The organism is Kitasatospora sp. NPDC101447, assembly GCF_044767225.1.
In the GTDB taxonomy this organism is placed as follows: Bacteria; Actinomycetota; Actinomycetes; order Streptomycetales; family Streptomycetaceae; genus Kitasatospora.
In genome coordinates, this window is sequence record NZ_JBIWNL010000019.1 from 111,992 (window position 1) to 164,308 (window position 52,317).

At 74.2% G+C, this 52,317-nt stretch carries 39 protein-coding genes (1 of these 39 running past the window's edge); 26 read left to right on the plus strand and 13 right to left on the minus strand.

Translation table 11 applies throughout. The features are described from left to right. The 12 genes from eccB to ACIRST_RS25695 all read left to right on the plus strand — a co-directional run. A protein-coding gene (gene eccB, locus ACIRST_RS25640) for a type VII secretion protein EccB (protein ID WP_402804589.1) crosses the window boundary here: on the plus strand, positions 1-104 show its 3' portion. Its footprint begins 1,351 nt before the window's first position; 104 of the gene's 1,455 nt are visible here — the last part of the coding sequence; the start codon falls outside the window, past its left edge; the stop codon is at positions 102-104. 75 nt (positions 105-179) lie between these two features. Next, entirely contained in the window at positions 180-524 is a 345-nt protein-coding gene (locus tag ACIRST_RS25645) for a hypothetical protein (protein ID WP_402804591.1), read from the plus strand. A gap of 62 nt (positions 525-586) precedes the next feature. Beyond that, on the plus strand, positions 587-886 hold the full coding sequence (locus tag ACIRST_RS25650) for a hypothetical protein (protein ID WP_350519401.1): 300 nt from the start codon (positions 587-589) through the stop codon (positions 884-886). Next, complete coding sequence (locus ACIRST_RS25655; RefSeq protein ID WP_350519402.1) at positions 886-1,296, plus strand: hypothetical protein; 411 nt, start codon at positions 886-888, stop codon at positions 1,294-1,296. The genes ACIRST_RS25650 and ACIRST_RS25655 overlap by 1 nt, the downstream gene beginning before the upstream one ends. A 37-nt stretch (positions 1,297-1,333) precedes the next feature. Beyond that, a complete protein-coding gene (locus tag ACIRST_RS25660) occupies positions 1,334-3,643 on the plus strand; it encodes a hypothetical protein (RefSeq protein ID WP_402804593.1) in 2,310 nt (769 codons plus the stop codon). A 73-nt stretch (positions 3,644-3,716) separates the two neighbouring features. Beyond that, positions 3,717-4,184: a YbaB/EbfC family nucleoid-associated protein gene (locus ACIRST_RS25665; RefSeq protein WP_350519404.1), complete on the plus strand. Its 468-nt coding sequence runs from the start codon at positions 3,717-3,719 to the stop codon at positions 4,182-4,184. After that, positions 4,177-4,476, plus strand: a complete 300-nt coding sequence (locus tag ACIRST_RS25670; RefSeq protein WP_350519405.1) for a hypothetical protein — start codon at positions 4,177-4,179, stop codon at positions 4,474-4,476. Before ACIRST_RS25665 ends, ACIRST_RS25670 begins: the two co-directional genes overlap by 8 nt. Positions 4,477-4,595: 119 nt before the next feature. Then, positions 4,596-22,802: a hypothetical protein gene (locus ACIRST_RS25675; RefSeq protein ID WP_402804597.1), complete on the plus strand. Its 18,207-nt coding sequence runs from the start codon at positions 4,596-4,598 to the stop codon at positions 22,800-22,802. A gap of 99 nt (positions 22,803-22,901) precedes the next feature. Then, positions 22,902-23,747 (plus strand): type VII secretion system-associated protein, encoded by an 846-nt coding sequence (locus tag ACIRST_RS25680; RefSeq protein ID WP_402804599.1) that lies wholly within the window; start codon positions 22,902-22,904, stop codon positions 23,745-23,747. A gap of 177 nt (positions 23,748-23,924) precedes the next feature. After that, positions 23,925-25,247: a hypothetical protein gene (locus ACIRST_RS25685; RefSeq protein WP_402804600.1), complete on the plus strand. Its 1,323-nt coding sequence runs from the start codon at positions 23,925-23,927 to the stop codon at positions 25,245-25,247. A 135-nt stretch (positions 25,248-25,382) separates the two neighbouring features. Continuing rightward, positions 25,383-28,841, plus strand: coding sequence for a right-handed parallel beta-helix repeat-containing protein (locus tag ACIRST_RS25690; RefSeq protein ID WP_402804602.1), 3,459 nt, complete (start codon positions 25,383-25,385; stop codon positions 28,839-28,841). Then, positions 28,838-30,232 (plus strand): S8 family serine peptidase, encoded by a 1,395-nt coding sequence (locus ACIRST_RS25695; RefSeq protein WP_402804605.1) that lies wholly within the window; start codon positions 28,838-28,840, stop codon positions 30,230-30,232. The genes ACIRST_RS25690 and ACIRST_RS25695 overlap by 4 nt, the downstream gene beginning before the upstream one ends. A gap of 139 nt (positions 30,233-30,371) precedes the next feature. Here the strand turns inward: ACIRST_RS25695 and ACIRST_RS25700 are convergent, their stop codons facing one another. The 4 genes from ACIRST_RS25700 to ACIRST_RS25715 form a co-directional block, all read right to left on the minus strand. After that, positions 30,372-31,718 (minus strand): MinD/ParA family protein, encoded by a 1,347-nt coding sequence (locus tag ACIRST_RS25700; RefSeq protein WP_402804607.1) that lies wholly within the window; start codon positions 31,716-31,718, stop codon positions 30,372-30,374. Between the two features lie 143 nt (positions 31,719-31,861). After that, on the minus strand, positions 31,862-32,539 hold the full coding sequence (locus tag ACIRST_RS25705) for an HAD family hydrolase (protein WP_402804609.1): 678 nt from the start codon (positions 32,537-32,539) through the stop codon (positions 31,862-31,864). A gap of 59 nt (positions 32,540-32,598) precedes the next feature. Then, entirely contained in the window at positions 32,599-33,552 is a 954-nt protein-coding gene (locus ACIRST_RS25710; protein WP_350519413.1) for a DUF4331 family protein, read from the minus strand. Positions 33,553-33,746: 194 nt separating this feature from the next. Further along, positions 33,747-35,012 carry a cytochrome P450 gene (locus tag ACIRST_RS25715; RefSeq protein WP_350519414.1) on the minus strand — a complete coding sequence of 422 codons (1,266 nt, stop codon included), beginning with the start codon at positions 35,010-35,012 and terminating at the stop codon, positions 33,747-33,749. Between the two features lie 347 nt (positions 35,013-35,359). Here ACIRST_RS25715 and ACIRST_RS25720 point away from each other — a divergent pair, with 347 nt between their 5' ends. Further along, entirely contained in the window at positions 35,360-36,226 is an 867-nt protein-coding gene (locus ACIRST_RS25720) for a hypothetical protein (protein ID WP_350519415.1), read from the plus strand. Between the two features lie 50 nt (positions 36,227-36,276). On the opposite strand, the gene ACIRST_RS25725 is transcribed toward ACIRST_RS25720, so the two are convergent. Both ACIRST_RS25725 and ACIRST_RS25730 read right to left on the minus strand, forming a co-directional pair. Continuing rightward, the gene (locus ACIRST_RS25725; protein WP_402804612.1) at positions 36,277-36,849 is read right to left on the minus strand and encodes a YcxB family protein; all 573 of its coding nucleotides are present in this window, start codon (positions 36,847-36,849) and stop codon (positions 36,277-36,279) included. A gap of 275 nt (positions 36,850-37,124) precedes the next feature. After that, positions 37,125-38,321 (minus strand): PQQ-binding-like beta-propeller repeat protein, encoded by a 1,197-nt coding sequence (locus tag ACIRST_RS25730; RefSeq protein WP_402804614.1) that lies wholly within the window; start codon positions 38,319-38,321, stop codon positions 37,125-37,127. 280 nt (positions 38,322-38,601) lie between these two features. Here ACIRST_RS25730 and ACIRST_RS25735 point away from each other — a divergent pair, with 280 nt between their 5' ends. Together ACIRST_RS25735 and ACIRST_RS25740 are read left to right on the plus strand one after the other, a co-directional pair. Further along, on the plus strand, positions 38,602-38,796 hold the full coding sequence (locus tag ACIRST_RS25735) for a hypothetical protein (protein WP_402804616.1): 195 nt from the start codon (positions 38,602-38,604) through the stop codon (positions 38,794-38,796). Positions 38,797-38,855: 59 nt separating this feature from the next. Continuing rightward, positions 38,856-39,236, plus strand: coding sequence for a S26 family signal peptidase (locus ACIRST_RS25740; RefSeq protein ID WP_350519419.1), 381 nt, complete (start codon positions 38,856-38,858; stop codon positions 39,234-39,236). 18 nt (positions 39,237-39,254) lie between these two features. On the opposite strand, the gene ACIRST_RS25745 is transcribed toward ACIRST_RS25740, so the two are convergent. Then, complete coding sequence (locus tag ACIRST_RS25745; protein WP_402804618.1) at positions 39,255-40,535, minus strand: HEAT repeat domain-containing protein; 1,281 nt, start codon at positions 40,533-40,535, stop codon at positions 39,255-39,257. Between the two features lie 110 nt (positions 40,536-40,645). Here ACIRST_RS25745 and ACIRST_RS25750 point away from each other — a divergent pair, with 110 nt between their 5' ends. Next, positions 40,646-41,089: an NADAR family protein gene (locus ACIRST_RS25750; RefSeq protein ID WP_402804620.1), complete on the plus strand. Its 444-nt coding sequence runs from the start codon at positions 40,646-40,648 to the stop codon at positions 41,087-41,089. 202 nt (positions 41,090-41,291) lie between these two features. Next, a complete protein-coding gene (locus ACIRST_RS25755; protein ID WP_402804622.1) occupies positions 41,292-42,155 on the plus strand; it encodes an alpha/beta fold hydrolase in 864 nt (287 codons plus the stop codon). 69 nt (positions 42,156-42,224) lie between these two features. Here the strand turns inward: ACIRST_RS25755 and ACIRST_RS25760 are convergent, their stop codons facing one another. Beyond that, the gene (locus ACIRST_RS25760; protein ID WP_350519423.1) at positions 42,225-42,431 is read right to left on the minus strand and encodes a DUF397 domain-containing protein; all 207 of its coding nucleotides are present in this window, start codon (positions 42,429-42,431) and stop codon (positions 42,225-42,227) included. Next, a complete protein-coding gene (locus tag ACIRST_RS25765; RefSeq protein WP_350519424.1) occupies positions 42,416-43,258 on the minus strand; it encodes a helix-turn-helix transcriptional regulator in 843 nt (280 codons plus the stop codon). Before ACIRST_RS25765 ends, ACIRST_RS25760 begins: the two co-directional genes overlap by 16 nt. A gap of 118 nt (positions 43,259-43,376) precedes the next feature. Here ACIRST_RS25765 and ACIRST_RS25770 point away from each other — a divergent pair, with 118 nt between their 5' ends. The 4 genes from ACIRST_RS25770 to ACIRST_RS25785 all read left to right on the plus strand — a co-directional run bounded on the left by ACIRST_RS25770 (position 43,377) and on the right by ACIRST_RS25785 (position 44,655). Further along, positions 43,377-43,580 (plus strand): hypothetical protein, encoded by a 204-nt coding sequence (locus tag ACIRST_RS25770; RefSeq protein ID WP_350519425.1) that lies wholly within the window; start codon positions 43,377-43,379, stop codon positions 43,578-43,580. Continuing rightward, positions 43,580-43,828 carry a hypothetical protein gene (locus ACIRST_RS25775; RefSeq protein WP_402804625.1) on the plus strand — a complete coding sequence of 83 codons (249 nt, stop codon included), beginning with the start codon at positions 43,580-43,582 and terminating at the stop codon, positions 43,826-43,828. Before ACIRST_RS25770 ends, ACIRST_RS25775 begins: the two co-directional genes overlap by 1 nt. A gap of 76 nt (positions 43,829-43,904) precedes the next feature. Then, complete coding sequence (locus ACIRST_RS25780) at positions 43,905-44,372, plus strand: NUDIX domain-containing protein (protein ID WP_350519427.1); 468 nt, start codon at positions 43,905-43,907, stop codon at positions 44,370-44,372. Positions 44,373-44,532: 160 nt separating this feature from the next. Next, the gene (locus tag ACIRST_RS25785; RefSeq protein WP_350519428.1) at positions 44,533-44,655 is read left to right on the plus strand and encodes a hypothetical protein; all 123 of its coding nucleotides are present in this window, start codon (positions 44,533-44,535) and stop codon (positions 44,653-44,655) included. A gap of 106 nt (positions 44,656-44,761) precedes the next feature. Here the strand turns inward: ACIRST_RS25785 and tnpA are convergent, their stop codons facing one another. Then, a complete protein-coding gene (tnpA, locus tag ACIRST_RS25790; RefSeq protein ID WP_402804627.1) occupies positions 44,762-45,178 on the minus strand; it encodes an IS200/IS605 family transposase in 417 nt (138 codons plus the stop codon). A 25-nt stretch (positions 45,179-45,203) separates the two neighbouring features. Here tnpA and ACIRST_RS25795 point away from each other — a divergent pair, with 25 nt between their 5' ends. The 3 genes from ACIRST_RS25795 (at position 45,204) to ACIRST_RS25805 (ending at position 47,752) form a co-directional block, all read left to right on the plus strand. After that, positions 45,204-46,430 carry an RNA-guided endonuclease InsQ/TnpB family protein gene (locus ACIRST_RS25795; RefSeq protein ID WP_402804643.1) on the plus strand — a complete coding sequence of 409 codons (1,227 nt, stop codon included), beginning with the start codon at positions 45,204-45,206 and terminating at the stop codon, positions 46,428-46,430. 22 nt (positions 46,431-46,452) lie between these two features. Continuing rightward, positions 46,453-46,716, plus strand: a complete 264-nt coding sequence (locus tag ACIRST_RS25800) for a winged helix-turn-helix domain-containing protein (protein WP_402804629.1) — start codon at positions 46,453-46,455, stop codon at positions 46,714-46,716. Between the two features lie 106 nt (positions 46,717-46,822). Further along, positions 46,823-47,752, plus strand: a complete 930-nt coding sequence (locus ACIRST_RS25805) for a RimK family alpha-L-glutamate ligase (RefSeq protein ID WP_402804631.1) — start codon at positions 46,823-46,825, stop codon at positions 47,750-47,752. A gap of 98 nt (positions 47,753-47,850) precedes the next feature. Here ACIRST_RS25805 and ACIRST_RS25810 read toward each other — a convergent pair whose 3' ends face one another. Further along, positions 47,851-49,002: a serine hydrolase domain-containing protein gene (locus tag ACIRST_RS25810; protein ID WP_402804633.1), complete on the minus strand. Its 1,152-nt coding sequence runs from the start codon at positions 49,000-49,002 to the stop codon at positions 47,851-47,853. 219 nt (positions 49,003-49,221) lie between these two features. On the opposite strand from ACIRST_RS25810, the gene ACIRST_RS25815 reads away from it, so the two are divergent. Beyond that, the gene (locus ACIRST_RS25815; RefSeq protein ID WP_402804635.1) at positions 49,222-49,827 is read left to right on the plus strand and encodes a DUF2306 domain-containing protein; all 606 of its coding nucleotides are present in this window, start codon (positions 49,222-49,224) and stop codon (positions 49,825-49,827) included. Positions 49,828-49,908: 81 nt separating this feature from the next. Here the strand turns inward: ACIRST_RS25815 and ACIRST_RS25820 are convergent, their stop codons facing one another. Further along, a complete protein-coding gene (locus ACIRST_RS25820) occupies positions 49,909-50,289 on the minus strand; it encodes a hypothetical protein (protein WP_350519434.1) in 381 nt (126 codons plus the stop codon). Between the two features lie 248 nt (positions 50,290-50,537). Further along, a complete protein-coding gene (gene sigJ / locus ACIRST_RS25825; protein WP_402804645.1) occupies positions 50,538-51,542 on the minus strand; it encodes an RNA polymerase sigma factor SigJ in 1,005 nt (334 codons plus the stop codon). A gap of 204 nt (positions 51,543-51,746) precedes the next feature. Here sigJ and ACIRST_RS25830 point away from each other — a divergent pair, with 204 nt between their 5' ends. After that, positions 51,747-52,223 (plus strand): carboxymuconolactone decarboxylase family protein, encoded by a 477-nt coding sequence (locus tag ACIRST_RS25830; RefSeq protein WP_402804637.1) that lies wholly within the window; start codon positions 51,747-51,749, stop codon positions 52,221-52,223. Positions 52,224-52,317 lie beyond the last annotated feature (94 nt).

Genomic DNA, 52,317 nt, shown 5'->3' on the forward strand with positions numbered 1-52,317 from the left:
TGCTGACCCTGCTGCCCACCGGCCCGAGCCTCGACCCGGCCGCCCTCACCGGCGCCCCCGCCGCCCCCGCGCCTGCCGCCCCCGCACCTGCCTGCCCGCGGTGAACCGGCCGCCGACACGGCGCCGTTGACCTGAAATGAACCCGGCATCCGCGCCGGGCCGACGGAGAGGAGCCCCCGATGGTGAACACCCTGCAGACAGAGGACACGGTCGTCCGCCAGACCCTGGCGACCCTGCAGAGCCACATCGACACCATGCTCAGGGCCTGCACGAACATCCAGGACATCAACACCGAGATCCACCAGCACTTCCAGGCCGCCTGCAGCGACGCCTACCAGCAGAAGATCAACGACTGGACGACGCGCTACCGGCAGCTCAACAGCGCCTACAGCACCTTCCACGAGAACTTCGCGGCCGGGCACAACACCATCAACACCGCCCACTCGGAGGCCCTGGCCACCGTCAACGGCGCCGGCCCCTCCAGCCTCAGCCTGGACATCAGCAACGGCCTGAACCCCAAGTAGCAGCCGGCCGCCCGGCACCGACCCGCACCACCGACCCGCACCACCGACCCGAGGGGAAACCGATGGCCGCGAACGACGGACACATCACGCTCAACCACGCCAACATCGACGAGGCCGCCGACGCGCTGGCCGCGGCCGGCGGCGCCATGCACGACGCCATGGAGAACCTCCGCACCGCGCTCCAGAGCGCCGAGGGCCAGCTCCAGGGCCAGCTCGCCACCGCCGCCCGGGACTTCCGGCTGATGCTCGACGCCCAGGAGTCGGAGATGACCAACGACATCTCCGCCGCCGCCGGCACCCTGAGGACCATGCACGGCCTGCTGCGCGACGCCGACAAGCGCGCCGCCGCGGGCGTCGGCTGATGGCGACGCCCGAGCCGCCGAACTACGAACACACGCTCAGTGTCGACAAGGACGACCTCCAGTACTTCGCGAACACGGAGATCGGCGGCCTGCTGGACGACCTGAACCAGAACCCCGGCTACAACGTGATGCAGCGCTACGCCGGGATGCTGAACGACACGGGCAACTCGCTGCTGGTGGGCAACAAGTACTTCTTCGCGGACTCGGTCGTCCTCGACTTCAAGAACCTGGCCACCGGCCTGGCCACCGACCTCGGCACCCTCAAGGCCCAGATGCGTCAGGCCCAGATCAAGATCCAGCTGACGCTGACGATCATGGACGAGGCCCACGAGAAAGCCATGACGGCGGCCGAGATGATGGAGGTCCTCACCAAGGTGTCGACCGCCACCGCGCCCAAGTCGGGTAGCTGAAAAAGTAGTTGACCGTACCGAGCATGTGGGGGCACTGATGGCCGTGAGCTGGGAGCAGGTGCTCACGTTCTTCGCGGGCCCGGACCAGAAGATCGTGGACCGGACCAAGGTCGCGGAGCTGCCCACGGGGGCCAAGTCCTGGATCAGGACGGACCAGGTCAAGAAGGGCGAGACCGGCGCCGACTTCTACTTCGGGGACAAGTCCGACGTCGGGAAGACGGACATGGCCAAGGAGGGCGAGAGCAAGCCCGACGTCTGGTGGGCGTGGAACTTCACCCGGAGCAGTGGCAGCCACAGCCACATCCTGGTCGGGATCCCGGTCAACTACACGGACTGGGGCAACGACACGGACAAGCCGCTGTCCCAGTTCATCCACCAGCACGAGGGGATCTTCAGCCCGCTGGCGTCCGGCGGCGGCAACGCCGCGATCGACCCCCGGAGCCTGCGGGCCGCAGCCCAGGGCCTGCGGGACGTGGGCACGTGGCTGGAGACCTGGTACCCGCGGGTGAACAAGTGGGTCGACCTGATCGACGGCCCGGACAGCAACTGGCAGGGCGACGCGGCCGGCGAGTTCAAGATGCTGCTCAAGCGGTACGCGCTGGAGATCGAGACCATCCGCCTCCAGCTGGACACGGTGAACCACCCGCACGACCTCGAAGCGGCGGCCGACCAGATCCCGCAGACGGTCACCGGCCTCTACACCGTCCACCAGCAGTGGTGGGACTCCGGGACCCTGTGGCCCTCCCACGCCATCTACCAGGCCCTGGAGGAGGCGCTGAGGGGCGTCACGCCGACGATCGACGCCTCCGGGAACGCGACGGCCATCCCCTCCAACACGCTCGGCGACGCCCTGCACGACTCCTTCTACGTCCTGCTGGAGCAGCGGGCGAAGGAGATCTGGCGCTCCAACGCCGCCGTGTACCTCGACGCGCGCAAGGGCGGGACCGGCGGCGGGACCGACCCGACGGACGCCCTGAACACCGCCTACAAGCAGCTGGTCACGGACTTCGGCCGCGGCTATGTCAACATCAGCCTGGACCTGCCCACCCAGGCGCCCCCCGGCCCGGGCACCGGCGACGGCACCGGCGGTGACGGCAAGGGCGGTGACGGCAAGGGCGGTGACGGCAAGGGCGGTGACGGCAACATCGACCTGGGCGGCGGCAGCGGCGGCGGGGGCGGCGGCTCCGGCAGCAAGTTCGACCTGGGCGGTGGCAGCGGCGGCGGTGCCGGCAAGGGAGGCGACGGCAAGGGCGGCGACTCCAAGACCCACCTGCCCCCGCCGCCCCCGGTCATCGGTCCCGGCGGGGGAGGCGGCAGCGGCATCGGCGACGGCGCCGGCACGCCCATCCTCGACAAGGACCACAAGCCCGTCCTGGGCGCCGACAAGAAGCCGGTGCTGCTGCCCCCCGGCGGCTACATCGGCAAGGACGGCCAGGTGTACGACGCCAACGGCCAGAAGGTGATCGGCAAGGACGGCAAGCCCGTCGTCGTCCCGCCGGGCTCGGACGTCCCGCCCGGCACGGGCGGCGGCATCTACGGGCAGAACGCCAAGGTGCCCAGGGGCTCCAGGGTCCGCGAGGACGGGACGGTGATCGGCCCCGACGACAAGGAGGTGCTGGACCGCGACGGCAACCCCGTGGTGCTGCCCAAGGGCGGCTCCATCGCCGGCGACGGCACCCTCCTGGACTCCACCGGCCGCCCGATCTCCGACATCTCCCAGCGCTACACCGACCGCCAGCACGCCATCGACGCGATGGTCGGCAGCGGCAGCGGCAGCGGCAGCGGCGGGGGCGGGACCGGCAGCGGCGGCGGCATCCGCCCGCCGTCCAGCGGCGACGACTGGAAGCTGGACCTCGGCTCCTCCTTCGGCGACTACGGCTCCGGCGGGGGCTCGGACTCCGGCTCCGGCGGCCCGGGCTCCTACGCCGGCCTCCTCGGCGGCGTCGGGGGAGTGGGCGGCTCCGGCGGCATCCCCTCCGGCGGCTCGCTGCCCAAGCTGGTCGGATCCGGCGGCGGGCTGAGCTCGCAGGCCATCGAGAACAGCGGCGGGCTGGCCCCGGGCGGCAGGACGGCGGCCGCCGCGGCCGCCGAGTCGGCCGCGGCGGAGAAGGCTGCGATGCAGAAGGCCTCCGCGCTGGCGGCCGAGGAGCAGGCCGCGATGCGCGGCCGGTCGGTGTCCACCAGCGGCGGCGGGATGCCGATGATGCCGCCGATGGGCGGCGGCATGGGCGGTGGCATGGGCGCGGGCCAGGGCGAGAAGGACCGTCAGCGCACCACCTGGCTGGCCGAGGACGAAGAGGTGTGGGGCACCGAGACCGGTGCGGTCAACGGTGTGATCGGCCGCTGAGCGGCGGGCACCACCGGCAGGCAGGGCGGCGTCCCGGCAGGGACGCCGCCCCGGGAAAGGACACGGAGAAGGCATGTCGTACTCGTTCGAGGACCAACTGGACCGGGCCCTGGCCTCGTTGGAGGAACAGAAGGAGAGGCTGGCCGAGTCGACGCGCAGGATGCAGGCGATGACCGCCGAGGCCAGGAGCAAGGACCGGATGGTCACCGCGAAGGTCGGCCCCCAGGGCGAGCTGCTCGCGCTGAGCTTCCACACCACCGCCTACCAGTCCATGGCGCCGGCCGAGCTGAGCACCGTGCTGAAGGACGTCCTCAACGAGGCCAAGGCCCGGATGGGCGAGCGGATCGCCGCCGAGATGCGCGGCTTCGAGGGCGTCGGCGAGACGCTGCGGATGAACTTCACCGGCGAACGCGGCGACGAGGACCCGTTCGGAACCGGCGGCGCCCTGGACCTGGACGCGCTGCTCGCCCCGCTCACCGCGATGCGCCCCGGCGCCGACCAGAGCGTCAAGTCCCGCAAGCAGGAAGAGTTCAATGGCTGACAGGCTGCGCAAGGAGTCGGGCCTCAAGCAGGCGTTCGCCAACTTCGACGACGTGGCCGCCCTGGTGGAGAAGATCAACACCGAGGTGGAGGACATCAACACGAAGAACGTCAAGGCCGGCGGCGGCGACGACATCGGCAAGCAGTACCACGAGAAGATCGACAAGCCCACCGCCGACCTCACCGGGCTGACCACGCAGATCCGCAACAAGCTGAAGGCGATGTCCGCCCACGGCCAGGGCACGGCCGACCTCTTCGACGCCGCCGACGACCACGGCCGCGGCCTGGTGTGAACCGCCTCCGCTAGGGATCGGCCCCGGCGCCGGTCCCGCGCGCCTGCCCGTCCGTTCGCCCGCTCCCGCCGGCCCCCGCACCCCCCGTACCACCAGCACCGCCCCGGAGGCCCTGCGCCATGTCCCACTCGTCCATCCACGTCTCCCCGGGCGTGGCGCAGTTCTTCCACATCATCAGCGGCATGCCCTGGCCCGAGTCCGACGAGGGGCTGCTGCGGGACGTCCGGGACGACTACCTCGCGCTGGCCCAGGACCTGCCGAAGCTGAGCGAGTACATCCTCGACGCGGTGCAGACCTGCGACAAGCGGATCGAGGGCGAGGCCGCCAAGGCCTTCAGGCGGGAGTGGAGTCAGTTCACCAGCCAGGACCCGAGCGACGACCCGCTCCGCAAGGCCGGTGAACTCTGCACCCAGCTGGCCGAGTTGGCCGGCAAGGTCGCCAACACCGTCGAGTACACCAAGTGGATGGCGATCGGTCAGCTCGTCCAGCTGATCATCGAGATCGCCTTCGCCATCGCCTGGTCCGTGTTCACCGGCGGCTTCTCCATGGTGCAGCTGGAGTGGCAGAAGATCCTGACGCGGCAGTTCCTCCTCCAGCTGCTGAAGAAGCTCGCGCTGCTGATCGCCATGCACACCTTCGGCGGCGTCGTCGGCGGCCTGATCCTGGACGCGATCATCCAGGGCATCCAGTTCGAGCACGGCGACCGGCACGAGTGGGACAAGGACCTCACCAAGCAGGCGGCGATCTTCGGCGCGCTCAGCGGCGCGATCGGCGGGCCGCTCAGCCTGATCGGCGAGGGCCTGGGCAAGCTGCTCGGCGGCCGTCTGGCCAAGCTGTTCGTGCAGAGCGCGCTCGACGACGTCATCAAGGGGCTGGCCGGGGGAACCCTCAAGGGAGCGGGCAAGGAACTCGGGGAGGACGCCGCGGCCGGAGCCCTCAAGGGGGCGGCCAAGGAACTGGCCGGCAGCGTGGCGGGCGGCGCCCTCAAGTCGGGCATCAAGGAGCTCGGGGACGGCGCCGTCAAGGCGGGCGCCAAGGAAGGGGCCAAGGCCGGCGGCGAGGGCCTCGGCCACCTGCTCGGCAACGAGGCGGCCGAGCGGTTCGCGAAGGGCATCTCCAACCTCCTGAAGGAGAACGCCCAGTACCTGACCAAGGGCTTCAAGGCCGGACGCAAGGTGGGCGCCGCGACCGGCGAGAAGTTCGTGCGACAGCTCGGCGAGCTCTTCGAGAAGGAACTCGGCGACGAACTGGGCAAGACGTTCGCCCGGGAGATGGGCGAGCACATCGGCAGGCAGTTCGCCGAGCACTCGCTCAAGACGGTGATGAAGGAGAGCAGCAAGGAAACGCTCAAGGAGACCCTGGAGAACCTCGCCAAGGACGGCGCCCGGGTCGCGCTCACGCCCGAACTCAAGCTGCTGGTCGAGAAGGTGCCCGAACTCGCCGGCGGCGTCAACAGGATGAACAAGATGTTCCACCTCGGCCACGTCCTGGGCAGCCAGCTGGAGTCGGGCATCAACCAGTACCTCACCGAGGGCATCTACAACACGATCTACAACGGCGAGTGGCAAGCCAGCGGGATGAGCTTCGTCGGCGGCTTCATGATGGGCGGGATGCGCCACATGATCATGGGCCTCGCCTCGCCGCTGACCCTGCGCTACGCGGACTTCGTCCGCGGCCTGGAGAGCTCCCGGATCACCGACGAGTCCGGCCCGAACTACCCCCTGACCCACCCGCTGACCATCCTGTCGGTGATCAGCAACATCGGCGGCCACTCGGCGCCCTTCCCGGTGCCCCGGCCCGGACACATCGACCAGATCGCCGGGACGCACCTGTCGGGCGGCGACGGCGCCCCGATCAAGTCGGGCGCCTCGCTGTCCGGCTCCACCCTCCTCGGATCCGGGAACCACCACCGGGAGGAGAACGGCGACGGCGTCCTCGCCGACCCGAAGGGCAAGACCAGCTTCAACTCCTCGGTCGACGGCGGATGGGACCCGAAGGCCCCCGCCCGGCCCGTCGAGACGCAGTCCCGAGGCGACGAGCGCACGACCGCCCCCACCCCGCCGAAGTCCACCACGACGCCCGGCGACCGGGAAGCCCCCGTCACCCCGCCCGTGCCCCGCAAGACGGGCGGCGGACCCGGGACCACCGAGTCCGGCACCACCGGCGCGGGCACACCCAAGGCCGGCAACCAGGGCAGCGGCAACCAGAGCAGCGGCAACCAGGGCGCCGGGAACCCGGTGAACGGCGGGAAACGCGGCACCACCGCGACGGCCTCCGCCGACGCCAACGGCCGCGACGGCGCCGTCAAACCCCAGCCCCAGCCGCAGCCCAAGCCCACGTTCGACCCGGCGCGCCGCACCACGGTCGTCGACGAGCACAACGAACCGCCCCTGCACCAGCCCCCGACCTCGACCGGCGGCGGCCCCGGGGGAGCGGGCCGGCACCCCGGCAGCACCGACACCAGCCCGCAGCCGCAGGAGAACACCGCCCACCGGAGCCCGGCCGCCGCGCCGCCGCCGCTGCGCACCAGCGCCGGCGGCCCCGGCGACGGCACCGCGCCTGCTGCGCCCGGTCACCCGGACCCGAACGGCCCGGCCCCGAAGACCCCGGCCGGTCCGGGCCCCGACCCGAAGACCCCGGACCCGAAGACCCCGGACCCGAAGAGCCCGGACCCGAAGAGCCCCGACCCGAACGGCCCGGACGCGAACCGCCCCGACCCGCAGGGCCCCGTGCCGCCCGCCACCCCGCCGCGCGACCCCGAGCCCGGCGGGCCCGCCGGCCCGCACACCCCCGACGGCCCCGCCACCTCCCACACGCCCTCCGGCCACCCCTACCACCGCGTCGACGCCCCCGAGCACGCCAAGGCACCCGCCGGCGACGAACGGCGCACCTCCTGGCACGACAAGCAGAAGGAGATCGCCGAGCGGCACGACACCGTGCTCGCCGAGGCCGAGGCCAAGGAAGCCCTGCACGGCGACATCGAGGACCGCCTGATCGACGTCCACGCCGACCTGCCCCGGGAACTGCGGACCCTCACCGGCCCCGGCACCGAGGCGTGGCGCCGCACCGCCGCCGACCTGCAGGCCGACATCGAGGCCCGCCCGCACGAGCGCCGGGAGATCCTCGACGACGCCGCCGGCCGCCTGGAACTGGCCGGCGCCCGCGAACTCGCCCTCAAGGTCGCCGTCGGCCGCTTCGAGCACCTGCTGACCGAACGCGGCCTCGACCCCGCCGCCACCGGCGGCGACCACCTGCACGCGGAGATCCGCCGCGAGGCCACCGAACGCTTCCGCTCCGACGCCGAACGCGACATCGCCCAGCTGTACGCCACCCGAGCCGACGTCACCCCCGAACGCAACGCCCTCGCCGCCCGCGCCCTGGAACGCCGGCTGCTCCGCGCCGCCGGGGACCTGGACGTCCGGCAGGCACGCGCCACGCAGACCGAACGGATCGAACGGGCGGTGGACGACGCCCACGCCGACTGGAAGCGGGACGACCTCACCGAGACGGACCGCGCCCTGCTGGACGCCGCCGGCGTGCCGAAGGACGCCCGGGTCTCGGAGGAGGCCCGCGACCAGATCGCCGAGGCCATGCGGGAGCGGATCGCCGAGTTCCACGGCCGCTACCAGGAGCGGACGGCCCAGCACGTCGACGGGACCGAGCCGGGTGCCCAGCGCCCCGGCGCTACCGAACCGCACGGCGGCCGCCGCGACGAGGACGCGTTCCTGGGGATCCAGGACGAGAACGGCGAGGACCTCGCCGCCCTCGACCCCGCCGTCCAGGGGAAGGAGCAGCTCGAAGCCGACTTCCGGGCCGGCTTCGAGAGCCACCGGAGCGGGCTGTCCCACGAGTTCACCGTCCAGGCGGTCCGCGAGACCGTCCTGAAGCGCTCCGTCGACGCGGTGGACGACGCGGCCGCGGCGTGGAAGACCAGCGCCCCCGACCAGTTCGGCCCCGAGACGCTGCGCGAACTCGGCCTGGCCGACGGCCCGTCCCCGCGCGCGGTGGCCGCCGCCCGCGCCGACCTCGCCCGCCGCGCCGACCGCCTCGTCGCCGAGCACACCGCCGCCGAGCGCGACCCGGACCGGCTCAAGGCCGAACTGGACCGGCTGACCTCGCAGGCCGAGGCCAACCGCCTGCTGGCCCTGCACGGCGCCCGCGAGGAGGCGGTGCGCGCGGCCGAGGACACCGCCCGCGCCGAGGTCCCGCACGACCTGGGCGGCCCCGACGCCGCCGACCACCGCACCGACCCGGCGGCCTCCGTCGAGACGGCCCTGGGACGGCCGGTGCGCGGCGCCCGCACCGACCGCTCCGAACCGCCGGCCTCCGCCGCGGCCCGGCGCGTGCGCGAGGGCTACACCGAGCGGGTCCGCGCCGCGTTCGACGAGCACTTCCGTTCCCTGCTGCGCGACCCGGACGCCGACCACAAGGCCGACCTGCGCGGGCAGTTGGAGCAGTGGCGGCGCGAGCGCGAGCGGCTGACGCAGGGCCTGGAGGAGCACGTCGCCTTCGAGCGCGCCGTGCTGCCCGCCCGCGAACACGCCGCCGCCGGCTACGACCGCCTCGCCGAGGGCCGCCGGGTGTCGCCGGAGGAGGTCCAGGAGCTCAAGACCCGCTACGGCGGCGAGTTCTTCGACGCCTACAAGGAGCACTGGGGGCCCGAGGACCTGGACGGCGACCGCTGGCGCGGCCACGAGGCGGCCAACGAGAACGTCTTCGGCCGCCCGCACGCCGAGAACCGGCCCGAGAACCGGCCCGAGCACGAGACGGAGCACACGCCCGAGCACAAGCCCGAGCCGACCCCCGAGCACAAGCCCGAGGCGGAGACCGAGACGGAGCGCAAGCCCGAGCCGACCCCCGTGCCCGGACCCCGCACCCCGTCCGGCCCGCCCGTCCGCCCCCGGGACACCGTCCCGGAGCCGTCCTCGGACAGGAAGCCGGGCGGAGGCCGCCCGAAGGACCACGAACCCGTCGAGCGGGGCGACCTCCACCCGGACACCCCCGCACCCGAGGGCGACCGGTCCGGGCCGGTCGGACCGCTGCGGGACCAGGCGGGCCGCACGGTCCGGACGACCGGCCGGGACCACGAGGACGCCGGGCCCCGCCGGGAGACGCAGGAGCAGGAACGCCGGGAGGTGGCCGGGAAGGACCGCCGGGCCGCCGACGAAACCGTCTACCCGGTGGCGCAGCACACGCCCGCGCAGGCCCCGCCGCCCCCGCCGCCGCCCCCGCCGCCGGGCCGCGGGACCGGTGCGCCGGTGCCCCCGCCGCCGCCGGGTGGTGGCCCGCCGGTGCCCCCGCCGCCGCCGGGTGGTGGCCCGCCGCCTCCGCCGGTGGGCGGTCCGCCGCTGCCGCCCGTGCCGGGTGGTGCGGGACAGCCCCTCGCCATGCCGCTCGTGCCGGTGGTCTCCCACGGGCCGGCCCAGGAGATCCGGGAGCAGCACCGCGTCGAGGACGAGCAGCACCTCGCCGCAATGCCGCCGCACACCGGCGAGCCGCCGACCGTGTCCCCGGCCGACGCCGCCCTCGGGCAGCAGCTGCACCAGCGCTACCCGCGGATCAGCCTGGTCGACCCGGGCTCGCCCGGCAGCGGCCACCAGGTCGCCTTCCTGAGGGTGCTGGAGGGCCTGGCCACGATGGGCTACCGGGGCGAGGTCCACCTGACGTTCGCGAGCGGCAAGGCCCCGTTCTACGCCGAACGGCTCGGCCGTGCCGCCGACGTCGGGCACCCCCGGCACTCCTACGGGCTGTTCCACGGTCCGTGGACGGGCGTCCACCGGGGGATGCGGGTGACCGCCCACCCCGCGGGCGCGCCGCTGGACGTCGCGTACCGGGTGAGCGAGCGGCGGCTCGTCGCCGATCTGGAGACGTACTGGAAGTACTTCGCCTGGAGCGGGGCGAGGCCCGAGGAGTCCTGGCTGGTCTCCGCCGGGGCGAACGCGAACGTGCGCGGCCGCTACCTGGGCAATCCGGGCAGTTCTCCGCAGATCCAGACGGACTTCCGGGCCTCCGTCACGAAGGAGGACAACCGGGACCGGACGATCAACCCCGCCCGGCACCTGACCTCCGACCTCCTGAGGGCCGGCGCCCAGTCCTCCGGGCAGGGCCGGACGCTGACCGTCTTCGCCGCCCTGGACGCCCCGCACGGCGAGGACGCGTCCGCCTACTTCGGGGAGAACCTGGCGCCCTCCCTGCGGGAGATGACCGGGGAACAGGACCCGGACGCCCTGGTCCTGCAGCCCTTCCTCTGGGACAGCCACCCCCGGCAGATCCGCCGCGGGGTCGACGTCCTGGCGGAGCTGTGGCACGACCAGGGCGCCACCGTCACCTACCCCTTCCGCCCGCAGCCCGTGCCGGCGGACCTCCCGGGCCACGTCCGCGACCACTGGCCCGAGGCCACCGGCCCCGACGACCCGGTGCCGGACCTGGTCGCCGACCTCCTGCGCCGCGCCCAGGACGGCGAGATCCGGCTGGTCACCGCCTACTACGGGCAGATCGGCGACGGCACGGTCCGCCACCGCGACATGGCCACCCGGATGGAGGCCGCCCTGCGGGCGCTGCCCGACCCGTCCCGTCCGGCGGTCGTGATCCTGCTCGGCGCCGAGCCGAACGAGGTCCAGAACCACGCCGACCTGCTGACCGGCCTCCGGGACGTCGCCGCCGCCCAGGCCGGCGACGGGGGCGTCCACCGCCTGCGGCTGGGACGCGTCCACCCGACGGTGATGGAACTGTTCGAGCAGCGCTCGACCCTGGTCGTCACCGAGGGCGCCAACACGTGGCAGGAGATCCTCACCCTCGCCACCCCCGGCATCTCGGCCCGCCCCGGCGGCGAGACCCGCCCCTGGACGCTGGCACCGAACGGCACCCAGTCCCAGGGCGGGCACCGGATCGGCGAGGCCTCGACGGCACTCGCCACCGGGAACACCACCGAGCTGAGCACGTTCCTGCACGGCCTGGACGACCAGAACGGCGAGGTGCACCAGTACCTGGACGTGTGGCGCGACGCCCTGGGCGCCGACGCCAACGACCAGTTCCGCAGTGCGGTCGAACAGCTCCTCGACCAGCCCGAACACCCGGCCGGGGAGAACACCGGGGCGGCGACGGCCGTGCACCAGAACGCCCAGGCACCGGTGGCGCCCGCCGCCGGGGCCCCCGCCGTCGTGCCCCCGGCCGCGCCGCCCGTCACCCCGGGCGCGGTGCTGCCCGCCTCCGCCTGGGCCGACATCCGCACCCTCGCGCCGCCCGCCCGGATGGACACGGTGCGCTTCGACCCCCTGGTGCGCGGCCAGGCCGGCCCGGGCGACATCGCCGGCCCCGGCGTGCGCGACCACTACGAGAACCGGCAGCCCCTGCTCGGCGGCCTGCACGGCGCCGCGACCGTGATCGGCTACGACGCGCGGCGCTTCGAGGTCCGGCCCGGCCACTGGGTCACCGAGTTCACCCTGCGCCTGCACCTGCAGGGGCCGGACGGCCACCCGCTGCCCCCGCACGAGGCCGCCCGGACGCTCGACCGGGCCCGGGACGTGGTCGGCGAGCGGTTCAACGAACGCTTCCACCTGCCCGGCGGCGACCAGGTGCACCTGCGGATCGAAGGCGCGCAGAGCGAGCACGGCGCGCACCGGACGGTCACCGTGGTCCCCGGCGGCGAGCGCAGCAACCAGACCCGCTGGTCCGACCAGAGCCCGCCCGGCGTGCTGCTGCACGAACTGCTGCACTTCCTCGGCCTGCCGGACGAGTACGTCGAACCGGTGACCAGGCCGGGCGACGCCTACGCGCTGCGCCGCCGCGACTGGTGGGCCGGCGAGAACGGGGTGATGGGCACCGCGGCCTACCGGGACGACTTCACGGTGCTGCCCCGCCACCTCCAGCGCATCGAGGAGGTCCTGCACTCGGGCCCGGTCCTGCGCGACCTGACCCACGAGCAGCACAGCTCCCGCCCGGACACCGCCCAGGCACCCGCCCCGCTGACGGAGCAGCATCGGCAGGCCGAGGGGCCCGTCGCCCCGGCACCGCCGAACGCGGTCGCCCACAACGCGGTCGCCCACGTCACCGAAAGCACCGTCCACCGGCCGTCGAACGCCCCGGCCCCGGTGCACGAGTCACGCGTGAACGTGCTCGACGGCGGCCGGCTCCACCACGTCGTCAGCGTGCCGGGCGACGGCGACTGCCTGCTGCACGCCGTCCTCGCCGGCGCCCGCGGGCTGGAGAGCTGGGAGCACGGCGACCTCACTGTCCACGGGCTGCGCGAGCTGGCGTCGCGGTGGTTCCGCAGCGACGCCGGCGCCGCGCTGCGCCGCAACGCCGACGCCACCGGCCAGCGGCCCGTGGACCGGCTGGAGCCGCACGAGCGCGACCGGACCTGGCAGGTGTACCGCAGCCCGGGGGACGAGCAGCCGTCGACGCTGTCCGCGAGCGACCTCGGGAACCTGCGCATGAGCGACCTGCTCGACATGGGACTGCGCAACCGGTCCCTGTGGAACACCTCGTTCTACGACGAGGCGCCGGCGGTCATCGCCCACGCCCTCGGCATCCACCTCGTGGTCCACGAGGGGAACGGCCGCACCGCGTTCAACACCGAGGCGGCCGGCCGCGAGGTGCACGTCTACCGCGACCCCGGCAGGGGGCCGGGCTCGGCCGCGCACTACGCGGAACTGCGCCCCGACACGCGCGGGCCGCAGGCGGTGGCGACCGAGCGTCCCGTCGACCCGAAGGTGGCGAAGGAACTGACCGGGCGGGTCCAGCCGGACATCGTCGTCGTCACCCTGGAACCCGGGCAGCCGGTCTTCCGGGTGACCGACGCGTGGACGCTGCGCGGATACCTGCTCCAGGGCAAGATCGGCGCGGTCAAGAACAAGGAGGGCTGGTCCCAGCTGGGGCCCGGGCTCTACACCGGCCACGACTTCGACCACGCGGCCACCTACAGCGACACCCTCTCCGGCCTGCCGGTGGTCATGGAGTTCGTCCTCGGCCGCGCGGCCACCGGCCTGAAGGTGAAGAACATCACCGAGGACTGGACGGCCAAGGAGGTCCCGGAGACGCTGAAGAAGTACGACTTCCTCACCGACGGGACGCAGTTCAAGTTCCACCCCCACTTCTACGAAGGCCTCATCCGGGACGGCGGACAGTCCGCGGACAAGCAGAGCGGCCTGCGCGTCGCCGGCCTGAAGGTGAAGGAGGGCGCATCGGTCTGGAACCACTACCGGACCGAGGACTTCGTCCCGGAGTTCGAGGGCTACCTGATCAAGGCGCACCAGGACAAGGCCCGTCAACTCCCGCACGGCGACGACGCGGCCGCCCCCGCCCACGAGCCGGATCCCGTCCCGAAGAGCGAGGCCCTGGAGGCCGCCCCGCCCGCCGCGCCCGGAGACCTCCGGCGCATCCGCTACCGCGAGCAGGCCGAGGCCTACGAGCGGCGGCTCGCCACCCACCTGCTCGACCGCGCCGACGTCCAGCGCGAGGTCAAGAAGGTCGTCGACCTGGCCTGGTCCATGACCACCAACGACAAGGACAGGACCCAGTTCGGCTCCAGGAGCACGGGCACGACCGGCATGGTCGGCACCGACCGGCACATGCTGCAGGAGGTCGTCGACGGCGGAAACCTCCGGGAACGCATGGCCCTGCTCTACAACGGCTACACCTCCAACCACTTCGCCAAGCTCGTGCGGCAGCGGCAACTGCCGCGACCGGAACAGCTGAAGCAGGAACGGCAGGACCGCCACGACATCGGCGCGGAGGTCGTCACCCCGCTGACCGCGGAGATCAAGAAGGCCTACGGCGAACTGCTGAAGCCGCCCGCCGAGCGCCGGGACCAGGCGCCCTTCGAATCGTTCCGCACCGACGAACCGTACGGACCCGTCATCGAGGGGATCCGGAACGCCTACACCGAGCTCCGGAGCCGCCAGATCGCCGACTGGGAGCGCAAGCGGGTCGTCGAGGCCGCACAGAAGGCCGCGGAGCGCCAGGCCAAGACCATCCTCGAAACCGACCGCAACCCCTTCGACGTCAACCCGCCGCTGGGCCGGGGCGAGTGGTACAGCGCCGTGGAGAAGGACGGCCGGCTCGGCTGGCAGCCGGGCGCCAAGTCCTTCCACTACAACCTCGGTTCCGACTTCCAGCAGGCCGCCCACGACAGCGGCGGGCTGGTCGTCAGCGGCACCTCCGGAACGGCCTTCGGGATGCTCCAGGCCGTCAAGGAACTCGTCAAGACCGACGCGGGGAAGGCCAAGCTCGCCGAACTGGGCGAAGGCCCGGTCGACTTCGAGCGGCTGCGGCTGGCCCTGCTCGGCTGGATGCTGGAGTCGGAGGACCACAGCTTCCACGAGATCATGAGCGGCTCCCGCCTGTTCTCCGAGAGCCTCACCCCCGAGGAACGCGCGAACCCGAACCTCGCCCACACCGACCTCACCTACAGCGACACCTACCACCGCTACCGCTTCCTGTCGCCGCTCACCGAGCAGGAGCTGCGCAGGGACGTGGCACCGGAAGGACTCTTCCCCGACGAACACCTGGTGGGCGAATGGTCCCTCCACGAAACGGAGTTCGCCGACCCCTCCGCCGACACCCCGCCCGGCGGCGAACAGCCCGCCCACGACGACCCGCCGGCCACCATCCACGACACCGTCCACGACAACGACACCGTCCACGACAACGGGACCGACGGGCACCGGCCCTCCGCCGACGGCGACCTGGTGACCCATGCCATCGTCGGGGCGAACGGCGGCAACGTCGGACGCTCCTTCCACACCACGGCGGACTTCACGCTGCGCGGTGAGACGCATCTGAACTTCCCCTCGGAGCGGACGAGCGCCGAACACCAGGTCACCAACCCGGACTTCGTCCCGAAGAAGGCCGTCCGCCCGGACGGCGGTTTCGACTGGGAGGCCTACCGGCGCGGCGAGAACAAGCCGGGCGAGCGCGACGGCGCCGACGCCGACGTCCGCGTCCCCTGGGACGCGAAGTCCACGCCGTACTTCGCGAACCTGCACGGCTCCCCGGAACAGCTGAAGGTCGCCGTCCGCACCCCCGGCGGCCGGGAAGGCCACAAGTCCCTCTCCTACGGCCAGTTCGGCACCGTGCTGCGCCGCAGGCCGAGCCTGTCCGCGCGGCCGGAGGAGTCGCCGATCGTCCTGGAGGCCTGTGACGCGGGCCTGAACCGCGCGGGCCTGCAGCAGATCGCCGACGCCACCGGGCGCACCGTCCACGCGGCGACCGGCAAGACCTACGTCGCCAAGGAGGGCGACGGCAGCACCCGGCTCGTCCTGCTCCACGAACCCGGCCGGGCCCGGTCCGAGTTCGTCACCGTCCACCCCACCGGCAAGGACACCGCCGTCACCGGCAAGGACACCGCCGCAACGGACAAGGACGTCCACCCCGCCACCACCGACACCCCGGACCCGCACCCCGTCACACACGAGGACGGCACCCACCTGCTCGACGCGGACGACGACCGGATCCCCGGCGCCCCCATGCCGCTGGTCCGCAACCCGCGCGACGAGAACCTGCCGCACGACCCGTCGGCGCCGACCGCCCGCCAGGACATGGTGCCCGGCGCCCGCGACCTGGAGATGGTCGAGCACCTGCGCCGCGACGTCGTCGTGCCCGGCGACCGCCCCCGGGAATGGGGCGCCCAGGACCACGCGCTGTACGACCACCTCACGGCCACCGACGCCCGCCGGCCCTTCGGCTTCTGGAAGGGCCTGAGCGAGGACCAGGCGGCCGCCCTCGTGCTGGCCGAGCGCAAGGGCCTGGAGTTCGCCGCCCGCGAGCACGCCGTGCTCAAGGACCGGCTGCGCCAGGCCACCGGCAGCTGGTCCTGGGCGCAGAACTACCCCCGCGACAGCGAGCAGGCCCTCGACCGGCTGATCGCCACCGTCCAGGACCACATGCGCACCGGCATGTTCGTCGCCACCAACTTCTTCCTCGACAAGCCCCTCAACGACAACCGCAGGACCACCCTGGGCACGTCCGGGGGCACCCGGACCGCCCGCTCCTCCCGGCCCGAGCCGGAACCGGCCCCCAAGACCGTCCTCGACCTGATGATCGAGGACCCCTCGCAGACCTTCAAGAACGTCTGGCAGACCCGCGCCTCCCAGGCCGCCGTGGACGACTCCCGCCGCGGCGGCGTGGAGGAGCACTTCGGCTACGCCGCCACGCTGCGCCGCGACCCCGCCACCAGGAACCACTTCCAGGACACCGGGACCGACAAGAGCGCGTTCCACCCGGACGAGAAGGAGGCCGCCCGGCTGCCGAAGTACGCGGCCCTGGTCTCCGAACTCCAGCCGCGCGGCGTCGCGGTGCGCTACGGCAGCGCGATCATGCGCTGGAAGGACGACGTCCGCGCCCGCGCCACCCACACCCCCAAGGACTCCTGGTCCGCGGGCGCGATGGGCGCCCGCTCGGTGACCCCCGACTCCCACCTGCTGCCGCTGCTCACCTACGGCACCGACTTCATGGTGCGGCGGGTGTTCGGTGAGGCCACCGGGTTCCGGCACGACGTCGAGTTCGGCCGCCGGCTGCTGCGCGAGGGCATGGAGACCGACGAGTACTTCGAGACCCAGATCCACGGCGACCTGCACTGGAAGGACCTGCACAGCGTCACCATCGTGCACCTGCCCGAAGGCCGGACGGCCGACCGGCTGACCGGGCCGCTGCCCACGGCGGAGGCCGCCCGGCAGCTGCGGGACCGGCTCCTCGCCCACCGGCAGGACCGCGGCTACGACTTCACCGTCGACCTGCGCCTGCACGGGCAGCCGCCGGTGCTGGACCGCGTCGTCCCGCACCCCTCCGTCCCCGAGCCGCCCGCCCACGAGACCACCGTCCCCGAGACCGCCGCCCACGAGACCGCCCCGACCATCCTCGACAACGGCGACGAGATCACCCCCGTGGAGCACGACGTCACGCAGCACGACGTCGCGGAGCACGACGCCGCGCAGCACGACGCCGCGGGGCACGACGACGACGAACCCACCCCGCCGCCGACCGGCGCGCCGATGCGCGTGGCCGACCACCCGCTCGACGTCCCCAGGCGCATGCCCGGCCCGGACGCCGAGGACCCCTTCCCCACCGGGTGGGGGCAGCTGTCCGACCTGCGCGCACGGCTCGACGCCCTGCCCGCGGACAGCCCCGAACGCGCCCCGCTGCAGCGTCAGGTCGACCGGGCCCAGGCGAAGCTGCGGTCGGACTTCACGACCTTCCTTGACCACGACGGCAGCGACCTCGCCACCGCCTCCCGGGCCCGCGAGGACCGGATCACCGAGCTGCGCACGCAGACCCCGCCCCCGGGCACCCGGGAGGAGGCCCACCACCAGCGGCTCCTGGACACGCTGGAGCTGGAGGTACGCGAACTCCAGGCCGAGCTCGACCGCCACGCCCTGGACGCCCGGTCCAAGCAGCGGATGATCCCCGGCCCGCGGGACCTCGCCCTGGTGGCGCACCTGCAGGACCCGCAGAAGCACCCGCTGCCGGAGGGCGAACACGCGCCCGAGCTCCTGGAACGCCTCACCGGCGCCACCGTCGACTGGAAGTCCCTGGGCCCGGTCCAGGCGGCCGCCCTGATCATGGTCGAACGCAAGGCGATGGCCTTCGAGCAGCGCGACCGTGCCCTGCTCACGGAGAAGCTGACCGCCGCCACCGGCGAGTGGGCGTGGGCGGCGAACTACCCCCGCGACACCCCCGGGGCGGTCGACGAGCTGATCGACCGGGTCCAGCAGCACATGCGCACCGGCATGTTCATCGCCACCAACTTCCACTTCGACCAGCCGCTCAACGCCAACCGCCAGACCGCCTTCGGCAAGGCCGGCGGGATGCTCGGCACCTGGGCGCCCAAGCCGAAGACCCTCCTCGACAAGCTGATGGCCGACAAGCAGGGACTGTTCCGCAACGCCTGGGAGACCGGCGCCTCCCAGGCCGCGGTCGTCCCCTCGCGCCGCGGCGGCGTGGAGGAGCACATGGGCTACGGGCCCGCCCTGCGCCGCAGCCACGACACCCGCGGCCTCTTCCAGGACACCGGCACCGAGGACAGCGTCTTCGCCCCCAAGAAGGGCGACCGCGGCCTGATGCCGAAGTACGGGGCGCTGGTCTCCGAACTGCAGCCCTTCGGCGTGGCACAGCGCTACGGCGCGTTCGCGCTGCACTGGTCCGACGACATCCGCGGCCGCGTCACCCACACCCCCAACGACTCCTGGACGGCACGGGAGAAGGGCGCCCTGTCGGTCACCTCCGACTCCCACCTGCTGCCGCTGCTGCTGTGGGGCGAACGGGACATGGTCGAACGGGTCTTCGGCGAGGCGACCGGCTTCCGGTACGACCCGACCTTCGGCGAGCGGATGCTCACCAAGGGCATGGACACCAACAGCTACTTCGAGACGCAGATCCACGGCCCGCTGTCCTGGGGCGACCTGCGGCACGTCGTCATCAGCCACCGGGAGGACGGCGGCACGCCCCCCTCCCGGCGCGACGCGCACCTGCCCACCCGGGAGCGGGCCGAGGAGATCGCCGGCAAGCTCCGCGCGTTCGCGACGAAGAACGGCCACGCCTTCACGGTGGAACTGCGCCGCTCCGACGCGCCCCCGGTGCTCAACCGCCTGGCCGACGCCCTCGCCCCCACCCCGCAGCAGCCCCGGCAGCCCCAGCCGCAGCAGTCGCCGCACGAGGACGTCCCGAGCATCATCGACAGCGGCGCCTACGACCACTGGAGCGACTCCGACTCCGACTCCGACTCCGATTCCGACGCCGGCTCGGACGCCGCCTCCGACACGGGCGGCGCGGTCCACCCCGGCGACGACCCGGCCGGGACCTGGTACGACGAACAGCCTGAACTGCCCCAGGGCTTCCTGCTGAACGGACCCACCCTCGACGCGTTCGCGCACCGCAACGTCGAGGTCGACTACCCGGTGGGCCTGGCGGGACAGGAGTTCGTGCCCGGCCCGGAGGAGCCCCACCTGCTGGCCGCCCCCTGGGAGCTCGACGGGTTCCCCGGCTGGGATGCCTCGGCCACCGGGTTCGACCGCGACCTGATCTTCGCCGACCTCGACGAGAACCCGGTGCTCTGGCGCGGGGACACCAGCCTGCTGTACCGGTGGGAGATCGGCGCCCGGGACTACCTGGAGGTGTTCGCGCAGGGGTTCGCGCCCCGGGGCGAGGACACGTACGTGCCGCTGGAGACCTACCTCGTCGACAATCCGGCGTCGGTGTTCGTCAGCACCACCCGCTCGGCGATCCACCAGAGCCCGGGCTGGGGCACGGCCTACCGCTACCTGATCGACGCGCCGGGCGGGATCGACGTGCGGGCGACCCTTCCGCACCGCCAACTCGCGGACATCGAGCAGGAGGTGGCGTTCCCGGGCGGCATCCGGCCCGAGTTCGTCGTCGGCGTCGAGATCGTCCACGACACCGCGCTGCTGCACGACCCGCAGGACCCGGGCGTCCACTGGTACGAGCACCCGGTGACCTTCGTCCCCAACCCCGGCTACCAGCCGGCCCACCGCTTCGCCCACGAGGAGCCGCACGAGCAGCACTGGGACCAGCACGAGCAGCACTGGGAGCAGCACCACCACGACAGTGACGACGACGGCGGTGTCGGCAACCTCGGCCTGACGCTGACGAACGCCACCATCCACGACACCGTCCACGGGGCCGACGGGCACCGGCCCTCCGCCGACGGCGACCTGGTGACCCATGCCATCGTCGGGGCGAACGGCGGCAACGTCGGACGCTCCTTCCACACCACGGCGGACTTCACGCTGCGCAGTGAGACGCATCTGAACTTCCCCTCGGAGCGGACGAGCGCCGAACACCAGGTCACCAACCCGGACTTCGTCCCGAAGAAGGCCGTCCGCCCGGACGGCGGTTTCGACTGGGAGGCCTACCGGCGCGGCGAGAACAAGCCGGGCGAGCGCGACGGCGTCGACGCCGACGTCCGGGTCCCCTGGGACGCGAAGTCCACGCCGTACTTCGCGAACCTGCACGGCTCCCCGGAACAGCTGAAGGTCGCCGTCCGCACTCCCGGCGGCCGGGAAGGCCACAAGTCCCTCTCCTACGGCCAGTTCGGCACCGTGCTGCGCCGCAGGCCGAGCCTGTCCGCACGGCCGGAGGAGTCGCCGATCGTCCTGGAGGCCTGTGACGCGGGCCTGAACCGCGCGGGCCTGCAGCAGATCGCCGACGCCACCGGGCGCACCGTCCACGCGGCGACCGGCAAGACCTACGTCGCGAAGGAGGGCGACGGCAGCACCCGGCTCGTCCTGCTCCACGAACCCGGCCGGGCCCGGTCCGAGTTCGTCACCGTCCACCCCACCGGCAAGGACACCGCCGCAACGGCCGCCGCGCCCCACACACCCGACCACGAGGGCACCGCCCCCACCCTGCTCGACGGGAACCACCACTCGAAGCGGATCACCCTGCAGCCGGACAGCGAGCAGCCCGTCGGCCTCGTCGGCCACCCGCTGGACGACCCGCTGCGCATCCCCGACACCAAGGCGGACGACCCGTTCCCGGCCAAGAGCACGTGGAAGGCGATGGCCCGGCTGCGGCGCGAGGCGGACGCCCTGCCGGCGGACGACCCGCAGCGGCGCGTCCTGGAGCGGCAGATCCGCGGCCGGCAGGAAGGCCTCCGGGCCGGTTTCACCCGCTACCTCGGCAGCGAGGGCGGCGACCTCGCCGCGGCCCGCGACGCCCGCAACGCCAAGATCGCCCAGATCCTGGCGAAGCAGGACCGGCTCTCCGGCGCGCCGGGCGAGCGCTGGCAGGCCGACCACTACCGGGCGCGCCTGGACATGCTGCGCTCCCAGGTCCGGGACCTGGAGCACGAGATCGACCTGCGCGCCCTGGACGGCACGTTCAAGCAGCGGATGATCCCCGGCCAGCGGGACCTGGAGATGGTGGCCCACCTGCAGGACCCGCAGGTGACCGCCCCCGAGCACAAGCCGTGGACGGCCCAGGAGAACGCGTTCCTGGAGCGGCTCGCCGCCCGCACGGACTGGGCGGCCCTGCACCCGGTCCAGGCCGCCGCCCTGGTCATGATCGAACGCAAGTCCGAACTCTTCGCCCAGCGCCACCGCGACCTGCTCACGGACAAGCTCACCACCGCCACCGGCGGCTGGTCCTGGGCGGCGGACTACCCCCGCACCCCCGAGGCGATCGACCGGCTGATCACCGCCGTCGAGAACCACCTGCGCACGACGATGACGGTCGCCACCAACTTCCACCTCGACCAGGCGCTCAACGCCAACCGCCAGACCAGCTTCGGCACCCCCGGAGAATCCCCCGACGGCGCCGGCGCGCAGACGCCGCCCACCACCCTCCTGGAGGTGCTGCTGGCGGACGGCGACGGGCGCTTCCGCAACGTCTGGGAGACCAACGCCTCCCAGGCGGCCGTCCAGCCCTCGCGCCGCGGCGGGGTGGAGGAACACTTCGGCTACGCGCCCGTCCTGCGGCGCACCCGCGACAGCCGCGCGCTGTTCCAGGACACCGGCACCGACGAGAGCACCTTCGCGCCCCTGCCGCAGGACGTCGACCTGCTGCCGAAGTACGGGGCCCTGGTCTCCGAGTACCAGCAGTTCGGCGTGGCGCAGCGCTACGGCGCGTTCGCGCTGCACTGGTCCGACGACATCCGCGGCCGCGTCAGCCACACCCCGAACGACTCCTGGACCCTGGGCCCGATGGGAGCCCGCTCGGTCACCTCCGACTCCCACCCGCTGCCGCTGCTCCTGTGGGGCGACGCCCAGCACGTGCGACGGGTCTTCGGCGAGGCGACCGCCTTCGCGCACGACCCGGCGCTGCGCCGGGAGATCCAGGAGCGGGCCGTCCACACCAACAGCTACTTCGAGACGCAGATCCACGGCCCGCTGAGCTGGGCCGACCTGGAGCGCGTCGTCATCAGCCACGAGCCCGCGGGCACGGAGGGCACCGCCGGCGGGACGCCCACGCTGGAACGGGCCGAGGAGATCCGCCGGCGGCTGGAGGGCTTCGCCCGGGACAACGGCCACACCTTCCGGGTGGAGCTGCGCCCGGTCGACCCCGCCGCGGAACGCGAACGCCTGAACGCCCTCCTGGACCCCGCCCCCGCCCCCGCGCCGGTCCCGGCCCCGGCCCCGGCCTCCGCGCCGGTCCCGGCCCCCGCCCCCGCCCGCGGCGGCGACGAGATCACCCCGGCGGACGGCATCCCGGACATCGTCGACACCGCCACCCCCCGACCGCTCGCCGACGAGGTCCTGGCCGCCCTGACCCCCGCCCGCACCCGCCGACCGGTCGTGGCGGAGGAAGTGGTGCCGGACGGCAGCGCCGCACCGGGCACCCGGTCGTCGCGCCGGCCGTCACCCAGCCGTGAGTGAACGCCGCCGGTGCGGTCCGCCGTGGACCCAAGGGGAGACGGGCACCCCGGCCCACCGACCACCGCATCGCACCGGCACCACACCGTGGGGGAAACGACCATGACAGCCGACACCGCCGGGCCCGCCGCCGCAGCGGACACCGCCGTAGTGGACACCACCGCGGCGGACACCACCGGGCCCGCCGCCGCGGCCGGTGCGCCCGGGCCCGCCGCCGCGGTGGACGTCCCCGTGCCCGAGCACGTCCGCGAGACGGCCCGGCTGGCGCCCGACCACTGGATCGGCGTGGTCGACCCCGTCTGGACGGACGGGCAGGCGCCGCCGGACTGGGCGGTGGTCGGCCACTGGCGCTCCGACGGGAGCGGCGCCACCGAGGAGTTCCGCCCCAACCCCGACTACCGGCCCTCCCCGCGGGCCCTCGGCTGGGCCGAGCCGACCGACGCCGTCGACGCCGCCGTCCAGCTCGCCGCCACCGGCTACGGCCCCGGCGAGGACGTGCTCGCCCGCCTCGCCACCGCCCGCCTCGCCGTCCCCGTCACCCCCGGCGGACACCCGCTGACCGCCGTCGACCCGGCCGGCGCGCCCGTCGTCCTGGCCTTCACCGCGGGCGACCACTGGGCGGCGGCGGGCCGCCTGGGCCACCTCCTCCTCGACGCCCGCGCCCTGCTGGACCGCCTCCCCGAGGGCCACGGCATCCTGCTCAACCCGACCGCCGACGCCATGCTGACCGTCGACCCCGACGCCCTGCGCGCGCTCACCCCGGCCACCGACCCCGCGCCCGCCCCGGACGCGCCCGCCCCGGACGCGCCCACCCCGGACGCGCCCGCTCGCGCCGCCGAAGCCCCCGCCACGGAGACCCCGCCGGCCGACCCGCCGCGGCCCGACGCCGAGCACGCGGCCGCCTCCGTCCTCGGCATCCCCACCGCCGCCGGACCACCGGACCGGTGACCACCGCACCCGGGTGACCACTCCACCCCGTCGCGCCCCGCAGTCGCCGCGCGCCACCCGCTGAACCCGCCGGGCCGCCCCGGCCGTCGGTCAGGAGAGGGGCCACTGCGCCGCGACCGGTGAGGCCGGTGCGGGCCGCCCCTGTCGGGTGTCGTCGTCGAGGGCCAGGAGGCCTGGGTGGGCAAGGTGCGCAGCGGCCGGGAGAGTCAGCCGTCGGGCGGGGGTATCCAACTGCCCGCCGTGGCCTGGGCCGTGCCCGAGCCGGCCGAGGAGTCCGGGAAGCCGGCGGAGGGCGCGCCCCGCGCCGAGGAGCAGGCGCCCGCGGCGGTGGGCGCCGCCGGGCCGGTGCCCACGATCGGGACCACGGCCGCCCGGGCCGCGGCGGCGGGGCGCTCCCGCGCCGGGGTGAGCGCCGAGCCCGCACCGGCGGGGGCGGCCGAGGAGGAGGGCGGCCAGCGCCGCATCCCCAAGCCGATGGTGGCCGCCGCGGTGATCGCCGGCCTGGTGCTGGTCGGTGTGCCGCTGGGCGTCTCCGGGTTCGGCGGGAACGGCCCCGGCACGCCGGGCGCCGACGGCCCGCCGCCCGGCGGGTACTCCCAGCCGGACGGCGGCGACGGCTACGTGCCGGGCGCCGACACGCCCGGCAACCCGCCCGGCGACCAGCCCCTGCAGCCGGGCCAGGACGGGCAGCCCGCCCAGCCGGCCGGCGGACCTCCGCCCGGGGAGGGCGTCGTGCCCGCCGCCGCCGGAGCCGCCGCGGCCGCCCTGCCCTTCGCCGCCCCGGCCCCCGACCCGGGCCAGGGCGCACCGTCGGCCGGCCGCCCCGCCACCGGCGGCGCCCCCGCCCAGGCGGGCGCGCCCGCACCGGCCCAGGGCGGCGGCCAGGGCGCCGCACCGGGCACCGGCCAGGGCGCCGGCGCGCCGAAGCCCCAGCCCCAGCAGCCGCCCGCCGCCCAGCAGCCCCCGGCCGCCCAGCCCCCGGCCAAGACCACCCAGCCGGCCCCGCCGCCCCCGCCCACCTACAACGCCGTGGCGGGCCCCGGCTGCGGCGGCTCCACCTCCATGCAGCTCAACGGCTGGTACGACAAGGGCCAGGAGGGCTGGCGGAAGAACTCCGGCGGCTACACCGGCGACGGCTGCAGCGGCGGCTTCACCTCGGTGCCGATGTCCGGCGACGCGAACGACGACAAGAGCAACACGGTGGTGTGGACCTTCAACACCGGCTCGCTCACCACCGGCACCTGCAACCTGTCGGTCTACGTGCCCAACGGCGACCTCAAGGCGGTCGGCGGCGCCCCGACCTACTACACCGTGCAGAACCGGACCTTCCAGGTGAACCAGGTCGCCAGCAGGGGCCAGTGGGTCTCCGCGGGCACCTTCCCGCTCAGCGGCGGCAGGATCGCCGTGGTGCTGCACAGCCGCGGCGAGGACTGGAAGGGCGGCACCGTGACCTACGCCCACCACGCCGCCTCCGCCGTCAGGGCCAACTGCACCGGCTGACCCGGCCCGGCCCGTCCCGCCCCGCCCCGGCGAGCCCCGGCCCGCCCCGCCCCGCCCCGGCGACCCGCACCACAGCACCACAGCACCACAGCACCACAGCACCACAGCCCCACGAACGACGGAGGAGAACGCCCCATGACCCGCCACGTGCTGACGGTCTGTGCGGAGCCGAGCGACGGCGGCTACCGCACGATCGGCGCCGCCCTGGAGGCGGCCCGCAGCGGAGCGGTCATCAGCGTCCGCCCCGGCCGCTACGAGGAGAACCTGGTGATCACCAAGATGGTCACCATCACCGCCGAGGAGGCCCGCGGCAGCGTCCGCGTCTCCCCGCGGCGCGGCGCCGTCGTCCAGGTCGTCGCCGAGGCCGTCCAGCTCACCGGCCTCGTCCTCCAGGGCCAGGACGAGGAACTGCCCACCGTCGACGTCCCCCGCGGCCAGGCCGCGCTCCAGGACTGCGAGGTCGCCGGCAACTCCTGGACCGCCGTCCTCACCCGCCAGCAGGGCTCGCTCGCCATGCGCGGCTGCCGCGTCGTCAACCCCGCCGGCGCCGGCATCGTCGAGACCTCCACCGGCACCAGCGTCATCGAGGACTGCGTCATCGAACACCTCGGCAGCTCCGCCGTCGTCATCGGCGAACGCGCCAACCCCGTCGTCCGCGGCTGCGTCATGCGCGACGCCCGCGGCAACGGCGTCTGCGCCAACGGCGAGGGCCGCGGCTCCATCGAGGACTGCGAGATCTCCGCCACCGACAAACCCGGCATCGCCCTGGAGGAGAACAGCACCACCCGCGTCCTGCGCACCACCGTCCGCGACGCCTCCATCGGCGTCTACGTCTCCTCCGCCGCCCAGGTCCTCCTGGAGGACTGCACCGTCAGCGCCACCCGCGGCCACGGCCTGGTCCTGGCCGGCGGCACCGACCCGCTGGTACGCCGCTGCCGCACCGTGCGCACCCGCGGCCACGGCATCCACGTCACCGGCCGCTCCCGCGGCCGCTTCGAGGAGTGCGAGGTCTCCGCCGCCGAGACCACCGGCATCCTGGTCGACGAATCCTCCAGCCCCGCCCTGACCCGCACCGCCGTCGCCGACAGCGCCGGCGCGGGCGTCGAACTCACCGGCGAGAGCGCCGCCGAGTTCGACCGCCTGGAGGTGCGCGGCGCCGCCGGACCGGGCGTCAGCGTCCGCGACGGCGCCAACCCGCTGCTGCGCCGCCTGGACGTCGCCGAGGTGCGCGGCCACGGCGTCGAGGTCCTGCGGGAAGGCCGCGGACGGCTGGAGTCCTGCGTGCTGTCCGCCACCGGACAGGCCGCGCTGCACGTCGCCGACGGCGGCAACACCCAGGTCGGCGGCACCACCCTGCGCGGCGGCCCGCCCGCCGCCGGCCCCGGCAAGGCCACCGCGGTCACCGGCGTCGAGGTCGGCCCCGGCGGCGTCGCCTCCCTGCGCGACTGCGACATCGCCGAATGGACCGGCGAGGGCGTCCTGGTCGAGGACGGCGGCGAACTCACCATGGCCCGCGGCCGGGTGCACGGCAACCGCCGCCACGGCGTGCTGCTGGGCCCGGGCAGCCGGGCCGCGCTGACCGGCTGCGAAGTCACCGACAACGCCGGCGACGGCCTGCGCGTGGACTCCGAGGAACCCGTGCGGATCACCGGCTGCACCGTCGCCGGCAACCGCGGCTCGGGGCTGCGCCAGACCAGGGCCGGCGGCCGGCTCGCCGTGCAGGACCTCACCAGCCGCGACAACGGCCGCGCCGACAGCCACGGCACCGCCGGCGCCGGAGCCGAGGACGGCCCCGCCGCCGCCCGCCCGGCCGGCGCCCCCGGCGCCCCCGGTGACACCGGCCACGGCCCGGCCGGCGACGACACCGCCGACCCGGCACCGGACCCGGCCGCCGCCCCGCCGCCGCCCGAGCCGGAGGGACCGCAGGCCGCCCTGCAGGCCCTGGTCGGCCTGGAGGGCGTCAAGGAACAGGTCGCCACCCTGGTCAACCTCAACAAGCTGGCCCGGCGCCGCGAACAGGCCGGGATGCCCGCCCTGCCGATGGGCCGCCACCTGATCTTCGCCGGGCCCCCCGGCACCGGGAAGACCACCGTCGCCCGCCTCTACGGCGCCATCCTCGCCGAACTCGGCGTGCTGCGCGACGGCCACCTCGTCGAGGTCGCCCGCGCCGACCTGGTCGCCTCGATCGTCGGCGGCACCGCGATCAAGACCACCGAGGTCTTCCAGTCCGCGCTCGGCGGCGTCCTGTTCGTCGACGAGGCGTACGCGCTGTCCGCCGGATCCGGCGGCACCGGACCGGACTTCGGCCGCGAGGCCATCGACACCCTGGTCAAGCTGATGGAGGACCACCGCGACGACGTGGTGGTGATCGTCGCCGGGTACTCGGACGAGATGCGCGACTTCCTCGCCTCCAACCCCGGCCTGGCCTCCCGCTTCAGCCGCACCGTCGAGTTCCGCAACTACGCGCCCGAGGAACTGGTCACCATCGTCGAACGGGCCGCCGCCGCCCACGGCTACGAACTCGACGCCGCCGCCGTCGACGCGCTCGGCACGCACTTCACCCGCATGCCCAAGGGCGCCGACTTCGGCAACGGCCGCGCCGCCCGCAAGGTCTTCGAGGAGATGGTCGACCGGCAGGCCTCCCGCCTCGCCGGACTCGCCGAGGTCACCGACGCCGACCTGCCGCTGCTGCTGCCCGAGGACCTCGGCGCCGAGGCCGCCGCCGCGGCCCGCGCCGACACCGGCGCGGCGGGCGCCGACGGCGGCGGGAGCACCGCACTGCTGGAACAGCTGCGCTCGATGGTCGGCCTCACCGCCGCCAAGGAACAGGTCGAGAACCTGGTCAACCTGATCACCCAGGTCCGCCGCCGCGAACAGGCCGGACTGCCCACCGCGAAGATCAGCCACCACCTGGTCTTCGCCGGCCCGCCCGGCACCGGCAAGACCACCGTCGCCCGGCTCTACGGCGAACTCCTCGCCGAACTCGGCGTCCTGCCCGGCGGCCGCCTCGTCGAGACCGCCCGCGCCGACCTGGTCGGGCGCTACATCGGCCACACCGCGCAGCTCACCCGCGACGCCTTCGAACGCGCCCGCGGCGGCGTCCTGTTCATCGACGAGGCCTACACCCTCACCCCGCGCGGCGGCGGCTCCGGCGGCGACTTCGGCCAGGAGGCCGTCGACACCCTGATGAAACTCATGGAGGACCACCGCGACGAGGTCGTGGTGATCGTCGCCGGCTACCAGGAGGAGATGCAGGGCTTCCTCGCCTCCAACCCCGGCCTCGCCTCCCGCTTCTCCCAGCAGATCGCCTTCGACCACTACAGCGCCGACGAACTCGTCACCATCGTGCGGCTGCAGGCCGAACAGGCCGGCTACGTCTGCGCCCCCGAGACCCTCACCGCCCTGGCACAGCTGTGCGAAGCCGTCCCGCGCGACCGCACCTTCGGCAACGGCCGCTTCGCCCGCCAGACCCTCGAAGCGATGATCACCCGCCAGGCCGGCCGCCTCGCCCGGCTCGACATCGGCGACGTGTCGGAGCTGAGCCTGCTGCTCCCGCAGGACATCCCCGCACTGCTCCAGCGGAGCGGCGCGTGACGGGCGGTCGCCCCCGTCCGCGCCGCGCCGGGCCCCTCCCGGCGACGGCCGCCGCCGCACTGTGCTGCGCCGTCCTGCTGGCGCCGGCCACCCCGGCCGGCGCCGCCCCCGGCGCCCCGGCCCCCGGCGCCCCGCTGCCCGGCGCCCCGGTCGCGGGCGTCCCCGTCGCCGGCACACCCGCCGCGCCGGGCACCGCCCGCCCCGGCCCCGCCCCCTCCGGCGGCGACGCCGCGCTGCCCGTGATCGGGCAGAACCGGGGTACCGGCCGCACGGACGGCTGCGTGAAACCCTCCGACAAGGACACCGACCGGATGCCCTGGGCCCAGGCCTTCCTGCGCCCCGAGACCGCCTGGCAGCTCGGCCGCGGCGCCGGCGTGACCGTCGCCGTCGTCGGCTCCGGCGTCGACCCGGCCTCCGGCGTCCTGGGCGAGCGCCTGGTGCCGGGACCGCGCGAGTACGGCGACGGCGGCTCCACCCGCGACTGCGTCGGCCACGGCACCTTCCTGGCCGGGCTGATCGCCGCCCGCCACCGTGACGGCGTCGGCTTCACGGGCATCGCCCCCGAGGCGCGGATCCTCGCCGTCGCCGTGACCGACGACGCCGGGAACACCACCGCCGCCCTGCTGGCCAAGGGCATCCGCGACGCGGCCGACGGCGGCGCCCGGGTGATCGCGGTCGCCCTGCCCGTCGCGGCGGGCAACGAGGACCTGGCCGGCGCGGTCCGCTACGCCGACGGCAAGGGCGCCCTGGTGGTCGCCCCGGCCGCACCCGACCAGGGCGGCGGCCCCGGCGCCGCCCAGGCCCCCGCGCAGGTGCTCACGGTGTCCGACCTGGCCCCGAACGGCGCCCCGCCCGGCGGCGGTTCGGACTCCGGTGGGTCCGGTGGGTCCGGTGGGTCCGGCGGCTCCGGCGGTGCCTCCGGCGGGTCCGGACGCATCGACCTGGTGGCCCCCGGGGACGCCATGATGAGCGTCGGACCCGGCGGCAAGGGCTACTTCACCGGCTCGGGCCCCAGCTTCGCCGCCGCCGTGGTCGCCGGCACCGCCGCCCTGGTCCTCGGCTACCGGCCCGACCTCGGCCCGGCCCAGCTGAAGGACCGCCTCACCGCCACCGCCTACCACCCCGGCACCGCCCTGCCCGACCCTCGCCTCGGCTACGGCACGGTCGACCCGGCAGCCGCCGTCGGCGCCCCCGCACCCGCCCCCGCGCCGTCCGCCCGCCCGGCCCCGACCACGGCCGCACTCCGACCGCCGCCCCCCGACCCGGCCGGCCGCGAGGCGATCATGACTGCGGGCGCCGTCCTCACCGCCGTGGCCCTGATCACCGGCACCGCGCTGGTCTGCACGGCCGGCCGCCGCCGCGCCTGGCGCCCCGGCCGCTGGCAGGCCTGACCCGCCCGCCCCCGGCCGGGGCCGGGGACGTCGGCGATGGCGTGAACCCCCGGGACCCCGCCCGGCCTCCGGACGCCCATGACGGCGCGCCCCCGGCCGACATGACGTCCCGTCGCGTGACCGGCGTCGAACGCGGCTGCTAGCAGGCGGGAACGGGCCCGCCCGCGAAGCCCGAGGGCTGCGCGAGGCCCGCCGGGTGCACGGACTGCACCGGGTGCACCGGGTGCGCGGGGTGTGCGGCGCCGAGGTTCATCCCCTCGGCGACCGCGGCGGCGAGTTCGAGGTGGGCGCGGCGGGTGCGGTGACGCAGCTTCGCGGGGTCGAACGTCCCGCCGAGGGCCAGGTGTTCGTCGAACGGCAGGACGACCGCGGCCCGGCACAGCCGCTCGAAGTGCGCGACCATGTGCTCCGCCTTCACCGCCCGGCCGGTGCCGCGGACGCCGGAGATCAGGGTCACGCTGCGCTGTGCCAGCGCGCCGTACCCGTTCGCGTGCAGCCACTCCAGGGTGGCGCCGGCGCCGCTCGCGCCGTCGATGCTGGTGGTGGCGGCGATGACCAGCTGGTCGGCGAGGTCGAGCACGGCGCTCATGGAGCCGTGCAGCAGGCTGGTGCCGCAGTCGCTGAGGACGATCGGGTACTGGCGGGCGAGGAGGTCGACCAGCTGCCGGTAGTCCTCGCCGCCGAAGCCGGTGGCGACCGCCGGGTCCGGGTCGTTGGCCAGGACCTCCAGCCCGCTGGCGGTCAGCGAGGTGAAGCGGCGGATGTCCATGTAGCCGGTGATCGAGGGCGCGGCGGCCAGCAGGTCCTGGACGGTGGCCGTGGTCTCCCGGCGGACCCGCCGGCTGAGGGTGCCGGTGTCCGGGTTGGCGTCGACGGCGATCACCTTGTCGGACCGGGTCTCGGCGAGGACGGAGCCGAGGGCCAGCGTCGCGGAGGTCTTGCCCACCCCGCCCTTGAGGCCGACGACGGCGATCCGGTAGGAGCGCTGCAGCGGCGTGCGGATGACGGCCTCCAGCCGTTCGCGCTCGCCCCGGCCGAGCGCGGCGCCGAGGCCGATCCCGCGCAGGCCCCGCCGCGCTGCGGGCGCGGCGGGTGCGTTGACCGCTTGCGGGTGCGGCGCGTGCGGCGCCGCCTGGACCGGCGGGGCCGCCTGGACCGGCGCAGCGGGATGGACGGGCGGCGCGGGCGGCACGGCGAGGAGCAGGGCCGACTGCGGCTGCGGCAGGTGTTGCGGCGGCAGGTGTTGCGGCGGCTGCGGCGGCGGGGGCGGTGCCTGCGGGGGGAGTGCGGCGGGCAGCGGCCGGGCCTCCGGGGGCACCAGCACCGTGCCCATGGCGTCCAGCGGCCCGTGCCACCGCGGTCCGGTCTCCGGCAGGGGCGCGGCCTCCGGCCGGGGTGACACGGGCCCGTACGCGGGGGCGAGGTCCCAGTCCGCGTCCTGCTCCAGCCGCCGTACCCGCTCGATGACCGTGTGGTCGCCCGCCACGCCACCGCCTCCTGTCACTACATGTGCCCGGCCCCCGCCAACCTCCTCAACGGCCCGGGGCGGCGAACCCGTTCAAAGCCGGGGCCGCGGCCCCGGGCAGGCCGGAGGAGGGAAGGGGCCGGCGGGGGAGCCGGGCGGCGCCGTCAGGGCAGCGGCTGGTCGGCCGCCGCGGCGACCAGGGCGGGCAGTTCGCGCATGTCGGCGAAGGTGCGGGTGCCCGGCCCGGCGAGCCAGTGTTCGGGGGTCAGCCCGCCGTGGAAGCCCAGCGACCGCATGCCCGCCGCGCGGGCGGCCGCGACGCCGTACTTGCTGTCCTCGACCACCAGGCAGGCGGCCGGCTCGACGCCCATCGTCGCCGCGGCGTGCAGGAACAGGTCGGGGGCGGGCTTGCCGCGCTCCACGTCCTCGGAGCTGAAGACCCGTCCGGCGAAGCGCGGCAGCAGACCGGTCTGCCCGAGGGTGGCGCGCAGCCGCGAGTGGCTGCTGGAGGAGGCCACGCAGTCCGTTGTCCCGGCGCGCTCCAGCTCCGCCAGCGCCGCCGTCACCCCCTCCACCGGGGCGAGTTCGGCGGCGAACGCCTCGTCGTACAGGTGCTGGAAGCGCTTGTCCCACCCGGGCTCCAGCACGACTCCCGCGTGCGCCTCGACCTCGGCGGTCATGTAGGCGTGCGAGCGCCCGAGGAAACGTTCGACGATCTCCTCCTGCGTCAGCGGCCACCCCACCGCTTTCAGCACCTGCTCGTCCACCCGGACCGCCAGGCGTTCGCTGTCGAGCAGCACGCCGTCGCAGTCGAAGATCACCAGTTCGACGGGAAGGGACATGCCCGCCACCCTACGGGCCGCCGTGCGCACCGCGGCGCCCGGGGTGGCGGGCACCGGGCTCAGTGCGGGTGGCCCAGGTACGGGAAGGCGGGCAGCAGGTCGGTGTGCGGGCCGATGTGATCGGTGGGCACCGTCCCGTCGGTGAGCATCGACAGCCGCGCCGACGTGACGTCGTCGCTCAGCGTGCGCCCGTTCGGGTACCCGGCCGGGCGGGCGCGGTCGTAGCGCAGGACGTCCGGCAGCACGATCCGCAGCTGCGCCTCGGCCGCGTCCGTGGTGTACCCGCCGAAGTGCTGCAGCCTGGCCGTCCACGGCTCGCGGTAGGTCTGCCAGTCCTCGGCGGGCTCGCCGGCGTTGTACGCGTCCTTGACGTCCTCCTCGTTGAAGTACGCCGTCAGCGACGGGTGCGCACCCCGGTCCACCGACACCAGCCGCCCGTCCCTGCGCACGCTCACCCGCGCCCACACCCCGATCTGCGGCGCCGCACCGAACTCGGCGTCCGGCGCCTCCAGCACGATCCCGAACACGTTCTTGTCCGCGCCCCAGTCCACCCCCGTCCACCGGAACTCGTGCACGATCCCGTCCAGGTCCGCGAAGAACGGGTCGCTGCGCAGCCCCGCGCTCACCCGGTACGGGCCCGCCTCCACCACGGCCGGGGTGCCCGTGAAGCTCACCGGCGCCCCCGACACCAGCGGCTCGCCCGTCGCCTCGTGCCCGCGCGCGCCCTCACCGGTGGCCCGCCGCACCGTCATGGTCTGCGCCCCGTCCACCGGTTCGGAGAACGTGAAGCTGAACGCGAGGTCGGCCCGGTTGTCGCCGTCGGTGTCGACGTTGATCCGGTACACCGCCTCCGGGTGGAAGGCCTGCCCGCCGGTCGGCGCGACCGGGTTGACGTTCATGATCAGCACGGTGCGGCCCGGCTCCGGCGCGGCGAAGGCGAACAGGTCGGTCAGGTCCAGGCGCGCGTCGCCGTCGGGCGAGCGCAGGTTCGGTCCGCTGAGGTGGTGCGACAAGAGGGTCTCCGGCTTCGAGTGCGTGCGTACGTGCCTCGGGTGCTCCGTACGGATGGCCCCGCCCCTGCCGCCATTGCTAGCACGACCGCCCGGCCCGGGCCCGCCCGCTGCTCCGCGCGGGTCAGGCCCCGCCGGGGGGAGCCGGGGGAGCCGGGGGTGGGTGGGCGAGCCGGGGGTGGGTGGGCAGGTGCTGCTCAGGGGGCCGTCGGTGCCTGCTCGCCGAGCAGCACCGGCAGCGCGTGGTGCCCGTTGGAGATCATCGACTCGACCGGCCGCAGCTCGGTGCCCGGCGCGAGGGCGAGGTCGGGGAAGCGCTCGAAGAGCCTGCGCAGCGCGGTGCGCCCCTCCAGGCGGGCCAGCGGGGCGCCGAGGCAGAAGTGCGGGCCGTGGCCGAAGGCGAGGTGGTCCTTGGCCGGGCGGGTGACGTCGAAGGCCGCGCCGCTGTCACCGTGACGGGCGGGGTGGCGCCCGGCGGCGGCGTAGGAGCCGAGGATCGCCTCGCCCCGGGGGATGGTCACGCCGCCGGGCAGCTCGATGTCCTCGACGGCGTAGCGCAGCGGCAGGTGCGCGACCGGGGCGTCGCGGCGCAGCGCCTCCTCGACCACGTCGTCCCAGCCGGCCTTGCCCGCGCGCACCAGGGCGAGCTGGTCGGGGTGGGTGAGCAGGTTCGCGATGCCGTTGTCGATCAGGTTGACGGTGGTCTCGTAGCCGGCCGAGACGATCAGCAGCAGGGTGTCGCGCAGCTCCTCCTCGGTCAGGGCGCTGCCCTCGCCGCCCTCGCCGCCCCCACGGCCCGCGCCGTCCTCGCTCTCGGTGTCGCGGGCGGCGATCAGCAGGGAGGTCATGTCCTCGCCCGGCTCGCGGCGCTTGGCGGCGATCAGTCCCTCCAGCATGGCGAAGAACTCCGCCGCGTTGGCCGCGGACTCCTCGGGGGTGAGGGTGGTGTCGAAGACCCGGTCGACGCGGGCGCGGAAGCGGTCCTTCAAGTCGTCGGGCAGGCCCAGGAGTTCGGCGATCACCCGGATCGGCAGCGGGTAGGCCAGGCGTTCGCGCAGGTCCACCACCGTGTCCGGACCGGCGGCGGCGAGGTCGTCCAGCAGGGCGTCGGTCAGCTGCTCGACGCGCGCGGCCAGTGCGCCGACCTGGCGGGCGGTGAACGCGCTGCCCACCAGGCGGCGCAGCCGGCGGTGGTCGGCGCCGTGGGCGGTGAACATGTTGCGGGCACTCACCCACAGCGCCAGCGGCCAGGTGGGGACCACCTCGGCGAAGGCCGGCCAGTGCAGGAGCGGGTCCTTGGAGACCCGGGGGTCCTTGAGCAGGCCCTCCAGCACGTCCGGGTCGGCCACCGCCCAGGCCTTCACCCCCAGGATGTCGACGGGCGTGGCGGGGCCGCGCGCGTGCAGCTCGGCGGTCTCGGCGTCGCGGTCACGGCCGGTCGGGTCCAGGACGAGACGGTCCACGGGGCTCCTCCACTGGTGCGGTCGCCGGTGCGCTCACCGGCCGGGTCGCTGGTACAGGTCGCTGGCGCTGATGCTGGTCGCTGGTGCGGGTCGCTGGTGCTGGTCACCGTTCTGCGGCCGCTGCTGCGGGGTCGCTGCCCTGCGGTCACGCGGTGCGGTGACGGAGCGCGCCCGCGCCGGTGCGCTCCGGGACGAGGATGGGGCCCCGGGCCCGCCCGCGTCGAGAGGGCCCCGCTGCCGCCGACGCGCCGACCGGCCGCCGCGCCCGCACCGCGACGCCCTGAACCGCCGGTCCGTCAGGGGTCCGCCGTACGACGGGGATCCGCCCTCTGGTAGGGATGGTCGCCGTGAACACGAACCACCTCCTTCCCCCCGCCGCCGGGGCCGCCGCGATCCGCCGCCTCACCGAGCCCGGCTACCGCGCGCCGCTGCTGCTGGCGGCCGTGCTGGCCGCCGTGGCCGCGGCACCGGGCGGCTACGCGCACCTGGTCGCGACGCTGCTGACCGCGAGCGCCGGCATGCTCGCGATGCTCCCGCTCGCCGTGGTCCACCTGCTCCCGGCGCCGGTCCTGGTCCTGCTCGCCCTGGCCGCGGCGGCGCCGGCCGCGTTCCCGGCCGTACGGCGCCGGGTGCGGCGCTTCCACCGCCCCGGCAACAGCGCCCTGCTGGGCTGCCTGCTCGCCTCGGGCGCGGTCGTCGCGGGGGCGAGCGTGCCGGGCCTGGACTACGGCTTGTCCGGGGCGGGCCTGGCGGCGCTCGCCGTGCTGCCGTTCGCCTGGACCGTCCGGCAGCTGGTGCTCACCTCGGACGGGCGCACCGCGGACGGGCGTACCGCGGACGGGCGTACGGCCCGCGTCGGGGGCGGCGGGTGGTGGCGCTGGGTGGCCGCGCCGCTGGTGGCCGGCATCGCGGTGCCGCTGGCCTGCTCCGACGTGCCCCGCGAGGCCCGGTTCGCCCTCGCCCGCCCCGCCCTGACCGCCGCCGCCCAGCAGGCCCTCGACGGCGGCACGACCCGCGGCGCCTCGGGCTGGATCGGCGGCCTGCCGATCGGCAACGCCGAACTCGTCGGCGGCGGAGTCAGGTTCACCGTCTCCGGCACCGGCGTGTTCGCCGGCCACGGCTACGCCTACTTCCCCTCCGGCGCCCCCGCGCCCGACGGGTACACCCCGGTCGGCGACCACTGGTACGAGTGGTCGGGGCCCGACCGCTTCTGAACCACCGTCAGCGCCCTCAGTGCCGCCACCACCGTCAGCGCCCTGGCGGGTTACTTCGAGCGCACCGCCGAACCCGCGCCGCTGACCGCCGCACCGCTGACCGAAGCGCCGCCGCCCATCGCGCCGCCCACCGGCGTGGTGTGCCGGGCGAGCAGGGCGCGCAGCGCGTCGGGGGCGGAGGTGGCGCGCTTGGGCAGCACGACCAGGCAGTTGCCGCTGCGGTTCAGCACCACGAACAGGTGCTCGGTCTCCAGCGAGCGCGGCACCCGCGCCCAGGGCATCACGCGGGTGCCGCGCGCGTCCGTGACGCTCACCCCGGTGCCGTCCACCACCGCGCGGTACCGGCCGCCGCGCCGCTGCGCCCGCCGGTGCGCCGAGAGCACCTGGGAGCGCGGCGCGAACAGCGCCGTGGCCGCCAGCAGGGCCACCAGCCCCACGTCCGACAGGCGCGTCGCGCCGCTCGCGGCCCCCGACGCGCAGCCGAGCGCGGCGACGGCGGCCGGCACCCACACCGCCACCCGCACCACCCGGCCGACGGTGGTGTGCCGGGCGTGGGCGGCGATCGCCTCACGGAAGTCCTCACCCGTGGGCGCGTACGCCAGCTCCATGCGCTCCTGGTCCACCGCGTGCCTCTGCCTCTCCTTGATCCACTGCCCGGAGCGGCGGAGCCTAGCAAACGGCGGCCCGGCCGCGGCCCCCGGTCGGCCCCGTGACCAGCGCATCTCCACGATCCCGCACCCGTACGCCGGGCCCCCGGGCACCGGCCGCCGACCAACGACCGACGACCGCACGGGCGAGACCGGGAAAGGCAACGGGAGTGGGAAGTCGGCCCGTCCGACGTCCCACTCCCGAACACCCCGGCCGGAGACCCCGGGCCGGGACGCCACGCCCCGTCACATCAGGCCGACGGCAGCGCCCCCAGCGCGTGCAGACCGGTCCGGCTGCCCCGGAAGACCGCCGAACCGGCCGCCGCCAGGAACACCCGGGTGTACTCCGTGTCCTCCCGCAGCCGCTGCGGCTCGTCGCGCCACCGCGCCCGGCCCGTCACCAGGTCGAACGCGAACAGCCGGTCGTCGTTCGTCCCCACGTACACCGTACCGTCCGCGGCGGCCGCCGAACTCGTCCCGCGCCCCAGACCCCGCGGCACCTGCGCCGTCCACCGCGTCTCGCCCGTGGCCGCGTCCAACGCCACCAGCCGTTCCCCGCTCAGCAGGCACACCGCCCCGTCCGCGACCGACAACGGCCCCGCCACCGGCAGCCGTCCGCGCTGCCACAGCACCCGACCGGTGGCCGCGTCCAGCGCGAAGACGGTCGCCGAATCCACCGTCGGACCGTTCTGCAGGACGTGGACGACACCCCGCTCGACGACGGGCGGGGTACCGGTGCCGTCGACCGCCTCCTGCACCCACCGCCGCTCCCCGCTGCGCGCGTCGAACGCGAGCAGCCCCCCGTACCGGCCGCCCGCGAACACCGTCCCCCCGGCCAGCGCCAGCACCCCCGAGGCGCCCGGATCGCTGCTCCAGCACAACCCCCCGCCCACCGCGTCGTAGCAGCGCAGCGACGTCCCGTGGGCCGCGAACACCCGGCCCCCGCCGACCACCGGCTCCTGCCGCCACGGGAACTCGTCCCAGTCCGGCGCCGCCACCTCCCACCGCGGCTCACCCGACGCCGCGTCCAGGACCTGCACACCCGCGGTGGAGGCCACGCACACCACGCCGTCCCCCGCCGCCAGCGGCCACCCGCCCGAACTCGCCAGCTGCCACCCGTCCGGGCCGTCCGCGGGCGCCGCCGCCCCCACCACCCGGCTCCAGCGCACCGCACCGGTCGCCGGATCCAGCGCCCGCACCCTGCCGTCGTACCCCGAGGCGAACAGCCCGTGCTGCGCCCCGGCGGCCAGTACGACCCGTCCACCCAGGTCGGGCGAGGCCCACAGCCGCGGGCCGCGCACCTCGCCGCGGCTCGCCCACCAGCCGGTCCCGCCGGCCACGGCGAGCGCGCCGAGGCCCCCGGCGGCGCTCAGCAGCAGCCGGCGGCGGTTGATCGGGGGAGGAGTCGCGGACGGTGTCGGATCGTTCTGCGGGGTATCGGAGTTCACACCGGTCCAGACTTCGTGCACGGACTCGTGGTTCCCGTCGGTCGGGCGGAGGCCGGAAGCCCCCGCGGGCAAGTGAAGCGGCGCAGGTGCCCGTCGGGCTCCCCGGTCCGGGACAACGGCCCCGGCCGGCAATCGGGTTCACTTCGCAGGGGCTGCCGGAAGGAATCACGGGCCGGGCGGTAAACGCCCCGGCCGGCGCACGCCACTTCCCGGTAGCCGCCTCAGGCACCCCGACCGGGGTCCGCCGAGGGCGGGACGCACCGGGAGGTACGCCGCCGTGATGGACCCCGTGACCCTGCTGCTGCTCGGGACCGCGCCCGCCGCGCTGAGGGTCGCCGACACCTACGCCCGGTGCCTGCTGCTGCGCGCCCGCGCCGAACTGGCCCGCGCCCAGGCGCAGACAGTGCGGACGGCGCAGACGGAGCAGACGGCGCAGGCCCCGGACGCCGAGGCGAACGGCGGCGACGCGCAGTGAGCGGCTCGCCGCCGGAAAACCGGTGGGCCCGGCCGGGCGCCCTCTGCCACGATCGCCGGATGGGTGCGTTGGATGCAGTGGCGGCCAGGGTCGCGGGCGGGGCGACCGTCGAGTTCCGGCCGAGCGGTTCCTCGATGGTCCCCCTGATCCGCAGCCGGCAGCCGGTGCGCGTCGCCCCGGTGGACCCGGCGAAGCTGGAGACCGGGGACATCGTCCTGGCCAGGGTCGCCGGGACGGTCTACCTGCACCTGGTGTCGGCCCTCGACCCGGCCCGCAAACGCGTGCAGATCAGCAACAACCGGGGCCGGGTCAACGGCTGGACGAGCCACGACCGCGTCTTCGGCATCTGCGTCGCGGTCGACGGGACGCCCCGGGCCGGCGCCGAGGCCAAGACCGCCCGGGCCGAGACCGCCGACGCCAGGACAACCGCCCCGGAGTGAGAGCGCCCCGAGCGCCCGTCACTCCGACGCGGCCGCGGCCTCCCGCTCGCGGCGGCGCCGCTCGAAGCGGGCGGGCGCGTCCAGGATCCAGGCCCGGGCGGCACGGTCCGCCACCGCCCCCACCCGCCCGGCGCCCTCCACGCAGCGCGGATCGTCACGCTCGGCCAGCCCGAACACCGCCCAGATGCGGATGTCCTGCTCCTCGTCGTCCAGCGCGGCGGCCAGCGCGTCCCCGACCGCGGGCGACGGGTCCTTGCGGTCGGCGAGCTGGTAGACGGCGTCCTCACGCACACCCGCGTCGGGATCGCGGGCCAGGCGCAGCATCGCGTCCAGCCCCTCGGGGCTGTACGTCCACCGCTCCAGGCCGCGCGAGGGCGTGCTCTCCAGCAGAGCCGCCACCCGGGCCCGCACCTGCGCGGCGGGGTGCCCGACGTGGGCGAGGCCCAGCGGCTGGATCCGGGGGTCCGTGAACGGGGCCAGGCCGCCCAGGACCTCGGCCAGGACGTCCGGGTGCTCCTCCGCGGCCCCCCAGTCGAGGAAGAGCTCCAGCGCGCGCCCCAGGAACGGGCTGCGGACGCCGTGGCGGTAGCCCCCGAGGTGCAGCGAGGCCAGCACCTGCGCACCGAAGCGGCGGCGCAGCGGATCCGGGTGGGCGCGCAGCGCCGCCGCGGCCCGCCACGTCGCGTCGTCCTGCCGGCCCGCGAGGGTGCCGACGATCTGCAGCCAGGAGGCGTGCTCCCCGTCCGGATGCTCCAGTGCGCACGCCCGGCCGGCCAACTCCCCGACGCCGGGGCGCAGTCCGAGGTGCTCCTCCAGGACGGTCAGCACGCCGGCGTGGCCGTCGTGGACGGCCGGCCCGCCGAGCCGCACCTCGTGGCACCAGCTCACCCCGTCCCGGTCCCGCACCCGGGTGTACTCCACCGGGCCCGAGGCCCCCGTCCGCTCCCGTAGCACCGCGACCGGCCCCCGCTCGTGCCACAGCCGGGCACGCGCCAGCAGTTCGGCACCGGCGGCACCGTCCAGCGGCGCCTCACCGAGCACGGCGAGGACGAGAGCGACCGAGCCGCTGTCGACCGCCCGCAGCAGCGCCGTGCTCCCGTCCGGCAGCCGGCGCAGCGCATCCGCACCGGCCTCCACCAGGTGACCGGCCACCGAGGAGTCGAACGCCGCCACCGCCAGGCACAGCGCGGACAGCCCCCGCCCGTCGACGGCCTCCGGATCGGCCCCGCCCGCCAGCAGCACCCGGACCGCATCGTCGTCCCCGCTGCGCACGGCCGTGACGACCGGATCCTCACCCATGCTTCCCCCCCACCTGCCACGACCCGCCACCCCACCGACCGGAAACCGCTTGCGAACGCGCCGCACGGCCTGACACCGTGCCCGTTCCCGCGACCCTCAACGAGGCCAGGATGACCATCTACTTCTACGGTGCCGACGAAGCCCCCTACGGCTGCTTCTCCAACTTCTCCGCCCACGGCTTCGAACTCGACGGCCACACCTGGCCGAGCTCCGAACACTACTTCCAGGCCCAGAAGTTCACCGGCACCCGCCACGCCGACCTGATCCGCCGCGCCCGCACACCCCTGCGCGCCGCCGAGCTGGGCCGCGACGCCTCCAAACCGCTGCGCCGGGACTGGGAGCGCGTCAAGGACGACGTGATGCGCCGGGCCGTCACGGCCAAGTTCCGCACCCACGCGGACATCCGCGCGATCCTGCTGGCCACCGCCGACGAGGAGATCGTCGAGGACACCACCACCGACCACTACTGGGGGCGCGGCCGGACCGGCACCGGCAAGAACATGCTCGGCCGGATCCTCATGCGCACCCGCACCCGGCTGCGCGCCGAAGCCTGAACAGCCGGCGCCCGCGGGCCCTTGCGGATGATCTTCGACGGGGTAGGGTGAACGCACGGACGACGGGGGGCCGTTCGCACGCTGCCCGTGTGACTCCGCGCTTGACCCGCCGACGCCTGCCATGCCAGAGGTCCCTGCGGCGGGAGGAGCGGCCACGCGTGCCGCCGGCGCCGCAACGGACCGGAAAGTGAGTCGTAAACAGATGCCACCGACGTTCGTACTGGTCCACGGAGCCTTCGCGAACTCCTTCTCCTTCGCACCCCTCCAGGCCGAACTCGGCCTCCTCGGACACCGCTCGGTCGCCGTCGACCTCCCGGGACACGGCTTCGCCGCGACCTACCCCCACGCCTACCAGGCACCGCAGGACCCCGCCGCCCTCGCCACCACGCCCGGCGCCATCAAGGGCGTCACCCTCGCCGACAACGCCGCACACCTCATCGCGGTACTGGAGCGGGCCAAGCACAACGGGCCCGTCGTCCTCGTCTCCCACAGCCGCGGCGGCATGACGGCGACCGTCGCCGCCAACCAGCGGCCCGACCTGATCGACCGCATCGTCTACGTCTCCGCCTGGTGCCCCGTCGACCTCGACGTCAGCGCCTACTACGCCGAACCCGAGATGGCCACGGTCGACGCCGCCGGCCTCGCCTCGGCGATGGTCGCCAACCCCGCCGAACTCGGCCTGCTGCGCTGCAACTTCCGCACCGCCGATGCCGGCGTCCTGGCGGCCTTCAAGGCGGCCTTCCTCGCCGACGGGACGGACGAGGAGTTCATGGTCTTCCTCAACACCTTCCAGCCCGACGAGAACCTCGACGCCGGCACACTCGACGACCGGGCGCAGGCCGGCAGCTGGGGGCGGATCCCCAGGACGTACGTCCGGCTGACCGAGGACACCAGCATCCCGCTCGCCATGCAGGACCGGATGATCCGCGAGGGCGACGCACTGACGCCGGAGAACCCCTACGACGTCCGCACGCTCACCGGCAGCCACCTCAAGTGGCTGGTCGACCCGGCACCGGCAGCCCGCGTCCTGGGCGAGGTCGCCGCACTCCTGCCCGAAGCATCCTGACCCGAACGGCATGAGGGTGAGTGGGAAGTCGGCGGGGCCGACTTCCCACTCCGGTGCGCTGCGGGGTGGTCAGCGGGCGTCGAACTCGCCGCTGCGCACGGCCGTGACGAAGGACCGCCAGGCGGCAGAGGAGAAAACGAGGGCCGGGCCGGAGGGGTCCTTGGAGTCGCGCACGGGCATGACGCCGGGGTAGTCGTCGGCGACCTCGACGCACGTGCCGCCACTACCGCTGTACGAACTCTTGCGCCAGCGGGCGGCACTCAGGTCGACGTCCATTCAAAATCCCTCCGTACCGCGCGGATCATGGCTACCGATTGTGTCTGACTCAGGGCCTCGGCCACGAGTCGATCGTAGTCGTCGGCCAACGCCGTGATCGATTCAGCATCTCGATCGAGGTAGCCGCGCTGCTCAGTCTCGCCGTAAGAGAGCGCTTTGCGGTCGGGCATGGTAAGGAGGTGCACCAGTCGAGTGAACGGCCTGTCCTCGCCCAGCGAATACGGTGCCACCTGAATGATGACCTTGGGTCGCGTGGCCATTTCTTCAAGGTGAAGCAACTGCTCGACCATGACGTCTAGGCCGCCGATGGGCCGCCTGAGGCAGCTCTCGTCGATCACGGCGTGCAGAAGTGGTGGCGGTGTCCGGTCGTAGATGTGTTGCCGGGCGAGCAGGAACTCGATTCGCTCGTGGGCCTGTTCCGGTGTGACGGTGCCTCGCCGAAGGTTGCCCTGTTCCCAGGCGACCGCGTAGGCCCGGGTCTGCAGTAGTCCAGGGATCACGTTGATCTCGAAGAGCCTGATCTTCTCTGCGGCCGCCTCGTAGTTGGCGTACTCGGGGAAGCCCGGCACCAGGGCCGTGTGCTTGGCCTGAAAGTACATCAGCATCAAAGTCCCGCCCGTCTCCAGGACTTCGTCGGCCTTGGCAGCAAATTTCTTACTCGGCGGTCGACGTGCAAGTTCGACGAACGAGACGTACGACGCGCTGACTCCGCACCTGCGGGCGAGCTGGAACTGCTTGAGGCCCTTTGCCCTTCGTGAGTTGCGGAGTTGGACGGCGAAGGGTGCCCAGGGACCGGACTCCGGGTCGATCTCCTTGATGTTCACCATGGCTGCTCCAAATCCACGTTGACCACGAGGTCAAGTTGTTTGCGCTTCCAATGCTAGGTGCCGCCGGGCCACCATATGCACAGAACGTGAAACTCCGATCGCAGAGGGTTCCAATCCCATGTCCGACGACAAGGTGCCCCGCCGTCTCCACGGCTACGGTGTCCGCTTCGACCCCGACGCCCAGTGCTACCGGGTCCGCAACGAGATCAGCGGCGAGTGGCTGCGCCAACCGACCGGTGAGCTCACCGGGTTCACCTTCTTCTCCGACGCCTACAGCGCCTGGCGCCTCTTCGAGGTCCACAAGCGACCGGGGGAGCGGTGATGGACTCCGTGCTCTCCCGTGCGACCGCCGAGCAGCGCCGCCAGGCCGCCGGCGTCCTGGACGACCTGACCACCGTCCTCGCCCTCGGCGGCGTCAAGCTGCCCTCGGTCGAGGTGGACTGGGAGTACGGCCGCCTCACCGGCAACTACCTGATCGACCTCGGCTCGGCCCGCCCGCCGGACCTGCTGCGCGTGGTCGACCTGCTCCGCAAGGGCCTGCGCTACGAGCGTCTGACGCATGACGACTGACCTCCTCGCCCGGTCCCTGTGGTGGGCCTGCTTCGCCGTCGTCCTCCTCGTCGTCCTCAGGAAGTGAACCTCTTCGATGCGTGATCCCCGTCTGCTCGCCAAGCCGCCCGTGTGCCGGCTCGGTTGCCACGTCCTGCTCCGCAACCAGCGCGGCGACGTCCTGCTCGTCGACCCGGACTACATGGACGGCTTGATCCTGCCCGGCGGCTCCGCCAAGCCCAACGAGCCCCCGCACCTGGCCGCCGCCCGGCACCTGCACGCCGAGACCGGCATCGTCGCCCGCCTCACCGACGTCACCACGGTCGACTTCACCCCCGCCGACCGCTACCTGGAGCGCCTCAACCTGGTCTTCGACGGCGGCACCGTGCCCGACGACGTCCGCCTCACCGTCCCCCCGCAGAACAGGAGCGGCCTGCACGGCGCGCGCTTCGTCCCCGCCAACGACATCCCCGCCCACATGGCTCCTGCTCAGGCCGCCCGCGTCCTGGAGGCGCTGGCCGGCCGCTCCCTGCCCGTCCTCCTCCACGGCCAGCGCGCCACCTGACAGCGCGCCACCCGCAACCGGCACCCACAGCCGCCCGATCGGGTGACCCGGCGCCCGGTGCCCGCCCGGGTGTCCGGGCCACCGGGGGAGCGGGCGGATAGGTTCGGCGGATCCGGCCCCCGCCGGCCGCCGCATCCGCACCAGGGAGCGCCACCCCGGCATGGACGTCCTCTTCATCACCAGCGTGGCGGCCGTCGTCGCCGACCCGCCGCTGAGCCGCCGGCTGTTCATCGACGCCCTCGGCCTCCCCCTGGAGGGCGAGGGCGACGGCTACCGGGACTAATCGCAGTGCACCGGGCTTCAGCCCAATGGTGAAGCGATTCTGAGCCCTGCTCTGACCTGTGCGGTGGGCACCCTCCCGCGCTGTTGACGGTGCTCACCGCTGGCGGTCATGCCGGGCGGTTCTGCTGCTCGATGTACTGCCGGACCATCGACAGCGGCGCGCCGCCGACTGATCCGGCGAAGTACGAACCGGACCACAGGCGCTGTGCCTGCCAGTAGTGCTTGACCAGCTCGGGGTACTCCTGGCGCATCCGACGGGAGCTGACGCCCTTGAGGCTGTTGACCAGCTTGGACAGGGCGACCTTCGGCGGGAAGTTCACCAGCAGGTGGACGTGGTTGTTCTCGCCGTTGAACTCGACCAGCTCCACTTCGAAGCCCTGGCAGACGCTCCGCATGATCTCTTCCAGCCTGGTCAGGTGCCGGTCGGCGAACACCTTGTGACGGTACCTCGTCACGAAAACCAAGTGCGCATGCAAGACGAAAGCACAGTGCCGACCAGTGCGAATGTTCTGGTACTCAGCCATAAACCAACATGTTACGGTGATCACCGTGCAGCTCAGGTACAGCTTCCGTGTCTACCCGAACGGACCTCAGCGTTCCGCGCTGGCAAGGGCGTTCGGCTGTGCTCGGGTGGTCTACAACGACGCGCTTCGCGTCCGTGAGACCGCCCGCGCCACTGGGCTGCCGTTCGTCACCTCCGCCGAGCTGGGCAAGCAGCTCACCGCCTCCAAGGCCACTCCCGAGCGCACGTGGCTCGGGGAAGTCTCGGCCGTGGTGCTGCAACAGTCCCTGCGGGACCTGGACACCGCGTACCGGAACTTCTTCGACGGCCTCAAGGGCAAGCGCCCGAAGACGGGAGCACCCCGGTTCAAGTCCCGCCGCGACACCCGGCAGGCGATCCGGTTCACCGCCAACGCCCGATGGAAGATCACGCCGGGCGGTGACCTGTCGTTGCCGAAGATCGGCGACGTGCGGGTGAAGTGGTCCCGAGCCCTGCCGTCCGAGCCATCCACCGTGACCGTGGTCAAGGACAGCGCAGGCCGGTACTTCGCCAGCTTCGTCATAGACACCGACCCCGCCGACGACCTCGGACGCATGCCCGAAACGGACTCCCAGGTGGGGATCGACCTCGGGCTGACGCACTTCGCGATCCTGTCCGACGGCCGGAAGATCGACAGTCCGCGCTTCCTGCGCCGGGCCGAGAAGCGCCTCAAGAAGGCACAGCAAGCCCTCTCCCGCAAGGCCAAGGGCAGCAGCAACCGCGACAAGGCCCGCATCAAAGTCGCCCGCGCTCATGCGCGGGTGACCGATGCGCGGCGCGAGTTCCACCACCAGCTCTCAACCGAGATCATCCGCGAGAACCAAGCGGTTGCCGTTGAGGACCTGGCGGTCAAGGGACTCGCCCGCACACGCATGGCCAAGTCCGTGCACGACGCCGGATGGTCGGCGTTCGTCACGATGCTGGAGTACAAGGCCTCCCGGTACGGGCGCACCCTGGTCAAGATCGGCCGCTTCGAGCCGACGTCTCAGCTGTGCTCGGCCTGCGGCGCCAAGGACGGCCCGAAGCCCCTCAACGTCCGCGAGTGGACGTGCGCAGCGTGTGGGGCCGTCCTTGACCGGGACATCAATGCGGCGGTCAACGTCGCCAAGGCCGCCGGACTGGCGGTATCAGCCTGTGGAGCGCGGGTAAGACCGGGAGCGATCCCGGCACAGCGCGAAGAAGCAGGAACTCGCCGAGACGGTCAGCCGACCGTGGTAGGAATCCCCGGCCTTTAGGCCGGGGAACGGAAGTCAACCGGTGCGGGGCATCGGCACCCTGTGGGAGCCGGGCCCCGACACCGCCGACCTCGCCCCGGCCCTCGGCGCCACCCGCGCCCTGCTCCTCGGCCTGCTGGAGACCCCGGCGAGCACCCTCGAACTCGCCCGCCGCACCGGCCTGGCCGCCGGCGGCGTCTCCGCCCAGCTGCACAGGCTCGCCGCCGCCGGCCTCGTCGCACCCCACCGCACCGGACGCGTCGTGCTCTACGCCCGCACGAGCCGCGGCGAGGCGCTCCACCGCTGACACGGACGTTCTACCCGCCGGCCCAAGCACCCCCGGCCCCGGCGCCGGGATCCGGGCGGGTGAAGCGGTCTTGTCCGCCGCGGGGGCAGCGGTTCCAATGGCCGGTATGGCAGTGAGCGAACTCGTCCTGATGACCGATCACAGCTCGACCGAGGGCAGCCGCGACACGCTCGTCGCCGCCGCCCGCCTGCTCACCGGCCGCGATCCCGTCCTGCTGGACGCGCGGCACTTCACCCCGGGCGGCAGCGGCCGGATCCGCACGGACGGCGGGGAGTTGCGGCTGGAGGCCGACGGGGCGGGCGTGACCACCGACAGCGTGCTGGTCTACGAGATCCCGCCGCACCGGCGCCGGGACTTCGAACCGGCCCAGCACCGGCTGCACGAGGCCGGCGCCCGGTCCCTGGGCACGGACGCCGCGGCCTGGCGGGCGGCGACCGAGAAGGACCGCACCGTCGAGTGCTTCACCCGCGACGGCATCGCCCACATGCCGACCGTCACCCTCACCCGGCCCGGCACCCGGGAGGCCGCGGAGGCGTTCGAGCTGCTGGGCCGCGACGTCTGGGCCCGTCCGACGGTCGGCATGGGCGGCACCGACGTCTTCCACATCACCACCCACGCCCAACTCGCCGCCGCCGCACACCACTACGCCCGGGCGGGCGCCGGCTGGCTGATCGCCCGCGACGCCGGGAACTTCGGGCCGGACGGGCAGCGCCACCAGTACCGCGTCGTGGTGCTCGGCGGGCAGGTCCTGCGGGCGGTCGAGCACGTCCAGCCGGACCCCGACGCGCCGTGCAACGAGAGCCGGGGCGCCGTCTCCACCCGCATGGATCCCGGCGACCTGCCCACCGGCCTGGCCGACCTGGCCGTGTCGGCGGCCAAGTCGCTCGGCCTGCCGTTCGCCGGGGTGGACCTCGCCGCGGAGAACGGCGGCGTCGTCTTCGAGGTCAACGTCCACCCGGCGTTCGGAACGGACGGCGGGCTGGAGACCGTCGCCGTCCCCTACGTCGCCGCCCACCTGGCCCCGGCCCGGCCGTGAGCCCGTGGCCGGACCCGGTTCGTACGGCCCGAACGCGGGCACCCGCCAAGGCCGTTGCCCACCCGCGCCGGCCGAGGCTCACCCGCGACGGCCGAGGCTCACCCGTGCGCCGCGGCCCCGGCGCACAGGGCGTGGTCGACCAGGTCCCCGGCCGCCTTCTCCTGCTCCCGGATGTGCGCCTCGGTGTCGCCGCGCGCCTCCGACATGGAGACCACGACGCTGCGCCGGCCGTCCTCGGTGACGCCGTTGAGGGTGATGTAGCCGCCGTCCCCGCCCTCGTGGCTCCAGTACGTCCCCCCGCAGGTGAGGGGGCGTGAGACCAGGCCGAGCCCGTACCGGCCGCCGAGCAGCCGCTCCTGGACCTCCGGGCTCTCCTCGGTCGGCTGCTTCATCTCGGCCAGCTGCCGGGGAGGCAGCAGCCGGCCAGAGAGCAGCGCGCGGAAGAAGGCGTTCTCGTCCCGCGTGGTGGTGACCCACGACAGCTCGGTGGACACCGGCACCTGCACGGTGACGTCCTTCTCGGCGCCGGGGCCGTAGAACTGGTAGGCCTGCGCGTGCGGTCGGGGAAGGGTGGGGGTGGCGCCCGTCCACCGGGTGTGGTCCAGGCCCAGCGGGCGCAGGATGCGGTCCTCGATCTCCTGGTGGGAGGAGCGGCCGGTGGCCTGCCGGATGATCATGCCGAGCAGGACGTAGCCGGTGTTGGAGTAGCTCCAGCCCTGGGTGGGCTCCTGGGCCATGGCGCGCTCGACCAGCTCCTCGGAGCTGTGGACGTCGAAGCGCTGCTCGTCGTACTCCTGTGCCGTGTCGTAGCCGGGCAGGCCGGCGTCGGAGATGCCGGCGGTGTGCCGGAGCAGTTGGCGGACGGTGATCCGGTGGGGGTCGTAGTCCTTGCCCCACGCCACGTCCGGCAGCCACCGGTCGACCGTGTCGTCCAGGGACAGCCGGCCCTCGGCCTCCAACTGCAGGACCACGGTGGCGACCAGCGTCTTGGACGTGCTGGCCATCCGGAACCATCCGTCGGGGTCGACCGGGCGCCCGGTGTGCAGGTCGGCGGTGCCGCTGCTGACGACCGACGACCGGCCGTCCGGCCCGACCGCGCGGGCCTGCACACCGCTGATGCCGAGCGCGTGGATCGCCTCCGCGTCCCGGCTCAACTGCTGCGCGGGGGAGGAGCTTTCGGGCCGGGCGACGGCCGGGGCCGCGCCGGCGGCGAGCAGCACGGCGGCACCGGCCGCCACGGCGAGGCGCATTCGCAGATTCGATGTCCTGTGCGGAGTCATGGTCGGACGCTAACCAGCTCCGGCCGCCGCCGGTGCGTTCTCGGGTTCACCTCAGGGAGGATTGGGGGGACACCCCCATGGCGGAAGCCCAAGTGCCGTGCCCCGTAGGGGACATGAGGGTTCTTTGGGGGTTTCCCCTCGGGGTTGCCCCCGATGCCGGGCCCCCGCAGCCGCCACCACACTCGGGGCATGCGCATCACGCGGGCCGGTTGGGCCATCATGACGGTGCTGTCCACGTTGATCGTCCTGCTGTCGGCCAGGTACGCCGGCCTCGACCCGGACGACTTCTTCGCCGAGCAGCGCGCCACGTACCTGGCGCACGAACTGCCGCTCGCCGTCCACATATCCGGCGCGGTCCTCGCCCTCGGGGTGGGGCCGTGGCAGTTCTCGGCGCGCCTGCGCCGACGGTGGCCGCACTGGCACCGCCGCATCGGCGTCACCTACCTGCTGGGCTGCCTGGTCGGCGGGATCGGCGCACTGCTGCTGGCGCCGGTCGCCTACGGCGGCACGGTCGCCCGGCTCGGCTTCGCCTGCCTGGGGGTGGCCTGGCTGGTGACCGGCGGCACCGGCCTGCGGATGATCCTGCGGCGCCGGGTGGAGGACCACCGGCGCTGGATGGTGCGCAGCTTCGCGCTCACCTTCGCCGCCGTCACGCTGCGGCTCATGCTGGTCGCCGCCAAGACCGCCCAGCTGGACTTCCGCACCTCGTACCTGGTGATCGCCTGGCTGTGCTGGGTGCCGAACCTGCTGCTGGCCTGCTGGTTCACCCGCCCGCGCCGCCCGGTGCGGGCCTGAGCGGTCCCGGACGGCAGGGCGCCGCAGGCAGCAGGGCGCCCCGGGCCCGGGAGCCGGGGCCGGGGCGCTCGGGGCCGCGGGTCAGGGGGTGGTGCAGACGGCGGTCGCGCGGATCGACTCGTCCACCGTGTTGGTGTTGGTGCCGCGCACGACCCAGGCGCTGCCGCTCGGGTAGGAGTCGGTGAAGAAGATCTTGAAGGCGCTGGTCTGGCCGCCGCCGCCGGTGGGCACCTGGCCGGACGGACAGGTCACGGTGGCCACCCCGTTGGCGCCCGGGTGCACGACGACCCAGTCGCCGAAGAGCTGCGCGTGCGCGGCCAGCATCGAGGGGTCGGAGGCGGCCGCGTTGCCGGGGACGGTGACGGTCGGCTTCATGGCGGGCTTGTCGTCGGCGGCGGCGCTCGCGGCGCTGCCGGCCAGGAGGCCGACGACGGCGAGGGCGGTCAGGGCGAGGGGCTTCATACGGGACTCCTGAGAGATCGGGTTCCGGTTCCGGTCGACGCGGGGCGGCTCCCCGCATCGCACCCGATCCGTACCCGAACGACTCGGTCGGCCGCGGGAGGGCACGCCGGGCTACTCGGGAGGAGGAACACCGGCGCTCGGCCGGGCTAGCAGCCTGCTCGGCGCCGTACCGGGCCGCGGGGAGCGGGAAGTCGGCCGGTCCGACTTCCTGCTCCACGGCCTCTCCACAACTCCCGCTACTGCTCCCGCTACTGCTCCCGCTCCCGATCCCGCCGTCGCTCCTGCGGCCGCAGGCCGACGTCGGAGACCTCCCCGAGGTGGGCGAGCTTGTCGGGGTTGGACACCGAGTGGAACGCCCGGACAGCGCCGTCGGCGATGTCGAGCGCGATGACACCGGCGACGCGCCCCCGGGCGTCCAGCAGGACGGCGCCGGGCCGGCCGTTGACCCGGGCGTACCGCCGGGAGATGCCGAGCGAACGGTTGCGGTCGAAGCCGAACAGCAGCAGTCGGGCGACGCGCTGCAGGCCGCTGACGGACCTGCCGACCGCCCGGGCCTTGCCGCCGCCGTCGCCGTGGAAGACGACGTCGGGCGCGAGCAGGTCGAGCAGCGCCTCCAGGTCGCCGCCCTCAGTGGCTGCGAAGAAGCGGCGGGCGAGTTCGTCGCCCTCCGCGCGCCGCGCCGCAGTGGGCTCCGCGCCCGGACCCGGACCCGGGGCGAGGGCGGGGGCGGGGGCCGGGGCCAGGTGCCGGCGGGCCCGGGCGAAGATCTGGCGGCAGTTCGCCTCGGACTTGCCGGTCATCTCCGCCACCTCCGGGTACCCGTACCCGAAGGCCTCGCGCAGCAGGAACACCGCCCGCTCGGCGGGGGAGAGGGACTCCAGCATCAGCAGGAAGGCCATCGACAGCGCGTCGGCCAGCTCGGCGTGCTCGGCCGGGCCGCCGGGGCGGTCGGCGAAGGCGACCACCGGCTCGGGCAGCCACTCGCCGACGTAGCTCTCGCGCCGCACCCGGGCCGACTTCAGGTGGTTGATGCCCAGGCGGGTGACCGTGGTGGTCAGGTACGCCTTCGGGTCGGTGACGGCCGTGCCGGCCCGGTCGGCGCGGGTCAGGCCGAGGAAGGTGTCCTGGACGAGGTCCTCGGCGTCGCCGACCGAGCCCGTCATCCCGTAGGCGATGGAGAACAGCAGCGGACGGTACCCGACCGCCTCCGCGACCCCCGCACCCGCACCCGCCGTCTCCGCGACGCCCGCCACGTCCGCACCCGCCACACCCGCCACGCCCGCGACGCCCTCCGCCGCACGTGCCGCGCCCGTCGTCCCTGCCGGTCCCGCCATGGATCCCCCTCCCCGGCGCCCGTCCCGTCCCGGGTGGCGCACGTCACATCCGGGCCCTGTCACAGCCCGGACGGCTGCCCTGTCTCAGAGGGCAGCAACGGACAACGTACCGAGGAGCACACCATGGAAGCCCGTCTGAGCCCCTTCGCCAGCCCCGTCATGGGCAAGGTCTACAAGCACTTCATCGCCGCGAGCCAGGCCGTCACCGACGAGGTCCTGCCGTACGCCACCCAGGAGTTGGTGCGGCTGCGGGTCAGCCAGATCAACGGCTGCGGCGCCTGCGTCGACATGCACGTCAAGGAGGCCCTCCACGCCGGGGAGGACCCGACGCGCCTGAGCCTGGTCGCCGTCTGGCGGGAGGCGACGGTGTTCACCGACGCCGAGCGGGCCGCCCTGGAGCTGGCCGAGCAGGGCACCCGGATCGCCGACGCGGCCGGCGGGGTCGGCGACGAGGTGTGGGAGAACGCCGCGAAGCACTACGACGAGGAGCAGCTCGCGGCGCTGGTGTGCGTGATCGCGATCATCAACGCCTTCAACCGCGGCAACGTGATGACCCGTCAGCCCGGCGGCGGCTACGAGGTCGGCAAGTACCACCTCTGAGAAAGTGTTGGGTAATCGGATGATTACTGGTTCTTGAGGTCGTCGGCGAGGCGGCGGGCTGCTTCGGTCTCGATGGGGCCGCGCGGTTCGACCT

What these genes read in the sequence shown, in the direction of transcription:
- ACIRST_RS25820 (WP_350519434.1), bottom strand. Translation starts at nt 50,289, where the DNA reads ATGAAGCCCCTCGCCCTGACCGCCCTCGCCGTCGTCGGCCTCCTGGCC.
- ACIRST_RS25645 (WP_402804591.1), top strand. Translation starts at nt 180, where the DNA reads ATGGTGAACACCCTGCAGACAGAGGACACGGTCGTCCGCCAGACCCTG.
- ACIRST_RS25650 (WP_350519401.1), top strand. Translation starts at nt 587, where the DNA reads ATGGCCGCGAACGACGGACACATCACGCTCAACCACGCCAACATCGAC.
- ACIRST_RS25655 (WP_350519402.1), top strand. Translation starts at nt 886, where the DNA reads ATGGCGACGCCCGAGCCGCCGAACTACGAACACACGCTCAGTGTCGAC.
- ACIRST_RS25660 (WP_402804593.1), top strand. Translation starts at nt 1,334, where the DNA reads ATGGCCGTGAGCTGGGAGCAGGTGCTCACGTTCTTCGCGGGCCCGGAC.
- ACIRST_RS25705 (WP_402804609.1), bottom strand. Translation starts at nt 32,539, where the DNA reads ATGTCCCTTCCCGTCGAACTGGTGATCTTCGACTGCGACGGCGTGCTG.
- ACIRST_RS25805 (WP_402804631.1), top strand. Translation starts at nt 46,823, where the DNA reads ATGGCAGTGAGCGAACTCGTCCTGATGACCGATCACAGCTCGACCGAG.
- ACIRST_RS25690 (WP_402804602.1), top strand. Translation starts at nt 25,383, where the DNA reads ATGACCCGCCACGTGCTGACGGTCTGTGCGGAGCCGAGCGACGGCGGC.
- ACIRST_RS25750 (WP_402804620.1), top strand. Translation starts at nt 40,646, where the DNA reads ATGACCATCTACTTCTACGGTGCCGACGAAGCCCCCTACGGCTGCTTC.
- ACIRST_RS25760 (WP_350519423.1), bottom strand. Translation starts at nt 42,431, where the DNA reads ATGGACGTCGACCTGAGTGCCGCCCGCTGGCGCAAGAGTTCGTACAGC.
- ACIRST_RS25830 (WP_402804637.1), top strand. Translation starts at nt 51,747, where the DNA reads ATGGAAGCCCGTCTGAGCCCCTTCGCCAGCCCCGTCATGGGCAAGGTC.
- ACIRST_RS25785 (WP_350519428.1), top strand. Translation starts at nt 44,533, where the DNA reads ATGGACGTCCTCTTCATCACCAGCGTGGCGGCCGTCGTCGCCGACCCG.
- ACIRST_RS25745 (WP_402804618.1), bottom strand. Translation starts at nt 40,535, where the DNA reads ATGGGTGAGGATCCGGTCGTCACGGCCGTGCGCAGCGGGGACGACGAT.
- tnpA (WP_402804627.1), bottom strand. Translation starts at nt 45,178, where the DNA reads ATGGCTGAGTACCAGAACATTCGCACTGGTCGGCACTGTGCTTTCGTC.
- ACIRST_RS25765 (WP_350519424.1), bottom strand. Translation starts at nt 43,258, where the DNA reads ATGGTGAACATCAAGGAGATCGACCCGGAGTCCGGTCCCTGGGCACCC.
- ACIRST_RS25665 (WP_350519404.1), top strand. Translation starts at nt 3,717, where the DNA reads ATGTCGTACTCGTTCGAGGACCAACTGGACCGGGCCCTGGCCTCGTTG.
- ACIRST_RS25755 (WP_402804622.1), top strand. Translation starts at nt 41,292, where the DNA reads ATGCCACCGACGTTCGTACTGGTCCACGGAGCCTTCGCGAACTCCTTC.
- ACIRST_RS25775 (WP_402804625.1), top strand. Translation starts at nt 43,580, where the DNA reads ATGGACTCCGTGCTCTCCCGTGCGACCGCCGAGCAGCGCCGCCAGGCC.
- ACIRST_RS25810 (WP_402804633.1), bottom strand. Translation starts at nt 49,002, where the DNA reads ATGCGCCTCGCCGTGGCGGCCGGTGCCGCCGTGCTGCTCGCCGCCGGC.
- ACIRST_RS25680 (WP_402804599.1), top strand. Translation starts at nt 22,902, where the DNA reads ATGACAGCCGACACCGCCGGGCCCGCCGCCGCAGCGGACACCGCCGTA.
- ACIRST_RS25780 (WP_350519427.1), top strand. Translation starts at nt 43,905, where the DNA reads ATGCGTGATCCCCGTCTGCTCGCCAAGCCGCCCGTGTGCCGGCTCGGT.
- ACIRST_RS25770 (WP_350519425.1), top strand. Translation starts at nt 43,377, where the DNA reads ATGTCCGACGACAAGGTGCCCCGCCGTCTCCACGGCTACGGTGTCCGC.
- ACIRST_RS25675 (WP_402804597.1), top strand. Translation starts at nt 4,596, where the DNA reads ATGTCCCACTCGTCCATCCACGTCTCCCCGGGCGTGGCGCAGTTCTTC.
- ACIRST_RS25815 (WP_402804635.1), top strand. Translation starts at nt 49,222, where the DNA reads ATGCGCATCACGCGGGCCGGTTGGGCCATCATGACGGTGCTGTCCACG.
- ACIRST_RS25740 (WP_350519419.1), top strand. Translation starts at nt 38,856, where the DNA reads ATGGGTGCGTTGGATGCAGTGGCGGCCAGGGTCGCGGGCGGGGCGACC.
- ACIRST_RS25670 (WP_350519405.1), top strand. Translation starts at nt 4,177, where the DNA reads ATGGCTGACAGGCTGCGCAAGGAGTCGGGCCTCAAGCAGGCGTTCGCC.
- ACIRST_RS25735 (WP_402804616.1), top strand. Translation starts at nt 38,602, where the DNA reads ATGGACCCCGTGACCCTGCTGCTGCTCGGGACCGCGCCCGCCGCGCTG.